Genomic DNA, 43,249 nt, shown 5'->3' on the forward strand with positions numbered 1-43,249 from the left:
CGGGCCCACGGCCCCCCGCGCGCCAAACAACTTTTTGGTTCACTGGGGTGTGGTGCGTTTGGTCTAGGCCCCGCCTTTGTTGGGGGTCGTGGCGGCCGGCTAATTCTCCCCCTGGCCCCCCGCGGAGCAGGTGAGGGCCGCACTTTGAACAAGCCTATCCTGAAGAGCGGTCCGGTCGTGATCGGCGCGGCCGATTTCTTCGCCCGATCCCGGGCGAGGCTCGGCTTCGACGTGCCGCCCGGCCTCTACGATCCGAACGTCATCCCCGCCTCGGGCGATCCCGGCACCGACAAGATGCTTGAGATCGTCGCGCGCGAGCAGCCGGTGCGGCCGGCTGCGGTCCTGATCGCCGTGGTCGACCGTCCCGAGCCGACCATCCTGCTGACGCAGCGCTCAGCGCATCTCAACGACCATGCCGGCCAGATCGCCTTCCCCGGCGGCAAGATCGACGCGATCGACGCCTCGCCGCTCGATGCGGCTTTGCGCGAGGCCGAGGAGGAGGTCGGCCTGTCCAGAGACTTCGTCGAGCCGATCGGCTATCTCGATCTCTACGGCACCGCTTTCGGCTTCCGCATCCTGCCGACGGTCGCCAGGGTGCGGCCCGGCTTCGAGCTCGCCATCAACCATTCGGAGGTTGATGATGCCTTCGAGGTACCGCTATCCTTCCTGATGAACCCGGTGAACCACCAGGTGCACAGCAAGGAATTCCGCGGCATGGAGCGCTTTTATTACGCGATGCCGTTCGCGGAACGCTACATCTGGGGTGCGACGGCCGGAATGCTGCGTGTGCTGTATGAGCGGATCTACTCATCATGATCCGGCCGATTCTGACCGAGATCGGAATCTTCCTCATCCCCTTTGCCGTCTATGCGCTGTTCCTGGCCGCCACCCGCTCCGGCCTGTTCGCGCGATCGTCCTGGCCGGTCACCGTCGTCGCGCGACTGGTCCTGGCCGCGCTCGTGCTTGTCATCGCGGGGCTGATCGGCTTCGCGCATTTCTCCGGCGCCGCACCGGACTCGACCTACGTTCCCGCCCATATCGAGAACGGCAGGCTCGTGCCGGGCGTGGAAAAATAGGGGCTGGACCATGAGCGCAGAGCCGTTACTCGCCAATGCGCCCTGGCTGACCTCTGGCGGGACGGCGCGCGTCCTGACGCTGCTCAACGGCAACGGCGAGGAAGCGCGCGTGGTCGGCGGCGCCGTGCGCAATGCGTTGCTCGGTCTCGTGCCCGGCGATATCGACATCGCGACCACGGCGCGGCCCGACGAGGTGATGCGGCGCGCCAAGGCTGCCGGCATCAAGAGCGTGCCGACCGGCATCGACCACGGCACCATCACGCTGGTCATCGACGGGCAACCCTACGAAGTCACGACGCTGCGCGAGGACACCGAGACCTTCGGCCGCAAGGCCAAGGTCGCGTTCGGCCGCGACTGGGTGAAGGACGCCGAGCGCCGCGACTTCACCATGAATGGACTTTCGGCCGATGCGATGGGCGTCGTCTACGACTATGTCGGCGGGATCGCGGATGCGGCCGCGCGGCGCGTGCGCTTCATCGGCGACCCCGACCAGCGCATCGCCGAGGATTTCCTGCGCATCCTGCGCTTCTTCCGCATCCACGCCGCCTTCGGGGCCGGCGAGCCCGACCGCGACGGCTATCTCGCCTGCATCCGCGGCCGCGCGGGTCTTGCGAGCCTGTCGGCCGAGCGGGTGCGCATGGAGATGCTGAAGCTGCTGGTCGCTCACGGTGCCTCTGACGCTGCGGTCGCGATGGCGGATGGCGGGTTGCTGCAAGCGCTGAGCGGAGGCGTCGTCTATACCGGGCCGCTGTCGGCCATGATCGCGATCGAGGGCGAGCTTGGCTTGCCGGCAAGCAGCACGCGGCGGCTCGCCGCGCTGACGGTCGCCGTGACCGAAGATGCCAAGCGCGTCGCCACGCGCTTGCGGCTCTCCAATGTAGAAAGCAAGGCGCTGGATTCGATGGGGCATCGCTGGTGGCGCTTCGCCACCAAGGACGAGGCCAATGCGCGACGGTTGCTCTACCGGCTCGGCGCGGAGCGCTATCACGATCGCGTGTTGCTCGGCTGGGCGCGGGCCGGCGGCGACGTCGGATCGTCGCGCTGGCGTGCGCTCGCCGAGTTGCCGCAGCGCTGGATTGCGCCGAAATTTCCGCTTCGCGCCGCCGACTTCATCGCCCGCGGCATGGCGGAAGGACCCGCGCTCGGGCATGTGCTGACGCTTGCCGAGGACGCTTGGCTTGCGGCGGATTTTCCCCTAGAGGAAGCCGCGCTCGCTTCCATCGCCGACCAAGCAGCGGCACGCGTCAGCCGCGATGAGAGAACGTGACCATCGTCTCAGGCTTCGCCGACATCTCGATCCTTCAGCTCCTGCTGGTCGCGTTGATGGCGTTGTTTGCTTCGATCATCGGTGGTCTCGCCGGCTACGGCACCGGCGCGCTGATGCCGCTGGTGCTGGTGCCGCTGGTCGGCGCCGAGCCCGTGGTGCCGATCATCGCGATCTCCGCGATCTTCACCAATTCGAGCCGCGCGCTCGCCTATCTGCGCTATGCCGATCGCCGCCGCGCGCTGATCGTGCTCGCCTGTGCGGCGCTGACGACCGCGCTCGGCGCCTACGGCTACACGCGGCTGACCAATGCCGGCGCCGCGCTCGTGATCGGCTCCATGCTGATCCTGAGCGTGCCGCTGCGCCGCGTGCTCCGCCGCCGCCAGGTCAGGATCGGCGACACCGGCCTTGCCGCCGGCTCCGTCGGCTACGGCGTGCTGGTCGGCGGCACCTCCGGCTCCGGCGTGATCCTGCTCTCGCTCTTGATGGCCGCGGGCCTCGAAGGCGCCGCCGTGATCGCGACCGATGCGATGATCTCGCTCGGCACCGGCCTCATCAAGATCTCGGTGTTCGGCCTTGCCGGCGCCGTCACCGCGCAGGTGCTCGCCTTCGCGCTGCTGATCGGCGCGATTGCGATCCCCGGCGCGTTTCTGGCAAAGGCTTTCGTCGAGCGGATGCCAGTGCATATCCACACCGCGATTCTCGACGTTGCGGTGATCACCGGCGGGCTGGTGATGATCTCGGCGGCGGCGAAGCAGTTGATCGGGTAGATGATTGCGGTCCTGGCATCGCTAAAGAGTGCAATCGGAATCTTTAGCGACTTGGCTCGCGCCCGATATGATGATTGACCCGACACAGGTGCATTCTCTTACTTGCAGCGGGAGCTATCACTTTGACTGCACGTAGTCTTGCGGTAGTGTGCTGATCCGATGCAACTGTCCGGACGCTGTGATGGACCTCATTACCACTAACCTGCTTGCCGAATTTTCGGAAGAATTCGAAGTCGAAAATTTGGCGGAGGATGATCGCTTCGAACTTTTGGCCTCTTACATCACGGTGAAGCGTCACTACACCGAGACCTTTTCTCCATCGGATATCGTTATGGGGAATGATGTTCAAGGGATCGATGCGGTAGCCGCAATCGTAAATGGTGTCCTGATAACGGACCCTGATGCCCTTGAAGAGATGGTTGCCGCTGGTGCCGACTATCTCGAAGTAGTGTTCATCTTTGTACAAGCAAAGCGATCCTACTCTTACGAAGCCAGTCAGATGGGTAACTTTGGATATTCCGTGGAGCAGTTCTTCACTCCAAATTCGGCGATATCTAAAACTCCTGCGTTGGCGTCCGCTATCAAGATAATGCAGGGCATTTATTCCAGAAGCAGCAAGTTTAAGCGGGGGAACCCGTCGTTACGGCTTTACTACGTGACAACGGGCCGATGGACCGAGGAGCCGGTTCTTGAAGAAAGGCGGAAACGCGTCGCCAGTGACCTGCAAAACACAGGCTCTTTCAGCGATGTTGAGTTCACTCCTATTGGCGCGCCGGAAATCCAGAAGCTATATCAGCAATCGAAAAACGCGATCTCCCGAGAGTTTCAATTTCCCAATAGACAGGACGTGCCGGAGATACCCGGAGTGAACGAAGCATACGTAGGCTTTGTGCCGGCGAAGCAGTTTCTGCCTATCATTTGTGACGATGCGGGGGAGATTGTCCGCAGCGTCTTTTACGACAACGTGCGAGACTTTCAGGGATATGCGGGAGACGGCGCTAACGATGAGATGCGGAAAACGCTAGATTCTGAGAGACGAAGCCGGTTTGTTTTGATGAACAATGGCATCACGATTATCACGCGCAACATGATACACACTCAATCGCGCTTCCATATCGAAGATTTCCAAATCGTCAACGGATGTCAGACGAGCCATGTCCTGTTTGATCAGCGCGAGATGTTGGATGACACTGTCCAGGTTCCGCTTCGTCTAATTTGGACGCAGGATGAGGACGTCATCGAAGACATCATTCGCGCGACAAACAAGCAGACCGAAATAAGAGCAGACCAATTTTTCGCTCTTACCGAGTTTGGCAAGCAATTGGAGGCATACTTCCAGAGCGTGCCCGAGCCTCAGCGTCTTTACTACGAGAGAAGGTCGCGCCAGTATGATCGCCTCGCTATTGAGAAGACGCGCGTCGTGGTTCAGACCAACGCGGTCAGAGCATTTGCCGCGATGTTCCTGCAAGATCCACACAGCACGGTTCGGCGCTACAAGTCCCTGTCAGACCGAGTCGGGAACGATATTTTTGTCGAGGGCCACAAGCCCGATGCCTATTATACTGCTGCCTACGCCAACTATTGCCTAGATTTCCTTTGGCGCAATTCAAAGATGGACAACAAGTATAAAGTTGCGAGATACCAACTACTGCTGGCTTTTAGGCTGCTCGCTAATCCTGAGCCTATGCCCAAATTCAACTCAAACAAAATCGAGGCGTACTGCAAACCTATAAGAAAGCTTCTTTCCGACATGGAAAAGGCCGGTGATATATTCGGTAAGGCGGTTGGAATTATCGATGCGGTCGCTGGTTCTAAGTTCGACCGGGATAATATCCATACACTGACGTTCACCGACAACGTGATTAAGCGTTGTAAGGAGTTAACCGGCAAGCAAGCTTGAGGGAGTCAAATGTGCAATTGCCGTGACAGTGCACTCAACTGTCACAGTAATTGCTGCATCTCGCTTCAGGGGGCAGTCAGCTCGTCGCGTAGATGACCCGGCTCAGCGCACAGTCGCATCGGACGTTGCGTTCAACGGCGCTCCGCCGACCGAGATCGGACCCGTCGGGGGCGTGACATGCGGTTGCTTCTTTTGCCTCGGGGTGACGCGCGCTGTTGGAGCCGGCGCGACGGGAGACACTGAAGCTGATGGCATCGCGACAGTGGGCGCGATCAACGGAGACGGCGCGGCCGATGCCTGTGGGGCCGGGCTATTCAGTGCGTCAATTTTCGAACTGAGATTGGCAAGCTGACTGACGATCGCCTTCAGCTGCTCTTGCTGATCGGTGATGGTCCGCTCGATCGCCGCCAAATCGTCGGCCGTTTTTTGTTGTGCGGCGAGCAAGTCCGTCATGATCGCTTTGCTGTCGGCTTCCCCTTCCTCGCGCCCTGGGGACTGACCAAACGATCCCGGGTTCAGCCAGGCATAAGACGCCCCCGCACCTGCAAGCGCGAGCACCACGACCACGAAGAGCACAAACGGCCATCGGCGACGAGGCGCGGGCAGAAAAGGTGGCGGCTCCACAGCCGGCCAACCCGGAGGCGATTCGGTGCTCATCCGAACTTCCTAGTCAGCCTTTTCGTTCGGCGCAATTGGTGCGTCTGCAACCGGCATCCGCTTTCTTACAACTGCAATCGAGCATGTCAGGACTGAAATGCTTCAGTAGCACCGTCGAGGCAGGTTTGAGACTTCATATCAACGGAAGCGGGCGCAGGCATGCGCACGCATCGTGGTCTCGACGTGCACGGAGGAAGGTGAGGCATGGGACGATCCAACACAGAGTGCCAATGGCCTGAAAAAAAGTCGCGCAATCGGTCCAGGATTCAGATTGCCTTCCGTGAGATCAGTGCCGTTCTTGTTCTTTTTCCTGCTCTCCTGGGTCTTTCTCTCCCTTCCAGTGCATGGGCGCAGAGTGGGACCGACGCGAAGCCGGACCGCATCAAGGCGAATATCTCGAAAGTCGACAGCGCCTTCATTGAAGCCAATACGAAGAGATCCAGGGATTGGCCGACCGTCGGCCTCGACTACGCCGAAACGCGGTTCAGCAAGCTCAATCAGATCAACACTGACAACGTCAGGGATCTCGGGCTCGTCTGGAGTTACAATCTGGAATCATCGCGCGGCATCGAGGCAACGCCCCTCGTCGTCGACGGCATCATGTATCAGTCGGCCCCCTGGAATGTGGTCCATGCCATTGACGCGCGGACCGGGACAAAAATCTGGTCGTTCGATCCGGGTGTTGACCGGTCAAAGACCTATCGCGGGTGCTGCGACGCTGTCAGCCGTGGCCTCGCACTCTACAAGGGCAAGGTCTTCGAAGCCGCCTATGACGGGCGCCTGATCGCGCTCGATGCCGCGACCGGAGCCAAGCTCTGGGAAACGGACACGCTGATCGATCACGAGCATTCCTACACGATCACCGGCGCGCCGCGCGTCTTCAACGGCAAGGTCGTGATCGGCCAGAGCGGTGCCGAGTATGGTGTGCGCGGCTATGTCACGGCGTACGACAGCGAGACGGGCAAGCAACTCTGGCGCTGGTTCACCGTGCCCGGCGATCCATCGAAGCCATTTGAAGACGCTTCGATGGAAGCCGCGGCGAAGACCTGGGATCCAGCCGGGAAGTATTGGATCAACGGCGGCGGTGGCGCGCCATGGGACTCGATCACGTTCGATCCCGATCTGAACATGGTCTATGTCGGCACGGGAAACGGCGGTCCCTGGAATCGCAAGCTTCGCAGTCCGTCGGGTGGCGACAATCTCTATCTGGGCTCGATCGTCGCGCTCAACGCCGACACGGGCCGGTATGTCTGGCACTATCAGGAGACGCCCGGCGACAATTGGGACTATACATCGACCCAGCCGATGATCCTGGCCGACATCAAGATCGACAATGTGCCGCGCAAGGTGATCCTGCACGCGCCGAAAAACGGCTTCTTCTTCGTCATCGATCGCACCAACGGCAAGTTCATCTCGGCGAAGAATTTTGTCGATGTGAATTGGGCGACGGGATACGATGCCAACGGACGGCCGATCGAGCTGCCGGCGGCGCGCGACGCAGATCAATACGAGTCGATTCCGGGACCGGACGGGGCTCACAATTGGCAGCCGATGTCGTTCAATCCGCTGACCGGCCTCGTCTACCTTCCGGCGCAGCACATCCCGGTCAATCTGTCGCCGGAAAAGTCATTTGTGCAGAATGCTGCTGCACCGGGCAAGCTCGGCGGCTTGCTGGGCGGGAATATCGGTTTCGTTTTCAACCCTCCGAAGTCGGCCCCATTCGGACGTCTGCTCGCCTGGGATCCGGTCCATCAAAAGGAAGTCTGGCGCGTCGAGCACGTGTCGCCGTGGAACGGCGGGACGCTGACCACCGCCGGCAACCTGGTTTTCCAGGGGACGGCGGATGGCCGCTTCGTCGCTTATGATGCGGCAAACGGAACCAAGCTGTGGGAAATGCCGACCGGCACCGGCGCGGTGGCGGCCGCAGCGACCTACATGGTCGACGACAGGCAATACATCTCGATTGCGGTCGGCTGGGGCGGCTCCTACGGCCTGACGCACCGCGCGACCGAGTACCAGAACCCGGGAACGATCTACACCTACGCACTCGGCGGCACGGCGCAGCTGCCAGCGTTCGTCAAATATCAGACCGAAGGTCTGCTGCAGGGCGTGAAGTACGATCCGAAGGACATCAGGGAAGGCGGCGAGATCTATGTCGCGGCAGCCTGCGTCGCCTGCCACGGCGTGCCTGGCGTCGGCCGCGGCGGCAACATCATCAATCTCGGCTACGTCAGCGCCGAAGAGATTACCAATCTGAGGCATATCCTCTTCCACGGTCCATTCCGCGACCAGGGCATGCCGGATTTCAGCGGCAAGTTGACGGAAGGGGACGTCGGCAAACTCCAGGCCTTCATACAGGGAACTGTTGACGCCATCAGACCGAAGAGCAGGTGAGGCGCTGCGGCGGCGAGCGGCCCGTTCGACCGTGGCCGCTCGTCACGCGCCTTTGTCGATCTTCACCCAGAGCGCACTGCCCAGCGTCGATGAGTTCCTGGCCGCGTAGGCCCATGCAGGCAAGCGTGACGGTGCAAGCGCAAGTGCGATCGCAGCCTGCCCAATCCGCTGCGCTTGGCTTCGCGGCAGGCCGCGCACGAACTCACTGACGCTGCCCGGCTTCTCGGCCCTGCGCAAAAAGCTGTCCACGATGTCTTCCCTGAGGAACTTCAGGAGATTGAATGGTTCCCGCTCGCAAATGCTCAATTGCAGGCCGTGTCGTCGACATACCGCGTCAAACGCTTCCTTCGTCCAGCGGCCAATGTGGTTCGGCGGCATGTCGATGAGCGATCCGTGGCCCTCCATGTAGTGCGTTCGGATATCATTCGGCACGGCGATGAAGACAGAGCCTTGCGCCTTGAGAAGGTATTTCAATCGCGCGAAGACGTCATCCACCCGGTCCATGTGCTCGAACACCTGAAACATGAAGATGATGTCGAAGGCCTCCTTCATCGGGGTGAAGCCATCCTCTCGAAGGTCGACCGAAAAGGTCTTGTAGCCTTTCGATCGCAAGGCCTGTTGCGCTGCTTCGTTGTAATCGACCGCGTAAATATCGGACGCGCGAAAGAGTTTGTCCTTGATGTGATCGAGAAAATAGCCAAACCCGGCCCCGACATCGATCGCCGTTTTTCCGGCAGTGCCGAGGCCGCTCAGCTCCTCGATCGTCCTCTCATACTCCCATTTCATGGTTGGATAGGAAGGGTGGGGCGCGGCCAGGTTATAGAACTCGGCGCCGCCCGCGACGAACGGATCTGCAAATCCAAATCCGCAATCCGCGCATTTGCGGATATCGCAGGTGTCGCGGCCCCAGAGCAGCGACAGGTGGCTTATTAACTTTCGAGAGCGATCCGGATACTGGCGCGGACTGACGAAGGATCGAGAGGCCTGATCTGCGGTCACTTCAAACAGTTTGGCAGTTGATCCACTGCCGCATGCTGGACAGGTGCTCATCTCTCCTGACCTCATTCAGGTCTTTCGGTGGAAAGTGGTTGCGACCAATTGTCTCGTCATCATTCGAATGAAGGTTGGCGGAGCGCGAGGTCCGGGGCAGTGGACAGGACAGGGGAGGCAGGCCGCTCGCGGCGCGAAGGCGCCTTCGGCTGCGCCGATTTCCTACTGCCAGAATCTGTCACTGGCCTGCGCTAGGTCTTCTTTCAGGGCATTTTTACTGAAAGGAAGACGATGAAAACCCAGAGCAACGGCCAGGCGCTGCAGATCGCCAAGACCTACATCGAGGCCATCGCCAGCAGGAGCGTGGATACGATTACTTCCGTGTCGGCGGACGACGTTGTTTGCACGTCGCCACGCGGGCGGATCGCCGGCATGCAGAAGTTTCGCGAATTCCACGAGGGTTTCGCCCGCATGATCAAGAAGGTCACGGTTCTCGCCGTCTACGGCGACGATGATCAGGCTGTCGTCGTTTACAGCGCGGACACCCATCCGGTTGCCAACGCCGTCGTCGCGGAACTCCTCAAGGTGAAGAACGGCAAGATCGCGTCGACCGAAGTGATCTACGACGCGACTCCGTTCGCCGCTTACACGGCGGCCGTCCAACCGCACCAAGGCACGATCGACCATGAAACGGATTCAATATGACAGTTACGGCGGCCCCGAAACGATGAAGCTCGAAGCCTTCGAGCCGAAGGCTCCGGGGACCGGCGAAGTCGCGGTCAAGGTCAAGTTCGCCGCCATCAATCCCATCGATTGGAAGGTGCGCAATGGCTATCTCAAAATGGTGACGGGGAAGAAATTTCCGCGTGCCATGGGCAGCGATTTTTCCGGCATCGTGACCGCTGTCGGCGCTGGTGTCACGCGCTTCAAGATTGGCGATCCCGTATTCGGCATGGCGCAGATAAAGCATGGCGGCGCGCTTGGGGAAGCCGTCATCGCTCCCCAAACCTTCGTCGCCAGGAGGCCGGATTCAGTCTCGTTCGAGGACGCGGCTTGCCTGGCTACGCCGGGGGTCACCGCATGGAACGGCCTCGTGGACAAGGCTGCCCTGAAATCCGGCAGCCAGGTGTTCATCAACGGCTGCACCGGCGCTGTCGGCGAGGCCACGGTGCAGCTCGCAAAGATGTTCGGGGCGACCGTCGCGGGGACATGCAGTGCGCAGGCGATGCAGCGAGCCCGTGACTTGGACGTCCAGCCTCTCTTCGATGATCGGGCCACCGATCTGTCGAAGATCCGTGAACGCATCGACGTAGTGTATGACTCGGCGGGAACGATGGCAGTTGCCGCCGGGGTTGGCCTGCTTCGCGAAGGCGGCGTGTATCTCGATATCAATCCAGCGCCAATCAAGTTCATCCGTGCGATCTTCAACCGGAAACTCAAGCCGATCGTCTGCACCGCGCGGGCTGATATCCTTGACGGCCTTGCCGTCGCTTCGGCGAATGGAAAGCTGCGCTTGCCAGTTGCTGAGACCGTGCGTCTGAACGATGCGATCCCGCTCATCGCGGCGCTTGAAGCCGGGCACAAGCTCGCCGGAAAGGCTCTGGTGGCGATGTAAATGCCGTCTGGGCCAGTAAGGCCCCGCCGCCCGTGGCCCGCGATGCCTACTGCCATTTTTTGGCAGGATCCGTGCTAGACTTGGTCAATGTCGAAGAGCCAACGATTATTCGACCTCATGCAGATCTTGCGGCGGCACCGCACCCCGGTGTCGGGCAACGACCTTGCGGCTGAGGCGGGTGTGTCGTTGCGAACGATTTATCGCGACATCGCCGACTTGCAGGGCTTGGGCGCACAAATCGATGGTGAGCCTGGCTTTGGCTATGTCTTGCAACCCGGCTTCCTCCTTCCTCCCCTGATGTTCTCGGAACAGGAAATCCAAGCCTTGGCGCTGGGCGCCCAATGGGTATCTCGCCAGACTGATGACGAGTTCGCGCTGGCGGCGCGTGACGCGCTCGCCAAAATTGGCGCGGTCCTTCCCTCGGAGCTGCAACACAAGCTGGACGACAGCGCCTTTCACGTGGGGCGCAGGCCGAAGCAGCCCGAAGCCGTCGACCTTCGCGTCGTGCGGCAAGCCATGCGCGACCAACACAAGCTTTCCATTGTGTATCGCGACCCGCAAGGCGCGAAGACCACGCGGATCATCTGGCCGATTGGCGTCGGCTTTTTCGATTCCCGGCGCATCATTGCCGGCTGGTGCGAAATGAGAAAAGACTTCCGCTCATTCCGGGCGGATCGGATAGAAAAGATCAAGCTCAGGACGGAACGCTATCCCGGTCGCCGACGCGATCTCGTCAAGCAGTGGCGGGCTCAAGTTGACGCGGAACGTCGCAAGGCTCTCGGCTGATCTCACTACCGGGTCCGACGCCGACGCTGGCGACCTATCACCTGCTGGTGCGCTTCACCATCGCCGGCGTGAGGGCCGCCTGACGCCTTCCTAGGTTAGAGCGGGCGCCGAAAATGACCGCGCCCGCTAGGCTCGAACCTTAGTTCGTGACCGGCGCCGCCTTGCGGACCAACACTTCGTTGCCCGCTCGGCTGATTTCAAGCGCACGTGGCTGCTGGGACGTTGAGAGAACAACGCTTTGGCCTGGCGCAAGAACAGAGACTACGCGGATTGGCGTTCCCGTCTCGCCCTGAGCAAGGGTCGTCACGACATGGAACCCATCGCGCTCAACGGTGTAGTAGGCGACGCCGGACACCCCGCCGAGATCGATGCTCTTTGCCTGAATTGGCCTGAGGCTATCTGCATGAGCGGTTCCAAAAGCGGCTAAGGCTAGTGTGGCGGCTAAAAGGCTACTGCGGATTGACATGTTGATCTCCTTTAGCTGGGCGGTGGGCCACGCCCTCCGTTCCCTTGCCACATAAGATGGGCGGCCTATGCTCATTGATCAAACAGATTGGATCGATGATGGGTATCGATGCCGTCAATCTAAGCCATCTCGACCTAAACCTACTGGTTCACCTCGATGCCTTGCTTCGCGAACGTAGCGTCACGCGAGCCGCGGGCCGCGTGGGCATTGGTCAGTCGGCGATGAGCCACAATCTCGCCCGCCTGCGTGACCTGTTCGGCGACGAGCTTCTGACGCGCGGGCCCGACGGCTTGCGCCTCACTCCTCGTGCAGTGATGCTGGTAGAGCCGGTGCGGGCTACGCTGTCTCAAATCCAAACGATTGTCTCACGCGACGACGCATTCGATCCAGCGACGGCAGAGCGGACCTTCAGGTTCGGACTCCCAGACAGCATGGAAATCCTGGTCCTTCCCGCTCTCCTCGCACGCCTGCGCAAGGTTGCGCCTGGCGTCCATCTGCGCCTCTACAACATCGACTCGTCGAGACTTCTGGATGATCTCGATGCCGACGAACTGGACCTCGCCATTGGCTATGACGTCTTTCCTCACGGCCAGATCCACCACAAGCGGCGTCTGCTGTTCAACGAGAGCTATCTGTGCATGTTCAACGCGGAGATAACGGGCATCACCGACGCCCAAATCTCGCTCGAAGATTATGTGCGGTTACCTCATGTTCTCACGAGCCTGCGGCCGGGCCGGACTGTGCGCGGCGTGGTAGACGATGCCCTTGAGAAACTAGGATTGCGGCGGACGGTTGTCCTGACCACGCCTCGCTTCCTCACTGTCCCTGCCTTGGTGGCACGCGCACCTGTCGTCGTGACAATGCACGCGCGGCTGGCTCGGTTGTTCGCCACAGAACTCAAGCTTAGCCTGAGCCAGCCTCCGGTGGATTTGCAGGACGTAGCTGTTTCACTGCTCTGGCACGCTTCCTACGATCACGATCCATCTCATGCGTGGCTGCGTCAGATCTTGGTGGAATTGGTCTCCGAGCTTTGAGCTGGCCGCCACCCCGCGTGGAGCGGTGCCGACTCCACAGGCCGCATGTCGCCTTTTAGCCCCTTAGCAGACGTTCCAGCGCTCTGGGTCGATGCCGGCTTGTGACCCAAAGCGGACCAATGGGCTCTCGCGCGGTTGTGTTGAAGCTGCTAAACACGTGAAATGTCGCTGTTGCTATGCTTTTTTGGTGTTTCGCTTCTGGGCATTGCCGGATGGGGATTTCAATCCGTCGTGGCAGAGCTAAATAGGTCGTGCTCCCAGCCGATGGACGCAATTTCCCGCAAGTTTCAGGTTGATGCATTTATCTGGGATGACCGCGCACCGTTGGCGCTGAGGCGTCGGTATATTGCGACACAGGCTTGCGCTGTCCCGGCGCTCCTTTGCCTGGCGGCTCTCGTGTGGCTCAACGAGCCGCGTCATGATGTCCGCGTTTTAGGGATCATCGCGTTCTGTTCCGTGTCGTTTATCGTGGCTGCTTCTTTGGTCTGGAAGATTGCCCGCAGGAGAGCCTGATGCCGGTGATTCTGCCTGCCGCCTTTATCGGATCATTTTCCACGATGTTGGGTTGCGCACTGTACTGGCACTGGCGAGTTTATTCTCTGTACAGATCGCTTGGCGATGTTAAACGCAAATTTGTCGACACTGAGTTCTCATTTCAGTTCCAAACTCCAACGCTCGCTGCATGGTTAGGAGGTCCCATGTTTCGGGATAAATTATCGTCGGTCGAGCAAATGCAGGTCACCGCAGTTGAACAGCAACTACGTTCCGTCAGGATTGTGTTTGCCGTTGGTGGCTACATTTGCTTTTTCGGGATGGTTTTTGCGTTGTTTTGGAATCTCGTCCAGCATGGCCGCTGAGTGCACCTAGACCGGTTTTGGCCCGCTTAAGACCTGGCGAGGGGTACTAAAGATGTCCGCTCACTGGGGCTGACCGGAAGTCGTCTCGGGAGAACCAAACCGACTCGATTGACCCTAAACGGAAATCGGGCGTCGCCTGATCGGATTCACAAAATTGCGCTCAATGTGGTTTGCGACAAGGTGCGTGGTTTGCTCCCTAAATCGCGCGGGCCGTTCGCCACATGGGGGCAAGCTGAAGAACCCGGTGTCGCCTTCGAAGGATGTGCAGAGGACTCAGTCGTTCAAAGATGAGCACGCGGCAATAGCCATCCTATGATCTTCTGATACGGATCGCGACGACTGCGGACGAATGCGTTCTCGTTCTGCTGAGCGGCGGTCCTGGCGAATTCAGAAATCCCCTCCATAGACTGCCGTTTATCCTTCGGAAGCTTCGCCCATTGGCGAATGATCTTCCGGCGGGCTTCGCGTTGCTTTTCCCTTACGTCTGGCATCGGGACGCTCCTTGAAGAGGATTATTCCGGTCGACCTAGTATTGTTTGGGCTCACTAGAACTTCAACGTCCAATCAAGAACTCTTAGCCCCTCTGATCGTGCAGCGCTATACACGGGAGCGAGCCTCATATTGGCTTTGTAGGCCCGCCGCCCTAGAATTGCGGCGATCGCGGGACGAGCAAAATGCGGTACGTTTGCGACGCGCCGAAGGGTAAGACCTGGTTCCGTATCGAGACGGAAGGTGAAGCGGCGCATGAGTCGCGCCTGATGGGCCACACAGTCGAGAAATATTTCCGCAACGAGCGGGAGAAGGCAGTCCAGTCCTGGCGTCCGGAGCGGCCGGACGCGATCGAGCGCGACATCGGCCTCGAGGCCTATCTGCAGCGAGAGATGCCGGTTTTCCTCACACTGCGCGACAGGGAGGGCAATGCCCTGGCTACAGCGATGCTGCCACCGGGTGGCAAGGACCGCGGCGGGTTCCGGATCATCATCGTTGCCGCATCCAATGCCGATCCTTATCCTGAGCAGGACGCGGCCATCGCTGCGCTGGGAGCGCATTTCGGTCTCATACTCGATCGCAACCGCTGCTTCCCCTACGGCCGCTAAGGAGCCTGACAAGTGTCGCCGCTTGGTTGGAGCGATGTCGGCTCATGGCCCGTAGCTGACCGTCCCTGCGAGCACCCCGATGTCTGCTGCTAGGCGGTGAACGGACAAAGCTCCTGCAAGATGCCGAGGTCAGCCTTTGACCCGAAGCTGACGATGGGCAGTGCACCGGCCGAGGGCAGCTTTTGGGTAGTGGGTCGGTTTGATTATAGCAGCCGGACGGGCTGGAAACGGGGCGACTCCAAGCGCATATTGATAGGACATGACGCGGAGCAACCCCATGGCCTTGATCAGATGGGTGTTAGGCGCAGCCTTGGTTGGAATTACATTCGGTGGCTACCCCGCTAAATGGTGGTCCGCCTCCGTTGCCGTCGCGCTCTGTGTCGCGGCTGCCTTTGCCCTTCACTTCGTCGCGCCCTAGTCCCCGCAACAAACTTGTTTCAGTTGACTTGAGCCGGACGCTGCGCGTCACCAAGGATTAGCAGCGCTAATGGCGCTAATGGTCCCACCACCACGGCTGTCCAGCACCATCGCCTGGGTGATCTGTTGCGCTCGCCCGCCATGGTAGACGCGAGGGGTATAGACCCAATCGAAACGATCACGAAAATCCACCAAGCCATTGGTCATTCTCCGACGTCCGGTGAAACAGTATCACAAGGGCAGCTCTCATTGCCGCTCTTCATCGAAAATTGAGGTCCCTAAGTTGGGCGGCGATGTCGCCTTCTGGCCCATAGCCGACCCAGCGGGAAGCAGTGTTCGAGGCCCGCTTCACCAAACAGAGCAGACACGGCGTCGCATTGTCCGCCCCGAGCAGCGAAGAGCGTCGCCGGCTCCGAGCGCAACGATTGGGCGATCTAATTCGCGCATTCAATCGCGCTTTGATGCTGCTTTGGTTTTGCTTCATATGATTGGCAGGCCGCCAGGGCGGCTCAATAAGGGGGTTTTGAAATGAGGAAGTTTTCGCTTGTATTGCTGTCGACAGTCGCTCTCGGCCCGATCACAGCCCAGGCTGCGGATCTGGCGCCGGTCCGTATGTCGTCGAAGGCTCCCGCTCAGGTGGGCAACTGGACGGGATTCTATATCGGCGGCAACGTTGGTTATGGCTGGGGCAGCTACGATGCGTCGAACGCCACTGGGACAATCGTGAACTCGAATGGCGGTTCGGGCATCTATGCCTTCAACCCCGTATCCGGCAACGGTAATGGCGTCACCGCCGGTATCCAGGCCGGCTACAATTGGCAGATCGAGCAGACGGTGCTCGGCATCGAGGCTGATTGGCAGTATCTCAATTCAAAGGCCAGCACCGGCAACTCGGCTATTGCTGTTCCCGTCTTCATCGGCGGCAATTTCAGCGGCAGCACTTCCGTCAGCACCGATTGGTATGCGACCTTCCGTGGCCGAGTGGGTTATGCGTTTGGGCCGGCGTTGCTCTACGCGACCGGCGGTCTTGCGTTGACCGATACCAAGGTCAGTGCGAACGCTACGGGCAGTATCGTCACTGCCCTCTTCCCGCCAACCCTGGGACCGCTGGGCTCCATGAGCGCTTCTGACAGCGCCGTCCTGATCGGCTACGCGGTTGGCGGCGGTTTCGAATATGCTCTGGGGGCAGGGTGGTCGGTCAAGGGCGAGTATCTGCACATGGGTTTCGGCACGAAAGGCTACAACTTGACCGGCTCGCTTCAATCGCCGGCCGGGTTGACGGGCGTCATCGCGACTCACGTCGATATCAAGCCGAGCTTCGACATCGCCCGCGTTGGTGTGAACTATCGCTTCTGATCAGCGGATCTGAAGACGTGAAGAAAGGGAGACTTCAGGTCTCCCTTTCTCGCAATCGCAGGCCGCTTAGGCGTGCCTACTCGTCATCCTCGTCTTCGTCCTCATCCTCGTCGTGATCTTCCACTTCCAGGCGGTCGAGCGCGGCCAGCGGCAGTGTCTCGCGGAACAGATCGCCTTCCGAGCCCATCCAGAGGCAGAGGATGTCGTCGCCTTTCACCTCTGCAACGGTCAGCGGCTGGCCGCCGGATTTCAGCATCACGACGTCGCCGGTTTTCAGTTCCATGGATGGTCCTTTCGGGGTTGATCGACGAGAGGGGAGGCTAGCAAGCCGTCATGACAGGCCGATCACGGGCTATGGGACCCGTGAATTGGCTGCGGCTTGCACAGACTGCCGAAACGTCGATGGCAGAGGTTCGAGTGGGGGATCGCTCGAGGTCACCAGGGGCTATTCTGTCCCAGGCGCGGCGATGATGGCATCATGCGCCTGTTTTGCCCGACGCGTCAAATGATTTCGTAAAATCAGCAATGCATTGCGTTTGCGGCAAGCTGTTGAAATTGCAGCAGTCGGCTACTGTGCATGGGGTTGTTTTCGATGTTTTGTTTTCGCCTGGGTTACGGCTGGTCCGGCACGAGATCGGTCAGCGAGCGGATGATGCGGTCGGGCTTGACGGGCGAGCCTTCGGGCAGGCCGTCGCCATGCACGTCGATCCAGATCGAGTAGATGCCGAGGCGCTGCGGCGTCACGACTTCCCATTCCAGATTGTCGCCGATCATCCAGGTGTCTTTCGCGGTGACGCCGAGCGCGTCCATCGCGTGCAGATAGGCGCGCTCCTCGGGCTTGCCGAAACCGTGCTCGCCCTCGATCTGGATGTGATCGAAGCGATGCGTCAGCTCGAAGCGCTCGACCTTGGCGCGCTGCATGTCGGCGGCGCCGTTGGTGACCAGCGCGAGTTTGACGCCGCGTGCCTTGAACGCGTCGATCGCATCATGCGCACCGGGAAACACGAAGATCGCTTCTTCGCGATAGGTCGTGAAGCGGTTGGCGAGGCGATCGGCGAGATCGTCGGAGAGGGCGCGGTGGCCGTCGGCGGCGAGCGCGGCGAAGCCGCCCCGCACCGTGAGCCGCCGCGCCTCGCCAAGCTTCATCCGCCACGCGGCTTCCGCATTGGCCCAGAAGTTTCGTGCGAAGGCCAAAACTGCGGTCGCGACCTGCTGCGGCGGCAGCGGCGCGAGCTCGTCGGCAAATTCTTCTGCGATCGTATTCCAGGCGATCTCGGGCCGGCCGTAGGCCGACAGGATGGTGTCGTCCATGTCGATCAGCATGGCGCGCGGCAGCGGAGGCATCGCGGTGCTCATGGCCATTTCACCTCCGGCGGCAGCGACGACAGGATGGAGTCCACGTTGCCGCCGGTCTTGAGCCCGAAGATGGTGCCGCGGTCGTAGAGCAGGTTGAATTCGACATAGCGTCCGCGCCGGATCAATTGCTCCTCGCGATCCTCCGCGGTCCAGGCGCTCGCGAAATTGCGCCTGACGATGTCGGGGTAGACTTTCTGGAAGGCGCGGCCGACATCCTGGGTGAAAGCGAGGTCGGCGTCCCAGTCGCCGCTGTCGTGCCAGTCGTAGAAGATGCCGCCGATGCCGCGCGCCTCTTTGCGGTGCGGCAGGTAGAAATAGTCGTCGCACCATTTCTTGTACTTGTCGTAGTCGGCAACGCCGTTCGGGCCCGTGCAGGCCTCTTTCATCGCGGCGTGGAAGGCGAGCGTGTCGGGATCGTCCTGCGTGCGCCGGCGGTCGAGCACCGGGGTGAGATCGGAGCCGCCGCCGAACCAGGCTTTTGTGGTGACGACGAAGCGGGTGTTCATGTGCACGGCGGGCACGTGCGGATTGCGCAGATGCGCGATCAGCGAGATGCCGGAGGCCCAGAACTTGGGGTCGTCTGCTGCGCCCGGGATCTGGGCGCGAAACTCGGGCGCGAATTCGCCGTGCACCGTCGAGCAGTGCACGCCGACCTTCTCGAACAGGCGGCCGGACATCATCGACATCACGCCGCCGCCGCCGGGCGCGCCGGTATGATCGGTGCGCTGCCAGGGCGTGCGTTTGAAGCGCCCGGCCTCGCCCGGATAAAGGCTTTGGGGCGCGTCATCCTCCAGCCGCTCGAAGCTCGTGCAGATGTCGTCGCGCAAAGCTTCGAACCAGGCGCGGGCGCGCGTCTTGCGGTCTTCGATTGTCGAGATGTCCATATCCAATTCCAAAACCGGTCTCGTAGGGTGGGCAAAGACGCTCTTGCGCCGTGCCCACCATCTTCATTGTCGTCCTGATTGGTGGGCACGCTGCGCTTTGCCCACCCTACGAATTTCACCCCTGCGGACCGTAATAGGTGCAGCTCTCGTTGCAACTGTCGCGGTGAATGCTGACGCGGGTGAGCTTGCCGATATGCTGGAGCCGCTCCCAGACGAAGCGCGAGAGGTTTTCCAGCGTCGGTGTGCCCAGCGCCTCGATCTTGTTGAGGTATTTGTGGTCCAGCGTGAGCCGTACGTCCTCGATCGCGCGCTGGACGAGGCCGAGATCGACCACCATGCCGGTCGCAGGGTCCGGCGTGCCGCGCAACGTCACCTCGGCGCGGAAGGAGTGGCCGTGGATCTCCTCGCTCGCGGCGCCAAAGGTCGTTCCCGACAATGAGTGCGCCGCCTCGAAGCGGAACGATTTCGTCAATTCCCACATCTGTTCGAAAACCAATCCTATCTGATGCCGAGCGATTTATGCGTCTGCACGCTCAACCGCCATTGCGGATGGCGCAGGCAATAGTCGATCGCACGCACGGTGTTTTGGGCAACCTCGGGTCCGTCCATCGGCTGCAGCGAGAAGCGCTCGAAGGCGAGGCCCTCGAAGGTCTCGGGCGCGGCGAGGACCTGCGGATAGACCAGCTTCAGCTCGTGGCCGCGGCGCTGGACGAGCTCGCTGCCGCCCTTGGGGCTGACGCAGATCCAGTCGAGCCCCTCAGGCGCCGCAATCGTGCCATTGGTCTCGACGCCGATCTCGAAGCCGCGGGTGTGGAGGGCGTCGATCAGGGCGGCATCGACCTGGAGCAGCGGCTCGCCGCCGGTGAGCACCACGTAACGGTTGCTGTCGGTGGTAGCCGTCCATTGCGCGGCGATGGTGTTGGCGAGTTCCGCGGCCGAGGCATAGCGGCCGCCGAGCGTGCCGTCGGTGCCGACGAAATCGGTGTCGCAGAATTTGCAGGTCGCGGCCTCGCGGTCGGCCTCGCGGCCGCTCCAGAGGTTGCAGCCGGCAAAGCGACAGAACACCGACGCGCGCCCGGCATGGGCGCCTTCGCCTTGCAGGGTCAGGAAGATTTCCTTGACCGCGTAACTCAATGGTCTCTCCTCAACATCTCAAACTTGCGGGTTCCGGAGCTGCCGCAGCGCCTCGCCTGCGGCCATCGCCGCGGTCATGGCGACATTGAGCGACCGCAGCCCCGCCGTGATCGGGATCACCAGCCGCGCATCCGCAGCCTCGACCACCGCGTCGGTGACGCCGGCGCTCTCGCGCCCGAATAGCAGGATGTCCGACGTCTGGTAATGAAAATCGCGGTAATCGGTGGCGGCCTTGGTGGTGAACAGCAGCAGGCGGTAGCCCTGTGTCGCACGCCAGTCCTCGAATTTCGACCAGGAGTCGTGGCGGGTCACGCTGACATGATCGAGGTAGTCCATTCCCGCCCGGCGGAACAAGCGGTCGGAGAACGGGAAGCCTGCCGGCTCGATGATGTGGGCGGCCATGCCCAGGCAGGCACAGAGCCTGAGAATCGTGCCGGTGTTCTGGGCGATGTCGGGTTGGAAAAGCGCGATCTGCATGGGCTGTATCGGGGTCGGTGCGGGCCGGAAATGTCTCAATAAAACATCGCTGGCTGCGGAATTCGTGCATTGCACGCCCCCACGCCGTTAGCGGGCTTGCGCTCGCCCGGCAAGGGTGCCAATAGAACGATTCTGGACTGCTGTTTTCGCCTTGTTTCGGTGGGGACAAGTGAAGTTCTGCCGCCGCGGGGGGCCGCGGGCGCCGGCACACTGTTTTGGGGACCTTGGGGGCTCCCGGAACGGTTCCGTCGGCAGCATAAGTAGAAAGGGTTGGAATCGTGACGACAGCGTCTTCGGCGGACCATCCGACACGCCGTGATTTCTTATTCGTTGCAACGGGGGCAGCTGCAGCAGTAGGGGGCGCAGCTGCGCTCTGGCCCTTCATCTCTCAAATGAATCCTGATGCGTCGACCATCGCCGCTGGTGCGCCGATCGAGGTCGATCTCAGCCCGGTCGCCGAGGGGCAGGACATCAAGGTGTTCTGGCGCGGCAAGCCGATCTACGTCAGCCACCGCACCAAGAAGCAGATCGACGAGGCGCGCGCCGTCAACGTGGCGAGCCTGCCCGATCCGCAGTCCGACGAGGCCCGGGTCAAGCCGGGCCACGAGCAGTGGCTGGTCGTGATCGGCATCTGCACCCATCTCGGCTGCATCCCGATCGCTCATGAGGGCAATTACGACGGGTTCTTCTGCCCCTGCCATGGTTCGCAGTACGATTCGTCCGGCCGCATCCGCCAGGGGCCCGCGCCCGCGAACCTGCCGGTGCCGCCGTACCAGTTCGTTTCCGACACCAAAATCCAGATCGGCTGAGCTTCGGGCCTTCGCCCGAAGCTTCGCGCCGTCTCGTCGTTATATTTCCTCAGGATCGCATCATGAGCGGACCATCCGACTACCAGCCGAGCAATCCGGCCCTGCAATGGATCGAGCGACGTCTGCCGATCATCGGTCTCGTCCATTCCTCCTTCGTCGTCTATCCCACCCCGCGCAACCTGAACTACTGGTGGACCTTCGGCGCCATCCTCTCCTTCATGCTGGGGATGCAGATCCTGACCGGCGTGGTCCTGGCGATGCACTACACGCCGCACGCCGATCTCGCCTTCAAGTCGGTCGAGCTGATCGTCCGTGACGTCAATTACGGCTGGCTGCTGCGCAACATGCATGCCTGCGGCGCGTCGATGTTCTTCTTCGCGGTCTACGTCCACATGCTGCGCGGTCTCTATTACGGCTCCTACAAGGAGCCGCGCGAGGTGCTGTGGATCCTCGGCGTCATCATCTACCTCCTGATGATGGCGACGGGCTTCATGGGCTACGTGCTGCCGTGGGGCCAGATGAGCTTCTGGGGCGCAACCGTCATCACCAATCTGTTCTCCGCCATTCCCTATGTCGGCGAGAGCATCGTGACGCTGTTGTGGGGCGGCTATTCGGTCGGCAACCCGACGCTGAACCGCTTCTTCTCGCTGCACTATCTGCTGCCGTTCCTGATCGCGGGCGTCGTCGTGCTCCACGTCTGGGCGCTGCATGTCGCCGGCCAGAACAATCCTGACGGCGTCGAGCCGAAGACGGAAAAGGACACGGTGCCGTTCACGCCGCACGCGACCATCAAGGACGGGTTCGGTGTCGCCTGCTTCCTGCTGCTCTACGCCTGGTTCATCTTCTACATGCCGAACTATCTCGGCGACGCCGACAACTACATCCCGGCGAACCCGGGCGTGACGCCGCCGCACATCGTACCGGAATGGTATTACCTGCCGTTCTACGCGATCCTGCGCTCGATCCCGAACAAGCTCGCGGGCGTGATCGGGATGTTCTCGGCGATCATCATCCTGTGCTTCCTGCCCTGGCTCGATGCCGCCAAGACCAGGTCGTCGAAGTACCGGCCGCTGGCCAAGCAGTTCTTCTGGATCTTCGTCGCGGTCTGCATCCTGCTCGGCTATCTCGGCGCGCAGCCGCCGGAAGGCATCTACGTGATCGCCGGCCGGGTTCTGACGGTCTGCTACTTCGCCTATTTCCTGATCGTGCTGCCGCTGCTCTCGCGCATCGAGACGCCGCGGCCGGTGCCGAACTCGATCTCGGAGGCGATCCTGGCCAAGGGCGGCAAGGCGGTGGCTTCGGTCGCCATCGCGCTCGTTGCCGCCGGCGCGCTGTTCCTCGGCAGCCTTCAGGACGCTCGCGCCTCCGAAGGCAGCGACAGGCCGCCGGGCAACAAATGGTCGTTCTCCGGCCCTTTCGGTAAGTACGACCGCGGCGCGCTCCAGCGCGGCCTGCAGGTCTACAAGGAGGTCTGCTCGAGCTGCCATGGCCTGTCCTACATCGCCTTCCGCAACCTCGCGGAAGCCGGCGGCCCCGGCTATTCGGTGGCGCAGGCAGCGGCGTTTGCGTCCGACTACAAGGTCAAGGACGGCCCGAACGATGCGGGTGACATGTTCGAGCGCCCGGGCCGGCCGGCGGACTATTTCCCCTCGCCATTCCCGAACGAGCAGGCGGCCCGCGCGGCGAACGGCGGTGCGGCACCGCCCGATTTGTCGCTGATCACCAAGGCGCGCTCCTACGGCCGCGGCTTCCCCTGGTTCATCTTCGACTTCTTCACCCAGTACCAGGAGCAGGGCCCGGACTATGTCGCGGCGGTGCTCCAGGGCTTTGAGGACAAGGTGCCTGAAGGCGTGACCATCCCCGAAGGCTCCTACTACAACAAGTACTTCCCGGGCCACGCGATCAAGATGCCGAAGCCGCTCAGCGACGGCCAGGTAACCTATGGCGACGGCTCGCCGACCACGGTCGCGCAATATTCCAAGGACGTCACCACGTTCCTGATGTGGACCGCCGAACCCCACATGGAAGCGCGCAAGCGCCTCGGCTTCCAGGTGTTCGTGTTCCTGATCATCTTCGCGGGCCTGATGTACTTCACGAAGAAAAAGGTCTGGGCCGACTCCCACTGAGCGGTGCAAGACGAGACATGAAGAAGCCTCCGCAAGGGGGCTTTTTTGTTGCCCGTGTCCCGGACGCGCTGCAGCGTGCAACGCTGCTGCGCAGAGCCGGGATCCAGCGTGCTTGTGGCTGGGCCCCCGGATCAGCAACGCACCACGCCACGAAGGGCGGCGCGCTGCATTGCATCCGGGGCACGAGAGTGTGTTGTTTGGCGCGATTGCCTATCGCGCTCCCAGCGGCCAAAGTACCTTTAACCGCTCCCCCAGAAACTCATCGGAGGACACCATGGGAACCGCCATCACCTTCAAGCGCCCGGACGGCAAGGACGCCTCGGGCTATCTCGCCAACGCCGCGCGCGGCAACGCGCCGGGCGTGGTCGTGATCCAGGAATGGTGGGGCCTGTCGGATCAGATCAAGGGCCTGTGCGACCGCTTTGCGCTCGCCGGCTTCGATGCGCTGGCGCCCGATCTCTACAAGGGCAAGGTGGTGCCGTATCACGACACGGACGCCGCCGGTAAAGAGATGAACTCGCTCGATTTCATGGACGCCACCACGCAGACCGTGCGCGGCGCCACGCAATATTTGTCGCGCAACGGCGCCAAGGTCGGGCTGACAGGCTTCTGCCTCGGCGGCGCCGTCACCATCATCGGCGCGACCAAGATTCCGGAGCTCGCGGCCGGCGTCGTGTTCTATGGCATCCCGCCCGAGCAGGCCGCCAAGCCCGCCGACGTCAAGATCCCGCTCCAGGCCCATTTCGCCAACAAGGACGATTGGTGCACGCCGGAGCTGGTGAATGGCTTCGAGAAGGCCATGAAGGCCGCCGGCAAGTCGCTGGAGCTGTTCCGCTATGATGCCGAGCACGCTTTCGTCAACGAGCAGCGCCAGGCCGTGCACGACCGCGAAGCCGCCGAGCTCGCCTGGGGCAGGGCGACGGAGTTTTTCAGGAAGCACCTGGGCTGATCGCCTGGAGCTCGGACGGCGTCCGCCCACCCTTGACGCCGTCCCCGTGCCATGGTGAGTATCCGCCCCATGAGCACCGCCGTCCGCCCAGCCCGTCTTTGGTGGCGCACCTCCTAAAGAGGTGGCCGGTGCGATTTCAATTCTCAAAATCGTCGAAGGTCGCCACGCAGTGCGGCGGCCTGATCGTTTGTCCTGTGTGGCGTTTCCTCGGCAAGTTTCGTAAGAGGACGACATGAACAGGACAGTCTTTGCCCTCCCGGCCCGAAGCGACTACGTGACCCGCGCAGGTCTCGCGATCACGCGCGTGGCGGAGCAGTTCACCGGCGGCGCCAACAGGCTCGACGATCTCATCAACCTGCTCGACCGCCGCCGCGGCGTGGTGCTGTCCTCGGGCACGACCGTGCCCGGCCGCTACGAGAGCTTTGACCTCGGCTTCTCCGATCCGCCGCTCAAGCTCGAGACCACTGGCGTCAATTTCAAGCTGGAAGCGCTCAATGAACGCGGCCAGGTGCTGATCGCCTTCCTCGCAGACGTGCTGCGCGAGCCCTGCGTCGTGATCTCCGAGAAGACCGCCACGCGGCTTGCCGGCCACATCATCCGCGGCGATGCGCCGGTCGAGGAAGACCAGCGCACGCGGCGCGCCAGCGTGATGTCGCTGGTGCGCGATCTCGTCGCCGCCTTCTCCGCCAACGATGACGGGCTGCTCGGCCTGTTCGGCGCCTTCGCCTACGACCTCGTGTTCCAGATCGAGGACCTCGTGCAGAAGCGCGCACGCGAGCAGGACCAGCGCGACATCGTGCTCTACGTCCCCGATCGCCTGCTCGCCTACGACCGCGCCACCGGCCGCGGCGTGGTGCTGAGTTACGATTTTGCGTGGAAGGGCAAGTCCACCGAAGGCTTGCCGCGCGAGACCGTCGAGAGTCCGTACCTCAAGACACCACGCCAGGGCTTTGCCGATCACGCGCCTGGTGAATATCAGGCCACCGTCGAGACCGCGCGCGCGGCTTTCGCGCGCGGCGATCTGTTCGAGGCGGTGCCGGGACAGCTGTTCGCCGAGCCCTGCGATCGCTCGCCGGCGGAAGTGTTCCAGCGCCTCTGCGTCATCAACCCGTCGCCCTACGGCGCGCTGATGAATCTCGGCGAGGGCGAGTTCCTCGTCTCCGCCTCGCCGGAAATGTTCGTGCGCTCGGACGGCCGCCGCGTCGAGACCTGCCCGATATCAGGGACGATCGCGCGCGGCACCGATGCGATCGGCGATGCCGAGCAGATCCGCCAGCTCCTGAACTCGGAGAAGGACGAGTTCGAGCTCAACATGTGCACCGACGTCGACCGCAACGACAAGGCGCGCGTCTGCGTGCCCGGCACGATCAAGGTCTTGGCGCGCCGCCAGATCGAGACCTACTCAAAACTGTTCCACACCGTCGATCACGTCGAGGGCATGCTGCGTCCCGGCTTCGACGCGCTCGATGCCTTCCTTACCCATGCTTGGGCGGTGACGGTGACCGGCGCGCCCAAACTCTGGGCGATGCAGTTCGTCGAGGATCACGAGCGCTCGCCGCGGCGTTGGTATGCCGGCGCGATCGGCGCGGTGAATTTCGACGGCAGCATCAACACCGGCCTCACCATCCGCACCATCCGCATGAAGGATGGTCTCGCCGAGGTGCGCGTCGGTGCCACCTGTCTGTTCGATTCCGATCCCGCGGCTGAAGACCGCGAGTGCCAGGTCAAGGCCGCAGCCCTGTTCCAGGCGCTGCGCGGCGATCCGCCAAAGCCGCTGTCGGCCTTCGCGCCCGATGCGACCGGCTCGGGCAAGCAGGTGCTGCTGATCGATCACGACGATAGCTTCGTGCACATGCTGGCCGATTATTTCCGCCAGGTCGGTGCCGACGTCACCGTGGTCCGCCATGTGCATGCGCTCGACATGCTCAAGCGGAAGAGGTGGGATTTGCTGGTGCTGTCGCCCGGACCAGGCAGGCCCGAGGATTTCGGGATCAAGAAGACCATCGATGCGGCGCTGGAGAAGAAGCTGCCGGTGTTCGGCGTCTGTCTCGGCGTGCAGGCGATCGGCGAATATTTCGGCGGCGCGCTCGGTCAGCTCACGCATCCCGCGCACGGCCGGCCCTCGCGGGTGCAGGTGCGCGGCGGCCGCCTGATGCGCAATTTGCCGAACGAGATCGTCATCGGCCGCTATCACTCGCTCTATGTCGAGCGCGACAGCATGCCCGAGGTGCTTGATGTCACCGCCAGCACCGAGGACGGCGTCGCGATGGCGCTCGAGCACAAGACGCTGCCCATTGCCGGCGTGCAGTTCCACCCGGAATCGCTGATGTCGCTCAGCGGTGAGGTGGGCCTGAGGATTGTCGAGAATGCGTTCCGGCTGGATGCGCGCGTTGATTGAGAGGCACCAATGACCTTTGACCACGATCTGAAGGCGAGCGTCCGCACTATCGTCGACTATCCCAAGCCGGGGATCATGTTCCGCGACATCACCACGCTGCTCGCGGATGCGCGCGCGTTCCGCCGCGCGGTCGACGAGCTCGTCAATCCCTGGGCCGGCAACAAGATCGACAAGGTCGCCGGCATGGAGGCGCGCGGCTTCATCATCGGCGGCGCGGTGGCGCATCAGCTCTCGGCCGGCTTCGTGCCGATCCGGAAAAAAGGCAAGCTGCCGCACACCACTGTGCGCATTGCCTACTCGCTCGAATACGGCATCGACGAGATGGAGATGCATGTCGACGCGATCCAGCCCGGCGAGCGCGTCATCCTGGTCGACGATCTCATCGCCACCGGCGGCACTGCGGAGGGCGCGGTGAAGCTGCTGCGTCAGATCGGCGCCAATGTGGTCGCCGCCTGCTTCATCGTCGATCTGCCCGATCTCGGCGGCGCCGCCAAGCTGCGCGCGATGGACGTGCCGGTGCGAACGCTGATGACGTTCGAGGGGCATTGAGCCGCGTCGGCGCCCCGGCGATCGTCAGATCGCCTCGGCCTTCAATGCGGACCGCCAATGCAGCATGCGCTCCTTCAGGAGCGCGTTCCTGACGTAGTCCGTCTCCTCATCTTCCAGCCGCTCGCATTCGCCGAACGTCAGGCCCGCCTCGCCATGCGCGTTCCAGGCGGCCTGGAGGGTACGGCAGGTGTGGCTGCCTTGGCGGAGCGAGAACCAGATGCGGTTCTGGATGGTCTGCAGGTTCGGCGCCTGGCCGACCCAGGCCTCGCCCGATGCCGCGCAGCGGACGACGTAGATGCCCGCAATGGTCTTGCGCTCCTTGTAGGCGGCGATGGCTGCCTTCCGGTCGATGCTCACGGGGGTGGGACCTTGCTGAGAGGGATACCGATCTCCGCCTCAATAGGCGCGGTCAGCCCCGCAGTCAATATTATCCGGGTAAAATTATCGCCTCAGGAGCTTTGCAGGATCAGGCTGAGCTCGAGCTCGCGGAAGGCGAGGTAGTTCCGCCGGGTCCACTGGTGCAGCTCGGTGGAGGCGTCCTTCTCCTGGCGCAGATAGCCGGTGAAGGAGAAGTTGAGCCGGTCAATATAGGTCTTGAGGAAGCCGGGTAGCGCGGGCAGGCGGAACAGCCGCCCGGTCGCCATCGCGGCCGGCAGCTCGCCGCGCACGATGTGCTCATTGTCCACCGTGATCAGGTTCATCCGGGGGATCTGCCCGCGCAGCATCTCGTGGGCGCGGGCCGAGACGCGATCGGTATCGGCCACGAACAGGATCATCGGCGCGACGTGGCGGCGCGCGGCCTCCTTCAACAGGCCGATCTCGTCGCTCATCTTGAAGAACTCGTCGAAGGCGTGGAAGCCGAGGTCGATCACCTTGGCCATGCCGTCATCGACGATGACGCGGTCCATCAGCTGCATCTTGCCGTAGGTGTCGATCACATCAGCCGTTTCGGTGACCTTCGGCAGATAGTCGAGCAGCGACGGTTCCTTCAGGTTGACGTCGAAGGCCGCGACGTCGCCGTTCTTGAGCAGCAAAAATTCGCTCAAAAGCCGCGCCAGCAGCGTCTTGCCGACCTGCGGGCGGGGCGAGCAGATGATGTAAAGGGGCGTCGCGGGCATCGACAGCTATATCAGGCGAACTCACCGCCCAATCCAGCCGTATCCGCCCGGGCTCTGCAACTATTTTTCGCTGTTGCGGGGGGCGGGCTTCGAACCGACGATGTCGGTCAGCCGGATCCGGTCGAACTCGCTCCAGACATTCGCCAGCCAGTGGCGGACATAGCCGCGCAGCACGAAGGAATAGTTCGCGGCTTCGTCGTTGATGCCCTTGTTTGCGACGAATTTCAGGAACGGGACGGAGGACACTTCGACCTGCTCATAGGCCATTTCGTTGAGCTTGGGGATGGTCAGCTCGGTCGCGTCCTTGATGCGGTGGAAATATGAATTGTAGGTCGCCTGGTCCCACTGGAAGAACTGGGTGTCGTTGATGAAGTTCTTGACCAGGAAATATTTTGCGCCCCCCATGAAGCCCGCGGTCTCGGCGATTTCGTCGAGCGACGCGATCGAGGGGCCCAGGATGTGGAACACCGCGAAGGTGATCTGGCCGGCCTTGGCGGCGTCGAGGAAGCCGATGTCGCGCAGCGAGGCCAGCGCCGGCGAGAGCAGGCCGGCGCGGACGTCAATCACGGTCACCGACGGGCTCGCCGCGTTGAGCGTGTCGAAGATCTTCATCTGGTCCGAGGTCGTCATCATGTCGACGATCTCGGTGATCTCGGGGTGAAAGCGCTTCAGGGTTCCGCGCGGCGACTCCGTGTCGAAGGCGCGCGTCGGTACGTTGTTGGCGGAAAAATAATCGAGCAAGGTGCGCGACACCGTGGTCTTGCCCACCCCGCCCTTGTCCGCGCCCACCACAACCACTGCCGGCTTTGCCATTGCTGTCCCCTAACGCGCCCTCCGATTGCGCCTTGCAATCGGTCGGGCCCCAAATCGATGTCCCAAGTCTGCTGTTGGGCGCGAACATGGCAGAAACAAGGGAGAATTCAAATCCTCGGCCTATGGTTGTGGCAATTTCCGAGGTTTTTCCCAATCGCAACGCAACCCTTCGCAAGTCGCTTAAAATCCCGCCCTTAACGACGGCCCCATGGGCCCATCGGATTGCCGGCTGCAGTTCCGGAGGGTGCGGGCACGGGCGGCGGACTGGCCGAGCCGCCTGCATCGTCCCAAGGCCCCTGGCGCAACGGCGGCGGGCCGCCCTGGCGCTCCACCTGTGCCTTAGGCACGTCCGCCTCGTCGGGCGGCGGCAGCGGGCCGGGATCATGGCCGCCGGCGAACTTGACCAGCGCGTCGACCCGGGACTGCACCGAAGGATGGGTCGCGAACAAATCGGCAAAGCCCTCGCGCGGATTGTCGACGCAGAGCTCCATCACCGCCGAAGTCGCGCCCGGCAGCTCGCCGCGGTTCTCGATCTTGCGCAGCGCCGAGATCATGGCGTCCGGATCTTTCGTCAGCTCGACGGAGCCTGCGTCGGCGAGATATTCGCGCGAACGCGACAGCGCGAGCTTCACCACCTGCGACAACAGCCACGCCACCACGATCAGCACGACCGCGATGATGATCACGATCACCGCGCCGCCGCCGGAGCTCTTGCTGTCGCTCGACGACGAGGACGATCGCGACGATGAGGACGAGCCCGACGACCACGAGCCGCCGGAGCCGGAGCTCCAGTTGAAACTCGTGAACAGGCGGAAGAACAGCTCGCCGAAGAAGCCGACCACACCGGCGATGATGACGGCGACGACCATCAGCTGCACGTCGCCGTTCTTGATGTGGGTCAGCTCGTGGCCCAGCACCGCCTCGATCTCCTTGTCATCAAGCGCATTGAGGAGACCCGTGGTCACAGTGATCGAATATTGCCGCGGATTGAGGCCGGTCGCGAACGCGTTCAGCGCCGGGCTCTCCATGATCTTCAGCTTCGGCATGGTGATGCCGCGCGAGATGCAGAGGTTTTCGAGCAGATTGTAGAGCCGCGGCTCTTCCTGCCGGGTGACGTCGTGGCCGCCGGTCACGGCATCGATCATCGACTGGTGGAAGAAATAGGCGATGACGATCCAGGCCGCCGCCGCGATCGTCGCGAACGGCGCGGCGACGATGAGGTCGTGGAAAGCGCGGTTCAGATAGTAGGCGACAGTGCCATTGCTGTTGATGACGACTTCCGCGACCAGCGCGCCGGCATAGACCAGCACGTAGACCAGCATGAACAGGCCGGCGAGCAACAGCATCGAACGAAACTTGTTCGAGGCGATGTGCGTGTAGAGACCATACGCGGCCATGACGCGATGCCCTGCCGGCCTATCGGCTCAACTCAGAACTTCACCTGCGGAGTGGCCTCGACTTCGGTGCGGCTCGCGCCGAGATCGAAGAAGTCCTTCTTGGTGAAGCCGAACATGCCGGCGAACAGGGCGGCGGGCATCTGCTGGATGCCGGTGTTGTACTCCTGGACCGCGTTGTTGAAGAAGCGGCGGCTCGCCGCGATCTTGTTCTCGAGGTCGGAGAGCTCGCTGGCGAGCTGCTGGAAGTTGGCGTTGGCCTTGAGGTCCGGATAGGCCTCCGACAGCGCGATCAGCCGGCCGAGCGCGCCGGAGAGCTGGTTCTCGGCGGCGGATACCTGTGCCGGCCCCTGTGCGGACATCGCCGAGTTGCGCGCCTTGATGACGTCGTCGAGCGTGCCGCGCTCATGCGAGGCATAGCCCTTCACCGTCTCGACCAGGTTCGGGATCAGATCGTGGCGCTGCTTGAGCTGCACGTCGATGTCGGCAAAGGCCTGGCCGACGCGCTGGCCCAGCGCCACCAGCCGGTTGTAGGCGCTGAACGCCAGGAACACGAGGACGACGATGACGCCGAGAACGATCCAGCCGGTCGACATGGAGAACTCCTGAAGGGGGAAGAAGGCGGGCGCAGCCTAGACCAAATTGGCACAGGACGAGAGCCCGGCGCAGAGGAAGGTAAGACTTGGTCGAATGGGGAACCATCCGAGTTCAAGGCAAAAGCGTCCGACGAAGTTAACTTTCGGCAATGACCGCGTCACCCCAGCGCCAGCGCCGGGCGCTTGCATAGCCGGCCTTGTCGCGTCGCGGGACCTTGGTGATAGCGAGGCCGCCCTTCGTGCAGAGCTTTGCGGTGATCTCGGCTTTGCCGACATCCGGCGGCGCCAGCACGCGCGCGGCACGTGTTGCGGGCGCTGTCCGGATCAGGGCGATGTCGATGAAGCGCTCGTCCTCGAACGGCACCTCCGCGCCCTTGATCTGCCGGTGCGCCTGCGAGCGCGGCAGGCGCTGGCTGAAATGGCACCAGTCAGGTGCCGTGAGCGGGCAGGGCTTTTCGTGCGGGCAGGGCGCGGCGACGTAGGCACCTAGCGCGATCAGCTGCTGGCGCAGCGCGAGGATGCGCGCGTAGCCGGCCGGTGTGCCGGGCTCGATCACGACCAGCGCGTGGCGGGCCTTGGCCCACATCGTTTCCGCCAGCTTGCGCTGATCGGTCTCACTGAGCTCGCCGATGACGTAGCTCGCGACGACGAGATCGGCTTGCGAGGCTTCCGCGAGGTTGGTGCCGGCGTCGCCCGGCAGATAGCGGCAATCGGCGAGCCGCGTGCTGTCATGCGCCAGTTCGAGCGCGAGACGGCTGAGGGTGGCGTTGGCGTCGAGCAGGGTAAAATCCTGCAGCGACGGAAAGGCCTCAGCAGCGGCCCAGCTCGCGGTGCCCGGGCCCGCGCCGACGTCGAGCAGCGTTTCAGGCGCGAAGTCCGGCGCCATCTCGGTCAAAGCGTTTAGGCTGGCGGCCACCGCCGCGTAGGTCGCCGGCATGCGCGCCAGCGCATAGGCGAGCGCGTCGGCCTCCGACTTGATGGTGCCGGAGGTGCCGCCTGCGCGATAGGCGGTCGAGATCTTTTGCGAGCGCTGTGCGGCGTCGGTGCGGGAGAAGCCTTGGAGCTTGCCGTCGAGGGCGGCTTTCAGTTCGGCGGGGAGGGTGGGTGAGATCATTTTCTCATCGTCATGCCCCGCGTAGGCGGGGCATCCAGTATTCCGAGACGGCGCCGTGAACCGAGAGGCCGCGGCGTACTGGATCATCCGCTCCAGTGCGCAATTTGCGCACAAGGCGGATGATGACGTCAATGGGTGTAGGGCGACCGCAGCGTCACGCCACGTTCTGGTCGAGAATGTCCACCGCCTCTGACAGGCTCACCGACACCAGCTGCGAGACGCCGCGCTCGGCCATGGTGACGCCGAACAGCCGGTTCATCCGCGCCATCGTGATCGGATTGTGCGTGATGATGATGAAGCGGGTGTCGGTCGAGCCGGTCATCTCGTGCAGCAGGTTGCAGTAGCGTTCGACGTTGTGGTCGTCGAGCGGTGCGTCGACTTCGTCCAGCACGCAGATCGGCGAGGGATTGGTGAGGAACACCGCGAAGATCAGCGCCATCGCGGTCAGCGCCTGCTCGCCGCCCGAAAGCAGCGACAGCGTCTGCGGCTTCTTGCCCGGCGGCTTGGCGATGATCTCGAGACCGGCTTCCAGCGGATCGTCGCTCTCGATCAAATGCAGCGCCGCTTCGCCGCCGCCGAACAGCTCGACGAACAGGCGCTTGAAGTGGTTGTTGACGACCTCGAACGAGGTCAGCAGCCGCTCGCGCGCTTCCTTGTTGAGGCTCTGGATGCCCTGGCGCAGCCGCTTGATGGCTTCGACGAGGTCGTCGCGCTCGGTGACGAGGCCGGTGTGCTGGGTCTCGACCTCGCGCAGCTCTTCCTCGGCGCGCAGGTTCACCGCACCCAGGCGCTCGCGGTCGCGGCGCATCTTTTCGAGGTCTTCCTCGATGTCGTGCAGCGGCGGCAGCTCGGCGCCGGGCTCGATCTCGGCGAGGCCGGCAACGGCCTGCGGCTCGACCTCCAGCATGTCTCGGATCTCGCGCTCGATGTCCTCGAGCCGGCGCCGTGCGCCTTCCATACGTTCCTCGGCGCGCGCGGTGGCCTCGCGGGAGCTCGACAGCGCTTCGAGTGTCAGCTTGGCGACGCGATCGGTTTCGGCCATCGCGGTCTCAGCCGAGGCGAGCGCGTCGGCGGCCATGCGGCGGTCGTTTTCCGCGTATTCGATCTCGGTGATCAGCGCGCTGCGCTTCTCGGCGAACACGGCGGGCGCGTTTTCGAGATCGCTGCGCTCGATCGAGACCTCGGTGATGCGGGTCTGGATGGTGTCGATGTGAGAGGCCGCGCTCTCCTTGCGGTTCTGCCACTCGGTGCGCTCGGCGAGGATCGCCTGCACGCGGCGGTCGGCGAGCTCCGCCTCGCGCGCCAGCGCCTGCGCCTCGGCGCGGACCTGGGCGGCCATGCGGCGATGGCCTTCGATATCGCTGCGGACGGCGGCGAGACGGGTCTCGGTGTCCTCGCTCGACGGCAGCTCGGTGATGCCGGCCTCGGCATATTCGTACGCGGCCTCGGCCTCGGCGCGGTCGGCGGCGAGGCGGCTATGGGCTTCCGACAGCGTCGCCTTGCGCGCGGCGCGGCGGCTGATCTCGCGCTCGGCGGTGGCATGGCGCTCGCGCGCGACGTTCACCTCGCGCTGGGCGGCGCGCCAGGCCTCGCGGCTCGCACCTTCGGTGCTGGCGGCCATCTGCAGCTCGGACTCGGCGTTCTCCAGCGCCTGACGCTTGATCTGCGCGTCGATGCGGGCCTGCTCCAGCTCGTTCTCGATGTCGACGAGGCGGGCGCGCTCGGCGAGGCGCCGTGCCGCACCGGTCGGAGCGTGGGCCGCGGCGACAAAGCCGTCCCAGCGCCAGACGTCGCCTTCGGGCGAGACCAGCCGCTGGCCGGTCTTGAGCTGCGAGACGAGTTCGGCGCCGCGCTCGCGCGGCACCACGCCGATCTGCGCCAGGCGGCGCGCCAGCTCGGCGGGCGCCTGAACGTGGCTCGCGAGCGGCACGACGCCCTCGGGCAGCTCCGGATCGCCGTCGGTGACGCCGGCATTGGTCCAGCGCATCGGCGCGGACGGATCGACCGGCGCATCGAGATCGTCGCCGAGGGCGGCGCCGATCGCCTTCTCAAAGCCCTTGTCGACGGTGATGCCGTCGATGATCGGCGGCCACAGATTCTTGGTCTCGCCGTTGACGATCTTGGAGATCGTGCGTGCTTCGGTATCGAGACGCTGCACGCGCTTGTCGGCTTCGACGAGCGGCGAGCGCGAGGATTCCAGCGTCTGGCGCGCGGCAACATGCGCGGCTTCGCTCGCCTGGGCCGCGGCTTCCGAAGCAGCCAGCGTCTGCTCCGCGTTCTCGACCGTTGCGGTCAGCTCGTCGAGATCGCCGAAGCCGCCGGTCTCGTCGGCAAGCTTCTGCTCCTCGGCCGCGACATTCGAAATCTCCTGGTCGAGCCGGGCGAGCTTGTCGCGATGGGTGCGGACATTGGCCTCGAGCTGGTTGCGCTTGGCGGTGAGGTCGGCAAGCGCCGTGGTGAGCTCGGCGAACTGGTGCTCGGTTTCGGTCAGCACCGCCTCGGCTTCGCCGACGCGCTCGTCGACGCCGGAGCGCTTCTCGACCCGCGACTTGATCTCTTCCTTCAGCTCGGCGTCTTCGGTGTCGAGCCGCTGGAGCGCGACGTCGGCGTCCATGGTCTGCTGCTGGGCGCGGGAGATGTCGCCCTCGAACTGGGCGAGGCGCCGCTCGAGCTCGGCGACACGCTCCTTGGCGCGCTCTTCCTCGCGGTCGAGCAGTTCGCGTGCATTGGTCAGGCGCTGCAGCCCGGCCGCGGCGCGCGCTTCGGCATCGCGCAGCGCCGGCATTTCGGTGGCGCGGATGGCCTGGATGCGGGCGGCTTCGGCCTGGTGCTGGGTGCGCTCGGCCATCTCGCGAACCGCGAGATCATGGGTCTGGCCGGATTCGTTGACGTCGGCATGCGCGCCGATCCAGCGCAGGTGGAACAGTGTCGCTTCCGCCTTGCGGACCTTGGCCGCGACCTCGCGATAGCGCACGGCCTGACGGGCCTGCTTCTTCAGGCCTTCCATCTGGCCGGCGAGCTGGCCGATCACGTCCTCGACGCGGGTGAGGTTGGTTTCGGCTGCCTTCAGCCGCAACTCGGCCTCGTGGCGGCGGGCGTGCAGGCCGGCGACGCCGGCGGCATCTTCCAGCACGCGGCGGCGCTGCTCGGGCTTGGCCTGGATGATCTCGCCGATCTTGCCCTGGTGGACGAGGGCGGGCGAACGCGCGCCGGTGGCAGCGTCCGCGAACAGGATCTGCACGTCGCGGGCGCGCACGTCGCGGCCGTTGATGCGATAGACCGAGCCCGCCTCGCGCTCGATGCGGCGGGAGATTTCCAGAAGCTGGCTGTCGTTCATCGCCGCCGGCGCGGTGCGATCGGTGTTGTCGATCGTCATCGTCACTTCGGCGTGGTTGCGCGCGGGACGGTTGCCGGAGCCGGCGAAGATCACCGCGTCCATGTCGGCCGCGCGCAGCGACTTGTACGAGGTTTCGCCCATCGCCCAGCGCAGCGCTTCGACGAGATTCGACTTGCCGCAACCGTTGGGTCCGACCACGCCGGTCAGGCCGGGCTCGATGACGAAGTCGGTGGCCTCAACGAAGGACTTGAAGCCGTGAAGGCGCAGGCGGGTGATTTTCATAAGCACGCATCTCTGTTGGCAGGCGCGAATCCCCCTGCCGGGACAATACCATGGAAGGCAATGTCACTCTCTGGGTGAGTCGCGCGAGGCGCCTCATGCGGTCGGACAATGGCCGCGGTGCGCCGCGAGGGCAACCGGCGAAAGCCGCTTTTCCCAAGGGATTTATGCCGGGAAAGATACGGCTCTCGAGATGCGAATCAGGCCTTGAGCGGGGAAAATCAGCTCTTCAGCAGCGGATTGATCTTCTTGGCGAATTCATCGAACGAGGCTTCGCCCTTGATCTTCTCGCCGTTGATGAAGAAGGTCGGCGTCGAATCCACCTTCAGAACGTCGCTGGCGTACTTCTGGTCGGCGGCGATCTTGTCGAGCAGCGCCTGGTCCTTCAGGCAGGCTTCGACCTGCTGCTGGGTGAGACCGGCCTGCTTGCCGATCCGCGTCAGCGTCTCCGTGGTGTTCTTCAGCACCCAATCGTTCTGCTGGCGGAACAGCATGTCGGTGACCGCGAAATATTTCGACGCGTCGTCCTTGGCGATGCAGCGCGACAGCATCGAGCCGGCGGCGGCTTTGATGTCGAGCGGGAACTCGCGGAAGATGTAACGCACCTTGCCGGTGTCGATGTATTCCGACTTGATCTTGGGGAACACCTGCTCGTTGAACGCCGCACAATGCGGGCAGGTCATCGAGGCATATTCGGTGATGGTGACGGGGGCGTCCTTGGGGCCGAGTGCCATGTCGGGCAGCGACACGGGCTTGGCCACATCGGCGGCCGACTGCGCCATCGCCTCGTTGATGAACCGCAGCGGCGACAGTCCGGCGAGCGCGGCAAGACCGGTCAGCGACAGCATCGTGTTGAAGGCGCGGCGGGTGATGATCAAGGTCGGCTCCCGGATTGGTGTGGTCTCGCCCCAAGGTTCTTATCAAAGTTCCCGTTCAGGCGGCCTGTCGCTAGCTTGAAACGTAGTTCGAGGCAATGGCGAGCGACAGGGACGGGTCCAGATTACCGTCGGAATGAGGCTCAATTTCGCTTGATGGCGGCCCCGAGCCGCGCCAGCGCTGTCTTCAATTCTTCATCTTCGATGTCCCCCAGGCTCTCCGCCACCTTGGCCACCGATTTGGGATCCGGCGGACCGGGCCGGACCGGCGGCCGGGCGCGCGACAGGGGGGCCTGGCGGAAGGCGAGCTTGCCGACCGCGCTCCAGCCGAAGAAGCGGTTGACCCGCTCCAGGATCACGTCGGCGGAGTGCTGGATCTCCAGCGCCATCGGCCCCTCGACCCGCAGCACCAGGGTCGCCGGCTCCTGCGGCTGGCCCTCGACCGGCCGCGGCCATTGTATCTTCAAGGGCTCGGCATGGGCCGCAATCTCCGGCCCGGCAATCTGCGCCCACCGGGTCACGAGCTCGCGCGCGGCAAAACCCTGCTTGGCATAGGCCTCGGCAAAGACGTCGTTGAGCAGCAGCGAAAGCGGCTTGGCGCTGATGGGACCGGGTCTGGGAGGGAATTTGGACATGGACCCTTATAGCACCTTGGAGCGCAGGCCTCACCATTGGGGAGCGTTCCGCGAAGAAAGACGTGGATGCCCGCGACGAGCACGGGCATGACGTGGAGAGGCCGGCGCGTTGCCGCTACAGTGAGAGCATGAGCCCCAAATCGGCACTAATGGCCAAGTCGGAACCAATTCAGTCGGAGGCATCGGCTCGCCCAACGCTGCTGCTCGCCTGGTACGACCGCCATCGCCGCCGTCTGCCATGGCGCGCGATGCCCGGCGAGACCTCGGACCCTTACCGCGTCTGGCTGTCGGAGATCATGCTCCAGCAGACCACCGTGAAAGCCGTCGGCCCTTATTTCGAAAAGTTCGTCGCGCGCTGGCCGGATGTCACGGCGCTGGGGCGGGCGTCGCAGGATGACGTGCTGCGGATGTGGGCTGGCCTCGGCTATTACTCCCGCGCGCGCAATCTCCATGCCTGCGCGGTCGCCGTGACGCGCGAGCACGGCGGTGTGTTTCCGGACACGGAAGAGGGGCTGCGCGCGCTGCCGGGGATCGGGCCCTATACGGCGGCCGCGATCGCCGCGATCGCCTTCGACCGCCGCACCATGCCGGTCGACGGCAACATCGAGCGCGTGGTGTCGCGCCTGTTCGCCGTCGAGGAGGAGCTGCCGCAGGCCAAGCCGCTGATCCAGCAACTGGCGGCGACGCTGCTTGCGGACGCTCGCGCCGGCGACGAGACGTCTCGCGCCGGCGACAGCGCGCAGGCGCTGATGGATCTGGGCGCCTCGATCTGCACGCCGAAGAAGCCGGCCTGCTCGCTCTGTCCGCTCAATGAGGGTTGCACCGCGCGTGCGCTAGCGACGCAGGAAACGTTTCCGCGCAAGGCGCCGAAGAAGAGCGGAACGTTGCGGCGCGGTGCTGCCTTCGTCGTGACGCGCGGCGGCGAGCTGCTGGTGCGCTCGAGGCCCGAAAAAGGCCTCCTTGGCGGCATGACCGAGGTCCCGGGCTCGGACTGGCTGGCCGGCCAGGAAGACGCGACGGCGAAGCAGCAGGCGCCGGACCTGAAGGGACTGTCGCGCTGGCAGCGCAAGGTGGGCGTCGTCACCCACGTCTTCACGCATTTTCCGCTGGAGCTGGTGGTCTACACGGCGAAGGCCGAAGCGCGCACTCGCGCGCCCGAGGGCATGCGCTGGGTGCCGATCGCGACCCTCGCCGGTGAAGCGCTGCCCAACGTCATGCGCAAGGTGATCGCGCACGCGCTGGACCCTTCAAGGGCCCCACCTTCCTGACAGCACGCTGGCAGCAGCGCTACGCTATCAGCGCCCGATACGGAGGCTGCCAATGGTCAAGACCGCACTCGACAACTTCAAGAGGCCGCCCTGCGCCGAGCTGCTCGGATGGCGCCTGCTCGATGCCCGTCCGGAGGAGGGCTGGATCAGGCTCGCCTTCCAGGGTAAGCCCGAGTTCTGCAATCCGGCGGGCTTCATCCAGGGCGGCATGCTCTCTGCCATGCTCGACGACACCATGGGGCCGGCCGTGCTGGTGATGAGCGAGGGCCGGCTCTACACCACCACGATCAGCATGACCGTGAATTTCCTCAGCCCCGCAAGGCCCGGTCCGATCATCGGTGAGGCCAAGGTGACGCAACTCGGCAAGACGATTGCGTTCGTCGAGGCGAAGCTGATGGCGGAAGACGGCACGGTGCTGGCGACGGCCAGCGCGAGCGAGCGGCTGCTGGAGGCGGCGAGGGTGGTGGGGAAATAGTCGAGCCGCGCATTCCTCTTCCCTTCTCCCTTGCGGGAGAAGGTGGCATAGGCGGCCTTCGGGCCGCCGTTCTTAAGAGAACGCCGAAGCGAAGCTTCGGCTATGGCGCCGGATGAGGGGTATGTCTCCGCGAACTCAAATGCGAGTTGGACTCGCGGAGACAGACCCCTCACCCGAGTGAGCCTGCGTCCACCGGCGTCGCTGCCCTCTCCCGCAAGGGGCGAGGGCGCATTCATGCACATCTCGCTTTGAGCGAGAGCATCACGCCCTCGCGCGCGCACCAGCACTCACGATCGGCGGCTTCGCATTCAGCGCCTCGACCTGGAAGCCGGCGACGCGCTTGTAGTTGGCGGCGATGTCTTCCAGCTCCTTTTGCGACAGCACGTCGGTGACGACGTCGTATCCGTCAGGCGCGCGCTCCTCGACGAGCTGCATCACCTGCTCGGGGCCGTTCTTGCGGTTGAGCAGGACGAGGTCGGTGGTCGCGGGCCTGCGCTCGGCCTCATAGGCGAGCAGCGCCGCGGTCGTCGGGCCATGCGCCAGGATCTCGCGCGTGATGGTGCGGGCATCGAGGATCGCCTGCGAGGCGCCGTTCGAGCCGATCGGGTACATCGGATGCGCCGCGTCGCCCATCAGCGTGACGCGGCCAAAGGTCCATTGCGACACCGGATCGCGGTCGACCAGCGGGTATTCGTAGGCGTGCGGGCAGTTCTCGATCAGGCCGGGGACGTCCAGCCAGTCGAACTGCCAGCTCTCGAACCAGGGCAGAAACTCCTCGAGCCGCGCGGTGCGGTTATAATCCTCGCGCCGCCACTGATAGGTCGGCGGCATGTGGCGCTCGGCAACCCAGTTGATCAGATGGTTGCCCGCTGCGTCCGGCGCCTTCGAAATCGGATAGCAGACGAATTTCAGGATCTCGTGCCCGGCCATGATCATGGTGCGGCCGGTGAGGAACGCCTTTGACGGCGTGACGCCGCGCCAGAGGATGCGGCCGTTCCAGATCGGCGGTCCCTCCTGCGGATAGAGCTTTTCTCGCACGGCGGAATGGATGCCGTCGGCGGCGATCAGGATCGCGCCGTCGTAGCTGCCGGCAGCCTTGCCGGTCGCCCTGTCGACGAAATTGGCGCGCACGCCGCTGTCCGTCTCGGTCCAGCCCGTCAGATGGTGGCTGGTCAGGATATTCTCGCGGCCGAGCCGCTCGATCGCGGTGTCGAGCAGAAGCTGCTGGAGCGTGCCGCGATGGATCGAGAATTGCGGCCATTTGTAGCCGGCCTCCAGCCCGCGCGGCTCGCTCCAGATCGGCTTGCCGTGCTTGGAGAAATAGGCGAGCTCGCGGGTGCGCACGCCGCTTTCGTCCAGCCGGTCCATCAGCCCGAGCTCGATCAGCTCGCGCACCGCATGCGGCAGCACGTTGATGCCGACGCCGAGCGGCTTCAGTTCCGCGACGCTCTCGAACACTTTTACGGGAACGCCGATTCCGTGCAGGCTGAGCGCGAGCGTCAGCCCGCCGATGCCGCCACCGGCGATGAGTACGGTCATGACAAAACCCCTCCAATTGCAGGCGTCTTGGCACAGGCGGGCGGCGGTGGGCAACTGCGAAGAGCAAAGCACCTAGAACAGCGTGCTATGGACCTGGCGGCCCGCAGCCGTTAGTTTCCAATTTTCCCATGAGGTCCGACATGCTCAAGCTCTACTACGCCACCGGCACCTGCGCGCTCGCCACCTACATGACCCTGGAGGAGGCCGGCGCCGACTACACGGCTGAACGGCTGAGCTTCAAGGATAACCAGCAGAACAGCCCGGACTATCTCGCGATCAATCCGAAGGGCCGCGTGCCGGCGCTGGTGACCGATCGCGGCGTGCTGACCGAGACGCCCGCGATGCTGGCCTATATCGCGCAGACCTTCCCCAAGGCGAAGCTCGCCCCGCTCGACGATCCCTTCGACTTCGCCCAGGTGCAGTCGTTCAATTCCTATCTCTGCTCGACCGCGCACATCAACCATGCCCACAAGATGCGCGGCGCGCGCTGGGCGACGCAGGAGAGCTCGTTCGCCGACATGAAGGCGATGGTGCCGAAGAGCATGGGCGCCTGCTTCTCCTTGATCGAGCAGAAGATGTTCAAAGGTCCCTGGGTGATGGGCGACCAGTTCACGATCTGCGATCCCTACCTCCACACGCTCTCGCACTGGCTCGAAGGCGACAGCGTCGACATCAACGCGACGCCGAAGATCGCCGACCACTTCAAGCGCATGTCAGACCGCCCCGCCGTGCGCAAGGTGATGGACGCGCAGAAGGCGTAGGAACGCGGCCACATATTCCCCTGTCGTCCCGGGCAAGCGTTAGCGCAGACCCGGGACCCATAACCACAGGGAGAAGTTGTGACACGAGCTGACGACCACGAGTCTTCGCCAAACCGCGCCCTGTGGTTATGGATCCCGGATCGGCGCTCCGCTTCGCTGCGCTTGTCCGGGACGACACCATTTGTTTTGAAGCTGCGTCCTACCCAGCACGCCGTTCCTTCTTCTCCAATTCCCGTCCCGTCGCCAGCATCAGCCGCCGCAGCCAGATCGAGCCGGGGTCCATCTGCGCCCGCGTCGGATGGAACATGAACTGCTCGTCGATCCCTGGATCGAGCGGCGGCGTCACCGTGACGAGGCCGAACTGCTTCGACAGCGCCGCGATCAGCCGGCGCGGCACGAAGGCGACGAGGTCGGTGCGGGCGGCGACGTGCAGCGCTTCGAGATAGCCTGACACCACCAGCGAAATGTGCCGCTCGATGCCCTTGGTCCGCAGCCAGGTGTCGATGAGATCCTCCGGTTGGCCGCGGATGATCACGCCGACATGGCGTGCCGCCAGGAACGTCTCGCGCCGCTTCAGCTTCGCAGCCATGGGATGGCCGCGCCGCACCGCCAGCGCGTCGCTGTCGGTGTAGAGCAACTGGCGGTGAAAGCCCTTGAAGGCGTTGCCGATCGAGATCACGAGGTCGATGGTGCGGGCGAACTCGGCGTGAAAGATCGCAGGGCCCCGCCACGGTACGACGTCGATGCGGACGTTGGGCGCGGCCCGCGTCACCTTCTCCATCAAGGGCGGCATCAGCAGCTCGACCGCGAGATCAGGCATCATCAGGCGGAATTGCCGCTCGCTGCGCGCGGCGTCGAAGTCGTCGGGTATGAACAGCCCGCGCACCTGGTCGAGCGCCTGGGCCAGCGGTGCGCGGAGGGCTTGCGCCCGCGGCGTCAGCTCCATGCGCGCGCCGGTGCGCACCAGCAGCGGATCGCCGAAGATGTCGCGCAGGCGTTGCAACGCATGGCTCGCGGCCGGCTGCGACAGCCCGATCCGAAGCGCGGCCCGGCTGACATTGGCCTCGCGCAGCAGCGCGTCGAGCGCGGTCAGGAGATTGAGGTCAAGCGAATTCAAATTCATGAAGCGAATAGATATCATATCCACTATCGATTTGAAGAATTCTCATCCGGCGGGGATGATCTCCGTGTTGCCACCAAACGGAGATGCCGCCATGAGCGCGAGCGCCAACAAGAAACTGATGCAGGATATCTTTGCCGCCGCCGCCAGCCCCGATCCGGCCGCGCGCGACCGGGCCCTGTTCGCCGCAAGCCTTGCCGACGATGCCAGATGGGTCGTGACCGGACAGTACTCCTGGTCGCGCACCTTCACCGGCAAGGAGGCGATCCTCAACGATCTGCACGGTTATGTGCGCACCCGCTTGCGCGATCGGACGCGCACCGTGGCTCACCGTTTCATCGCCGATGGCGACGTCGTCGTGGTGGAAGCCAAGGGCGACAACGTCACGCCCGAGGGCGTTCGTTATGACAACGACTACTGCCTGGTGTTTCGCCTCGAGGACGGGAAGATCAAGGAGATCCGGGAATATTGCGACTCGACCCTGACCGAGAAGGCGCTCGGTCCGTTTCCGCAGACGCCCGTGAGGGCCGCGAGCTGACCGGATCGAGGACCATCTCGTCCGCC

At 63.5% G+C, this 43,249-nt stretch carries 44 protein-coding genes; 22 read left to right on the top strand and 22 right to left on the bottom strand.

Features of this window, described 5'->3' with window-relative positions:
• Positions 1-144 precede the first annotated feature (144 nt).
• The 5 genes from AC0L3X_RS38975 (at position 145) to AC0L3X_RS38995 (ending at position 5,010) form a co-directional block, all read left to right on the top strand.
• A complete protein-coding gene (locus AC0L3X_RS38975) occupies positions 145-816 on the top strand; it encodes a CoA pyrophosphatase (protein ID WP_354131816.1) in 672 nt (223 codons plus the stop codon).
• A complete protein-coding gene (locus tag AC0L3X_RS38980) occupies positions 813-1,076 on the top strand; it encodes a DUF6111 family protein (RefSeq protein ID WP_028148642.1) in 264 nt (87 codons plus the stop codon). The genes AC0L3X_RS38975 and AC0L3X_RS38980 overlap by 4 nt, the downstream gene beginning before the upstream one ends.
• Before the next feature lie 10 nt (positions 1,077-1,086).
• Positions 1,087-2,343, top strand: coding sequence for a CCA tRNA nucleotidyltransferase (locus AC0L3X_RS38985; protein ID WP_354131815.1), 1,257 nt, complete (start codon positions 1,087-1,089; stop codon positions 2,341-2,343).
• Positions 2,340-3,110 (top strand): sulfite exporter TauE/SafE family protein, encoded by a 771-nt coding sequence (locus tag AC0L3X_RS38990; RefSeq protein ID WP_354131814.1) that lies wholly within the window; start codon positions 2,340-2,342, stop codon positions 3,108-3,110. The genes AC0L3X_RS38985 and AC0L3X_RS38990 overlap by 4 nt, the downstream gene beginning before the upstream one ends.
• 181 nt (positions 3,111-3,291) lie before the next feature.
• Entirely contained in the window at positions 3,292-5,010 is a 1,719-nt protein-coding gene (locus AC0L3X_RS38995; protein WP_354131813.1) for an AIPR family protein, read from the top strand.
• Between the two features lie 102 nt (positions 5,011-5,112).
• On the opposite strand, the gene AC0L3X_RS39000 is transcribed toward AC0L3X_RS38995, so the two are convergent.
• Entirely contained in the window at positions 5,113-5,667 is a 555-nt protein-coding gene (locus AC0L3X_RS39000) for a hypothetical protein (protein WP_354131812.1), read from the bottom strand.
• A gap of 204 nt (positions 5,668-5,871) precedes the next feature.
• Here AC0L3X_RS39000 and AC0L3X_RS39005 point away from each other — a divergent pair, with 204 nt between their 5' ends.
• The gene (locus tag AC0L3X_RS39005; RefSeq protein ID WP_354131811.1) at positions 5,872-8,061 is read left to right on the top strand and encodes a PQQ-dependent dehydrogenase, methanol/ethanol family; all 2,190 of its coding nucleotides are present in this window, start codon (positions 5,872-5,874) and stop codon (positions 8,059-8,061) included.
• A gap of 42 nt (positions 8,062-8,103) precedes the next feature.
• Here the strand turns inward: AC0L3X_RS39005 and AC0L3X_RS39010 are convergent, their stop codons facing one another.
• Positions 8,104-9,111 (bottom strand): class I SAM-dependent methyltransferase, encoded by a 1,008-nt coding sequence (locus AC0L3X_RS39010; RefSeq protein ID WP_354131810.1) that lies wholly within the window; start codon positions 9,109-9,111, stop codon positions 8,104-8,106.
• Positions 9,112-9,342: 231 nt separating this feature from the next.
• Here AC0L3X_RS39010 and AC0L3X_RS39015 point away from each other — a divergent pair, with 231 nt between their 5' ends.
• From AC0L3X_RS39015 to AC0L3X_RS39025, 3 genes are all read left to right on the top strand, one after another.
• A complete protein-coding gene (locus AC0L3X_RS39015) occupies positions 9,343-9,756 on the top strand; it encodes a nuclear transport factor 2 family protein (RefSeq protein ID WP_354131809.1) in 414 nt (137 codons plus the stop codon).
• Positions 9,737-10,666: an NAD(P)-dependent alcohol dehydrogenase gene (locus AC0L3X_RS39020; RefSeq protein WP_354131808.1), complete on the top strand. Its 930-nt coding sequence runs from the start codon at positions 9,737-9,739 to the stop codon at positions 10,664-10,666. The genes AC0L3X_RS39015 and AC0L3X_RS39020 overlap by 20 nt, the downstream gene beginning before the upstream one ends.
• 87 nt (positions 10,667-10,753) lie before the next feature.
• Positions 10,754-11,452, top strand: a complete 699-nt coding sequence (locus tag AC0L3X_RS39025; protein WP_354131807.1) for a helix-turn-helix transcriptional regulator — start codon at positions 10,754-10,756, stop codon at positions 11,450-11,452.
• A gap of 139 nt (positions 11,453-11,591) precedes the next feature.
• Here AC0L3X_RS39025 and AC0L3X_RS39030 read toward each other — a convergent pair whose 3' ends face one another.
• The gene (locus tag AC0L3X_RS39030) at positions 11,592-11,918 is read right to left on the bottom strand and encodes a hypothetical protein (protein ID WP_028158248.1); all 327 of its coding nucleotides are present in this window, start codon (positions 11,916-11,918) and stop codon (positions 11,592-11,594) included.
• 98 nt (positions 11,919-12,016) lie between these two features.
• Between AC0L3X_RS39030 and AC0L3X_RS39035 the strand changes: the two genes are divergently transcribed.
• Both AC0L3X_RS39035 and AC0L3X_RS39040 read left to right on the top strand, forming a co-directional pair.
• On the top strand, positions 12,017-12,952 hold the full coding sequence (locus tag AC0L3X_RS39035) for a LysR family transcriptional regulator (RefSeq protein ID WP_354131891.1): 936 nt from the start codon (positions 12,017-12,019) through the stop codon (positions 12,950-12,952).
• 512 nt (positions 12,953-13,464) lie between these two features.
• A complete protein-coding gene (locus tag AC0L3X_RS39040; RefSeq protein ID WP_208085098.1) occupies positions 13,465-13,809 on the top strand; it encodes a hypothetical protein in 345 nt (114 codons plus the stop codon).
• 281 nt (positions 13,810-14,090) lie between these two features.
• Here the strand turns inward: AC0L3X_RS39040 and AC0L3X_RS39045 are convergent, their stop codons facing one another.
• Positions 14,091-14,300, bottom strand: a complete 210-nt coding sequence (locus tag AC0L3X_RS39045; protein ID WP_038945568.1) for a hypothetical protein — start codon at positions 14,298-14,300, stop codon at positions 14,091-14,093.
• Between the two features lie 183 nt (positions 14,301-14,483).
• Between AC0L3X_RS39045 and AC0L3X_RS39050 the strand changes: the two genes are divergently transcribed.
• A complete protein-coding gene (locus AC0L3X_RS39050; RefSeq protein ID WP_208085099.1) occupies positions 14,484-14,906 on the top strand; it encodes a hypothetical protein in 423 nt (140 codons plus the stop codon).
• Between the two features lie 465 nt (positions 14,907-15,371).
• On the opposite strand, the gene AC0L3X_RS39055 is transcribed toward AC0L3X_RS39050, so the two are convergent.
• The gene (locus AC0L3X_RS39055; protein WP_354131806.1) at positions 15,372-15,530 is read right to left on the bottom strand and encodes a hypothetical protein; all 159 of its coding nucleotides are present in this window, start codon (positions 15,528-15,530) and stop codon (positions 15,372-15,374) included.
• Between the two features lie 321 nt (positions 15,531-15,851).
• On the opposite strand from AC0L3X_RS39055, the gene AC0L3X_RS39060 reads away from it, so the two are divergent.
• Entirely contained in the window at positions 15,852-16,679 is an 828-nt protein-coding gene (locus tag AC0L3X_RS39060; RefSeq protein ID WP_354131805.1) for an outer membrane protein, read from the top strand.
• A 76-nt stretch (positions 16,680-16,755) separates the two neighbouring features.
• Here AC0L3X_RS39060 and AC0L3X_RS39065 read toward each other — a convergent pair whose 3' ends face one another.
• From AC0L3X_RS39065 to AC0L3X_RS39090, 6 genes are all read right to left on the bottom strand, one after another.
• Positions 16,756-16,962 (bottom strand): YodC family protein, encoded by a 207-nt coding sequence (locus AC0L3X_RS39065; protein ID WP_028153663.1) that lies wholly within the window; start codon positions 16,960-16,962, stop codon positions 16,756-16,758.
• A gap of 329 nt (positions 16,963-17,291) precedes the next feature.
• Positions 17,292-18,041: an HAD family hydrolase gene (locus AC0L3X_RS39070; protein ID WP_155795378.1), complete on the bottom strand. Its 750-nt coding sequence runs from the start codon at positions 18,039-18,041 to the stop codon at positions 17,292-17,294.
• Positions 18,032-18,919: an oxygen-dependent coproporphyrinogen oxidase gene (hemF, locus tag AC0L3X_RS39075; protein ID WP_354131804.1), complete on the bottom strand. Its 888-nt coding sequence runs from the start codon at positions 18,917-18,919 to the stop codon at positions 18,032-18,034. Before hemF ends, AC0L3X_RS39070 begins: the two co-directional genes overlap by 10 nt.
• 115 nt (positions 18,920-19,034) lie before the next feature.
• On the bottom strand, positions 19,035-19,400 hold the full coding sequence (locus AC0L3X_RS39080) for a 6-pyruvoyl trahydropterin synthase family protein (protein ID WP_028153666.1): 366 nt from the start codon (positions 19,398-19,400) through the stop codon (positions 19,035-19,037).
• A gap of 17 nt (positions 19,401-19,417) precedes the next feature.
• Complete coding sequence (gene queE / locus AC0L3X_RS39085) at positions 19,418-20,053, bottom strand: 7-carboxy-7-deazaguanine synthase (RefSeq protein WP_354131803.1); 636 nt, start codon at positions 20,051-20,053, stop codon at positions 19,418-19,420.
• Positions 20,054-20,071: 18 nt separating this feature from the next.
• Entirely contained in the window at positions 20,072-20,530 is a 459-nt protein-coding gene (locus tag AC0L3X_RS39090; RefSeq protein ID WP_014497389.1) for a tRNA (cytidine(34)-2'-O)-methyltransferase, read from the bottom strand.
• A gap of 278 nt (positions 20,531-20,808) precedes the next feature.
• Between AC0L3X_RS39090 and petA the strand changes: the two genes are divergently transcribed.
• From petA to AC0L3X_RS39115, 5 genes are all read left to right on the top strand, one after another.
• Positions 20,809-21,339, top strand: coding sequence for a ubiquinol-cytochrome c reductase iron-sulfur subunit (petA, locus tag AC0L3X_RS39095; protein WP_063985148.1), 531 nt, complete (start codon positions 20,809-20,811; stop codon positions 21,337-21,339).
• Positions 21,340-21,401: 62 nt separating this feature from the next.
• On the top strand, positions 21,402-23,465 hold the full coding sequence (fbcH, locus tag AC0L3X_RS39100) for a cytochrome b/c1 (protein WP_071916174.1): 2,064 nt from the start codon (positions 21,402-21,404) through the stop codon (positions 23,463-23,465).
• A 274-nt stretch (positions 23,466-23,739) separates the two neighbouring features.
• Positions 23,740-24,414, top strand: a complete 675-nt coding sequence (locus AC0L3X_RS39105) for a dienelactone hydrolase family protein (protein WP_015687965.1) — start codon at positions 23,740-23,742, stop codon at positions 24,412-24,414.
• 232 nt (positions 24,415-24,646) lie between these two features.
• Positions 24,647-26,812: an anthranilate synthase component I gene (locus AC0L3X_RS39110; RefSeq protein WP_354131802.1), complete on the top strand. Its 2,166-nt coding sequence runs from the start codon at positions 24,647-24,649 to the stop codon at positions 26,810-26,812.
• A gap of 9 nt (positions 26,813-26,821) precedes the next feature.
• On the top strand, positions 26,822-27,361 hold the full coding sequence (locus tag AC0L3X_RS39115; RefSeq protein ID WP_038943444.1) for an adenine phosphoribosyltransferase: 540 nt from the start codon (positions 26,822-26,824) through the stop codon (positions 27,359-27,361).
• Positions 27,362-27,385: 24 nt separating this feature from the next.
• On the opposite strand, the gene AC0L3X_RS39120 is transcribed toward AC0L3X_RS39115, so the two are convergent.
• The 9 genes from AC0L3X_RS39120 to AC0L3X_RS39160 all read right to left on the bottom strand — a co-directional run bounded on the left by AC0L3X_RS39120 (position 27,386) and on the right by AC0L3X_RS39160 (position 37,522).
• On the bottom strand, positions 27,386-27,718 hold the full coding sequence (locus tag AC0L3X_RS39120; protein WP_063985144.1) for a GIY-YIG nuclease family protein: 333 nt from the start codon (positions 27,716-27,718) through the stop codon (positions 27,386-27,388).
• 92 nt (positions 27,719-27,810) lie between these two features.
• Positions 27,811-28,479 (bottom strand): hypothetical protein, encoded by a 669-nt coding sequence (locus AC0L3X_RS39125; protein WP_354131801.1) that lies wholly within the window; start codon positions 28,477-28,479, stop codon positions 27,811-27,813.
• A 60-nt stretch (positions 28,480-28,539) separates the two neighbouring features.
• On the bottom strand, positions 28,540-29,292 hold the full coding sequence (locus AC0L3X_RS39130; RefSeq protein WP_208085110.1) for a P-loop NTPase family protein: 753 nt from the start codon (positions 29,290-29,292) through the stop codon (positions 28,540-28,542).
• A 194-nt stretch (positions 29,293-29,486) separates the two neighbouring features.
• The gene (locus tag AC0L3X_RS39135) at positions 29,487-30,689 is read right to left on the bottom strand and encodes a M48 family metallopeptidase (RefSeq protein WP_354131800.1); all 1,203 of its coding nucleotides are present in this window, start codon (positions 30,687-30,689) and stop codon (positions 29,487-29,489) included.
• A gap of 32 nt (positions 30,690-30,721) precedes the next feature.
• A complete protein-coding gene (locus tag AC0L3X_RS39140; RefSeq protein ID WP_014497379.1) occupies positions 30,722-31,282 on the bottom strand; it encodes a LemA family protein in 561 nt (186 codons plus the stop codon).
• Between the two features lie 136 nt (positions 31,283-31,418).
• Complete coding sequence (locus tag AC0L3X_RS39145) at positions 31,419-32,396, bottom strand: small ribosomal subunit Rsm22 family protein (protein ID WP_473317311.1); 978 nt, start codon at positions 32,394-32,396, stop codon at positions 31,419-31,421.
• 154 nt (positions 32,397-32,550) lie between these two features.
• Positions 32,551-36,015 carry a chromosome segregation protein SMC gene (gene smc / locus AC0L3X_RS39150; RefSeq protein ID WP_166085454.1) on the bottom strand — a complete coding sequence of 1,155 codons (3,465 nt, stop codon included), beginning with the start codon at positions 36,013-36,015 and terminating at the stop codon, positions 32,551-32,553.
• A 218-nt stretch (positions 36,016-36,233) separates the two neighbouring features.
• Positions 36,234-36,890, bottom strand: a complete 657-nt coding sequence (locus AC0L3X_RS39155; protein WP_166350219.1) for a DsbA family protein — start codon at positions 36,888-36,890, stop codon at positions 36,234-36,236.
• A 140-nt stretch (positions 36,891-37,030) separates the two neighbouring features.
• Positions 37,031-37,522 carry a DUF721 domain-containing protein gene (locus AC0L3X_RS39160; RefSeq protein WP_063985137.1) on the bottom strand — a complete coding sequence of 164 codons (492 nt, stop codon included), beginning with the start codon at positions 37,520-37,522 and terminating at the stop codon, positions 37,031-37,033.
• Between the two features lie 128 nt (positions 37,523-37,650).
• Here AC0L3X_RS39160 and mutY point away from each other — a divergent pair, with 128 nt between their 5' ends.
• Complete coding sequence (gene mutY / locus AC0L3X_RS39165; protein WP_231144350.1) at positions 37,651-38,790, top strand: A/G-specific adenine glycosylase; 1,140 nt, start codon at positions 37,651-37,653, stop codon at positions 38,788-38,790.
• Between the two features lie 52 nt (positions 38,791-38,842).
• Complete coding sequence (locus tag AC0L3X_RS39170) at positions 38,843-39,265, top strand: PaaI family thioesterase (protein WP_063985136.1); 423 nt, start codon at positions 38,843-38,845, stop codon at positions 39,263-39,265.
• 261 nt (positions 39,266-39,526) lie between these two features.
• Here the strand turns inward: AC0L3X_RS39170 and AC0L3X_RS39175 are convergent, their stop codons facing one another.
• A complete protein-coding gene (locus tag AC0L3X_RS39175) occupies positions 39,527-40,804 on the bottom strand; it encodes a flavin-dependent oxidoreductase (RefSeq protein ID WP_063985135.1) in 1,278 nt (425 codons plus the stop codon).
• 140 nt (positions 40,805-40,944) lie between these two features.
• On the opposite strand from AC0L3X_RS39175, the gene AC0L3X_RS39180 reads away from it, so the two are divergent.
• Entirely contained in the window at positions 40,945-41,565 is a 621-nt protein-coding gene (locus AC0L3X_RS39180) for a glutathione S-transferase family protein (RefSeq protein ID WP_063986629.1), read from the top strand.
• A 199-nt stretch (positions 41,566-41,764) separates the two neighbouring features.
• Here the strand turns inward: AC0L3X_RS39180 and AC0L3X_RS39185 are convergent, their stop codons facing one another.
• On the bottom strand, positions 41,765-42,688 hold the full coding sequence (locus AC0L3X_RS39185; RefSeq protein WP_063985134.1) for a LysR family transcriptional regulator: 924 nt from the start codon (positions 42,686-42,688) through the stop codon (positions 41,765-41,767).
• A 91-nt stretch (positions 42,689-42,779) separates the two neighbouring features.
• Here AC0L3X_RS39185 and AC0L3X_RS39190 point away from each other — a divergent pair, with 91 nt between their 5' ends.
• Positions 42,780-43,223, top strand: coding sequence for a nuclear transport factor 2 family protein (locus AC0L3X_RS39190; RefSeq protein WP_063985133.1), 444 nt, complete (start codon positions 42,780-42,782; stop codon positions 43,221-43,223).
• Positions 43,224-43,249: the final 26 nt, after the last annotated feature.

It is taken from the genome of Bradyrhizobium sp. MI1.7 (assembly GCF_055811795.1).

Excerpts from the sequence above, each read along its gene's own strand:
- AC0L3X_RS39010 (WP_354131810.1), bottom strand. The coding sequence starts at position 9,111 with ATGAGCACCTGTCCAGCATGCGGCAGTGGATCAACTGCCAAACTGTTT.
- AC0L3X_RS38985 (WP_354131815.1), top strand. The coding sequence starts at position 1,087 with ATGAGCGCAGAGCCGTTACTCGCCAATGCGCCCTGGCTGACCTCTGGC.
- AC0L3X_RS39080 (WP_028153666.1), bottom strand. The coding sequence starts at position 19,400 with ATGTGGGAATTGACGAAATCGTTCCGCTTCGAGGCGGCGCACTCATTG.
- AC0L3X_RS39030 (WP_028158248.1), bottom strand. The coding sequence starts at position 11,918 with ATGTCAATCCGCAGTAGCCTTTTAGCCGCCACACTAGCCTTAGCCGCT.
- AC0L3X_RS39180 (WP_063986629.1), top strand. The coding sequence starts at position 40,945 with ATGCTCAAGCTCTACTACGCCACCGGCACCTGCGCGCTCGCCACCTAC.
- fbcH (WP_071916174.1), top strand. The coding sequence starts at position 21,402 with ATGAGCGGACCATCCGACTACCAGCCGAGCAATCCGGCCCTGCAATGG.
- AC0L3X_RS39035 (WP_354131891.1), top strand. The coding sequence starts at position 12,017 with ATGGGTATCGATGCCGTCAATCTAAGCCATCTCGACCTAAACCTACTG.
- AC0L3X_RS39025 (WP_354131807.1), top strand. The coding sequence starts at position 10,754 with ATGTCGAAGAGCCAACGATTATTCGACCTCATGCAGATCTTGCGGCGG.
- AC0L3X_RS39125 (WP_354131801.1), bottom strand. The coding sequence starts at position 28,479 with ATGCCCGCGACGCCCCTTTACATCATCTGCTCGCCCCGCCCGCAGGTC.
- AC0L3X_RS39000 (WP_354131812.1), bottom strand. The coding sequence starts at position 5,667 with ATGAGCACCGAATCGCCTCCGGGTTGGCCGGCTGTGGAGCCGCCACCT.
- mutY (WP_231144350.1), top strand. The coding sequence starts at position 37,651 with ATGAGCCCCAAATCGGCACTAATGGCCAAGTCGGAACCAATTCAGTCG.
- AC0L3X_RS39185 (WP_063985134.1), bottom strand. The coding sequence starts at position 42,688 with ATGAATTTGAATTCGCTTGACCTCAATCTCCTGACCGCGCTCGACGCG.
- AC0L3X_RS39055 (WP_354131806.1), bottom strand. The coding sequence starts at position 15,530 with ATGACCAATGGCTTGGTGGATTTTCGTGATCGTTTCGATTGGGTCTAT.
- AC0L3X_RS39045 (WP_038945568.1), bottom strand. The coding sequence starts at position 14,300 with ATGCCAGACGTAAGGGAAAAGCAACGCGAAGCCCGCCGGAAGATCATT.
- AC0L3X_RS39015 (WP_354131809.1), top strand. The coding sequence starts at position 9,343 with ATGAAAACCCAGAGCAACGGCCAGGCGCTGCAGATCGCCAAGACCTAC.
- AC0L3X_RS39130 (WP_208085110.1), bottom strand. The coding sequence starts at position 29,292 with ATGGCAAAGCCGGCAGTGGTTGTGGTGGGCGCGGACAAGGGCGGGGTG.
- AC0L3X_RS39070 (WP_155795378.1), bottom strand. The coding sequence starts at position 18,041 with ATGGCCATGAGCACCGCGATGCCTCCGCTGCCGCGCGCCATGCTGATC.
- AC0L3X_RS39040 (WP_208085098.1), top strand. The coding sequence starts at position 13,465 with ATGCCGGTGATTCTGCCTGCCGCCTTTATCGGATCATTTTCCACGATG.
- AC0L3X_RS39175 (WP_063985135.1), bottom strand. The coding sequence starts at position 40,804 with ATGACCGTACTCATCGCCGGTGGCGGCATCGGCGGGCTGACGCTCGCG.
- smc (WP_166085454.1), bottom strand. The coding sequence starts at position 36,015 with ATGAAAATCACCCGCCTGCGCCTTCACGGCTTCAAGTCCTTCGTTGAG.
- AC0L3X_RS39145 (WP_473317311.1), bottom strand. The coding sequence starts at position 32,396 with ATGATCTCACCCACCCTCCCCGCCGAACTGAAAGCCGCCCTCGACGGC.
- hemF (WP_354131804.1), bottom strand. The coding sequence starts at position 18,919 with ATGGACATCTCGACAATCGAAGACCGCAAGACGCGCGCCCGCGCCTGG.
- AC0L3X_RS39005 (WP_354131811.1), top strand. The coding sequence starts at position 5,872 with ATGGGACGATCCAACACAGAGTGCCAATGGCCTGAAAAAAAGTCGCGC.
- AC0L3X_RS38980 (WP_028148642.1), top strand. The coding sequence starts at position 813 with ATGATCCGGCCGATTCTGACCGAGATCGGAATCTTCCTCATCCCCTTT.
- AC0L3X_RS39090 (WP_014497389.1), bottom strand. The coding sequence starts at position 20,530 with ATGCAGATCGCGCTTTTCCAACCCGACATCGCCCAGAACACCGGCACG.
- AC0L3X_RS39160 (WP_063985137.1), bottom strand. The coding sequence starts at position 37,522 with ATGTCCAAATTCCCTCCCAGACCCGGTCCCATCAGCGCCAAGCCGCTT.
- AC0L3X_RS38995 (WP_354131813.1), top strand. The coding sequence starts at position 3,292 with ATGGACCTCATTACCACTAACCTGCTTGCCGAATTTTCGGAAGAATTC.
- AC0L3X_RS39050 (WP_208085099.1), top strand. The coding sequence starts at position 14,484 with ATGCGGTACGTTTGCGACGCGCCGAAGGGTAAGACCTGGTTCCGTATC.
- AC0L3X_RS39060 (WP_354131805.1), top strand. The coding sequence starts at position 15,852 with ATGAGGAAGTTTTCGCTTGTATTGCTGTCGACAGTCGCTCTCGGCCCG.
- AC0L3X_RS39105 (WP_015687965.1), top strand. The coding sequence starts at position 23,740 with ATGGGAACCGCCATCACCTTCAAGCGCCCGGACGGCAAGGACGCCTCG.
- AC0L3X_RS39190 (WP_063985133.1), top strand. The coding sequence starts at position 42,780 with ATGAGCGCGAGCGCCAACAAGAAACTGATGCAGGATATCTTTGCCGCC.
- AC0L3X_RS39170 (WP_063985136.1), top strand. The coding sequence starts at position 38,843 with ATGGTCAAGACCGCACTCGACAACTTCAAGAGGCCGCCCTGCGCCGAG.
- AC0L3X_RS39140 (WP_014497379.1), bottom strand. The coding sequence starts at position 31,282 with ATGTCGACCGGCTGGATCGTTCTCGGCGTCATCGTCGTCCTCGTGTTC.
- AC0L3X_RS39065 (WP_028153663.1), bottom strand. The coding sequence starts at position 16,962 with ATGGAACTGAAAACCGGCGACGTCGTGATGCTGAAATCCGGCGGCCAG.
- AC0L3X_RS39115 (WP_038943444.1), top strand. The coding sequence starts at position 26,822 with ATGACCTTTGACCACGATCTGAAGGCGAGCGTCCGCACTATCGTCGAC.
- AC0L3X_RS39135 (WP_354131800.1), bottom strand. The coding sequence starts at position 30,689 with ATGGCCGCGTATGGTCTCTACACGCACATCGCCTCGAACAAGTTTCGT.
- AC0L3X_RS39020 (WP_354131808.1), top strand. The coding sequence starts at position 9,737 with ATGAAACGGATTCAATATGACAGTTACGGCGGCCCCGAAACGATGAAG.
- AC0L3X_RS39110 (WP_354131802.1), top strand. The coding sequence starts at position 24,647 with ATGAACAGGACAGTCTTTGCCCTCCCGGCCCGAAGCGACTACGTGACC.